49 protein-coding genes and 1 pseudogene (2 of these 50 running past the window's edge) are annotated in these 57,671 nt (G+C 53.1%); 34 read left to right on the plus strand and 16 right to left on the minus strand.

Features of this window, described 5'->3' with window-relative positions; genetic code table 11:
* Positions 1 to 1,028, minus strand: partial view of a methyl-accepting chemotaxis protein gene (locus NYE74_RS16770; RefSeq protein WP_036622112.1) — the 5' portion only. It extends 223 nt beyond the left edge of the window; the window shows 1,028 of its 1,251 coding nt (coding positions 1–1,028); it begins with the start codon at positions 1,026 to 1,028; its stop codon lies beyond the left edge, outside the window.
* A 239-nt stretch (positions 1,029 to 1,267) separates the two neighbouring features.
* Here NYE74_RS16770 and NYE74_RS16775 point away from each other — a divergent pair, with 239 nt between their 5' ends.
* The 3 genes from NYE74_RS16775 to NYE74_RS16785 all read left to right on the plus strand — a co-directional run bounded on the left by NYE74_RS16775 (position 1,268) and on the right by NYE74_RS16785 (position 4,909).
* Positions 1,268 to 1,717 (plus strand): MarR family winged helix-turn-helix transcriptional regulator, encoded by a 450-nt coding sequence (locus NYE74_RS16775; protein WP_036622114.1) that lies wholly within the window; start codon positions 1,268 to 1,270, stop codon positions 1,715 to 1,717.
* On the plus strand, positions 1,710 to 3,221 hold the full coding sequence (locus tag NYE74_RS16780) for a DHA2 family efflux MFS transporter permease subunit (protein ID WP_051985394.1): 1,512 nt from the start codon (positions 1,710 to 1,712) through the stop codon (positions 3,219 to 3,221). Before NYE74_RS16775 ends, NYE74_RS16780 begins: the two co-directional genes overlap by 8 nt.
* Positions 3,222 to 3,421: 200 nt before the next feature.
* Positions 3,422 to 4,909, plus strand: a complete 1,488-nt coding sequence (locus NYE74_RS16785; protein ID WP_036622115.1) for an N-acetylmuramoyl-L-alanine amidase family protein — start codon at positions 3,422 to 3,424, stop codon at positions 4,907 to 4,909.
* Positions 4,910 to 4,957: 48 nt separating this feature from the next.
* Here NYE74_RS16785 and NYE74_RS16790 read toward each other — a convergent pair whose 3' ends face one another.
* From NYE74_RS16790 to NYE74_RS16805, 4 genes are all read right to left on the minus strand, one after another.
* A complete protein-coding gene (locus tag NYE74_RS16790; RefSeq protein ID WP_213509532.1) occupies positions 4,958 to 7,399 on the minus strand; it encodes a GH36-type glycosyl hydrolase domain-containing protein in 2,442 nt (813 codons plus the stop codon).
* A 110-nt stretch (positions 7,400 to 7,509) separates the two neighbouring features.
* Entirely contained in the window at positions 7,510 to 8,562 is a 1,053-nt protein-coding gene (locus NYE74_RS16795; protein ID WP_341004970.1) for a LacI family DNA-binding transcriptional regulator, read from the minus strand.
* 146 nt (positions 8,563 to 8,708) lie between these two features.
* Entirely contained in the window at positions 8,709 to 9,614 is a 906-nt protein-coding gene (locus NYE74_RS16800; RefSeq protein ID WP_036622120.1) for a hypothetical protein, read from the minus strand.
* 173 nt (positions 9,615 to 9,787) lie between these two features.
* Positions 9,788 to 10,687, minus strand: a complete 900-nt coding sequence (locus NYE74_RS16805; protein ID WP_124332697.1) for a C40 family peptidase — start codon at positions 10,685 to 10,687, stop codon at positions 9,788 to 9,790.
* 363 nt (positions 10,688 to 11,050) lie between these two features.
* Between NYE74_RS16805 and NYE74_RS16810 the strand changes: the two genes are divergently transcribed.
* Positions 11,051 to 12,043, plus strand: coding sequence for an aldose 1-epimerase (locus NYE74_RS16810; protein WP_036622124.1), 993 nt, complete (start codon positions 11,051 to 11,053; stop codon positions 12,041 to 12,043).
* Positions 12,044 to 12,145: 102 nt separating this feature from the next.
* Here NYE74_RS16810 and NYE74_RS16815 read toward each other — a convergent pair whose 3' ends face one another.
* Complete coding sequence (locus NYE74_RS16815) at positions 12,146 to 12,502, minus strand: LytTR family transcriptional regulator DNA-binding domain-containing protein (RefSeq protein ID WP_036622126.1); 357 nt, start codon at positions 12,500 to 12,502, stop codon at positions 12,146 to 12,148.
* Between the two features lie 206 nt (positions 12,503 to 12,708).
* Between NYE74_RS16815 and NYE74_RS16820 the strand changes: the two genes are divergently transcribed.
* Positions 12,709 to 13,785, plus strand: a complete 1,077-nt coding sequence (locus NYE74_RS16820) for a lactonase family protein (RefSeq protein ID WP_036622128.1) — start codon at positions 12,709 to 12,711, stop codon at positions 13,783 to 13,785.
* A gap of 1,036 nt (positions 13,786 to 14,821) precedes the next feature.
* Here NYE74_RS16820 and NYE74_RS16825 read toward each other — a convergent pair.
* Positions 14,822 to 15,895 carry a bifunctional 3-deoxy-7-phosphoheptulonate synthase/chorismate mutase gene (locus NYE74_RS16825; RefSeq protein WP_036622130.1) on the minus strand — a complete coding sequence of 358 codons (1,074 nt, stop codon included), beginning with the start codon at positions 15,893 to 15,895 and terminating at the stop codon, positions 14,822 to 14,824.
* A gap of 553 nt (positions 15,896 to 16,448) precedes the next feature.
* Between NYE74_RS16825 and NYE74_RS16830 the strand changes: the two genes are divergently transcribed.
* Positions 16,449 to 17,513: an AI-2E family transporter gene (locus tag NYE74_RS16830; RefSeq protein WP_036622132.1), complete on the plus strand. Its 1,065-nt coding sequence runs from the start codon at positions 16,449 to 16,451 to the stop codon at positions 17,511 to 17,513.
* 70 nt (positions 17,514 to 17,583) lie between these two features.
* Here NYE74_RS16830 and NYE74_RS16835 read toward each other — a convergent pair whose 3' ends face one another.
* On the minus strand, positions 17,584 to 18,114 hold the full coding sequence (locus tag NYE74_RS16835; protein WP_051985395.1) for a hypothetical protein: 531 nt from the start codon (positions 18,112 to 18,114) through the stop codon (positions 17,584 to 17,586).
* A 197-nt stretch (positions 18,115 to 18,311) separates the two neighbouring features.
* Here NYE74_RS16835 and NYE74_RS16840 point away from each other — a divergent pair, with 197 nt between their 5' ends.
* The 10 genes from NYE74_RS16840 (at position 18,312) to NYE74_RS16885 (ending at position 32,173) form a co-directional block, all read left to right on the plus strand.
* Positions 18,312 to 19,334 carry an FUSC family protein gene (locus NYE74_RS16840; protein WP_036622133.1) on the plus strand — a complete coding sequence of 341 codons (1,023 nt, stop codon included), beginning with the start codon at positions 18,312 to 18,314 and terminating at the stop codon, positions 19,332 to 19,334.
* A 210-nt stretch (positions 19,335 to 19,544) separates the two neighbouring features.
* Complete coding sequence (gene helD / locus NYE74_RS16845) at positions 19,545 to 21,908, plus strand: RNA polymerase recycling motor HelD (protein WP_341004976.1); 2,364 nt, start codon at positions 19,545 to 19,547, stop codon at positions 21,906 to 21,908.
* A gap of 373 nt (positions 21,909 to 22,281) precedes the next feature.
* Positions 22,282 to 23,709, plus strand: coding sequence for a glucuronate isomerase (gene uxaC, locus NYE74_RS16850; RefSeq protein ID WP_240751837.1), 1,428 nt, complete (start codon positions 22,282 to 22,284; stop codon positions 23,707 to 23,709).
* A 171-nt stretch (positions 23,710 to 23,880) separates the two neighbouring features.
* Entirely contained in the window at positions 23,881 to 25,275 is a 1,395-nt protein-coding gene (locus NYE74_RS16855) for an MFS transporter (RefSeq protein ID WP_328271304.1), read from the plus strand.
* Positions 25,276 to 25,396: 121 nt separating this feature from the next.
* Positions 25,397 to 26,413 carry a LacI family DNA-binding transcriptional regulator gene (locus tag NYE74_RS16860; protein ID WP_036622137.1) on the plus strand — a complete coding sequence of 339 codons (1,017 nt, stop codon included), beginning with the start codon at positions 25,397 to 25,399 and terminating at the stop codon, positions 26,411 to 26,413.
* 195 nt (positions 26,414 to 26,608) lie between these two features.
* A complete protein-coding gene (locus NYE74_RS16865; RefSeq protein WP_082207742.1) occupies positions 26,609 to 28,084 on the plus strand; it encodes a tagaturonate reductase in 1,476 nt (491 codons plus the stop codon).
* Positions 28,085 to 28,100: 16 nt separating this feature from the next.
* Positions 28,101 to 29,591, plus strand: coding sequence for a UxaA family hydrolase (locus NYE74_RS16870; RefSeq protein WP_036622138.1), 1,491 nt, complete (start codon positions 28,101 to 28,103; stop codon positions 29,589 to 29,591).
* 78 nt (positions 29,592 to 29,669) lie between these two features.
* On the plus strand, positions 29,670 to 30,917 hold the full coding sequence (locus tag NYE74_RS16875; RefSeq protein ID WP_341004979.1) for an MFS transporter: 1,248 nt from the start codon (positions 29,670 to 29,672) through the stop codon (positions 30,915 to 30,917).
* 153 nt (positions 30,918 to 31,070) lie between these two features.
* The gene (gene rpiA / locus NYE74_RS16880; RefSeq protein WP_036622142.1) at positions 31,071 to 31,757 is read left to right on the plus strand and encodes a ribose-5-phosphate isomerase RpiA; all 687 of its coding nucleotides are present in this window, start codon (positions 31,071 to 31,073) and stop codon (positions 31,755 to 31,757) included.
* Positions 31,742 to 32,173 carry a GNAT family N-acetyltransferase gene (locus NYE74_RS16885; protein WP_036622143.1) on the plus strand — a complete coding sequence of 144 codons (432 nt, stop codon included), beginning with the start codon at positions 31,742 to 31,744 and terminating at the stop codon, positions 32,171 to 32,173. The genes rpiA and NYE74_RS16885 overlap by 16 nt, the downstream gene beginning before the upstream one ends.
* 439 nt (positions 32,174 to 32,612) lie before the next feature.
* Here NYE74_RS16885 and NYE74_RS16890 read toward each other — a convergent pair whose 3' ends face one another.
* Both NYE74_RS16890 and NYE74_RS16895 read right to left on the minus strand, forming a co-directional pair.
* Positions 32,613 to 33,290 carry a tetratricopeptide repeat protein gene (locus NYE74_RS16890; protein ID WP_036622145.1) on the minus strand — a complete coding sequence of 226 codons (678 nt, stop codon included), beginning with the start codon at positions 33,288 to 33,290 and terminating at the stop codon, positions 32,613 to 32,615.
* Between the two features lie 101 nt (positions 33,291 to 33,391).
* Positions 33,392 to 34,030: a hypothetical protein gene (locus tag NYE74_RS16895; RefSeq protein WP_341004982.1), complete on the minus strand. Its 639-nt coding sequence runs from the start codon at positions 34,028 to 34,030 to the stop codon at positions 33,392 to 33,394.
* 176 nt (positions 34,031 to 34,206) lie between these two features.
* Between NYE74_RS16895 and gpmA the strand changes: the two genes are divergently transcribed.
* Together gpmA and NYE74_RS16905 are read left to right on the plus strand one after the other, a co-directional pair.
* Positions 34,207 to 34,956 carry a 2,3-diphosphoglycerate-dependent phosphoglycerate mutase gene (gene gpmA / locus NYE74_RS16900; protein ID WP_155620357.1) on the plus strand — a complete coding sequence of 250 codons (750 nt, stop codon included), beginning with the start codon at positions 34,207 to 34,209 and terminating at the stop codon, positions 34,954 to 34,956.
* A gap of 532 nt (positions 34,957 to 35,488) precedes the next feature.
* Positions 35,489 to 36,382 (plus strand): copper amine oxidase N-terminal domain-containing protein, encoded by an 894-nt coding sequence (locus NYE74_RS16905; RefSeq protein ID WP_036622147.1) that lies wholly within the window; start codon positions 35,489 to 35,491, stop codon positions 36,380 to 36,382.
* Between the two features lie 117 nt (positions 36,383 to 36,499).
* On the opposite strand, the gene NYE74_RS16910 is transcribed toward NYE74_RS16905, so the two are convergent.
* A complete protein-coding gene (locus NYE74_RS16910) occupies positions 36,500 to 36,988 on the minus strand; it encodes a GNAT family N-acetyltransferase (RefSeq protein ID WP_036622148.1) in 489 nt (162 codons plus the stop codon).
* Positions 36,989 to 37,203: 215 nt separating this feature from the next.
* On the opposite strand from NYE74_RS16910, the gene NYE74_RS16915 reads away from it, so the two are divergent.
* The gene (locus NYE74_RS16915; protein ID WP_328272498.1) at positions 37,204 to 37,689 is read left to right on the plus strand and encodes a hypothetical protein; all 486 of its coding nucleotides are present in this window, start codon (positions 37,204 to 37,206) and stop codon (positions 37,687 to 37,689) included.
* A gap of 375 nt (positions 37,690 to 38,064) precedes the next feature.
* Positions 38,065 to 39,087 carry a hypothetical protein gene (locus NYE74_RS16920; protein ID WP_124332702.1) on the plus strand — a complete coding sequence of 341 codons (1,023 nt, stop codon included), beginning with the start codon at positions 38,065 to 38,067 and terminating at the stop codon, positions 39,085 to 39,087.
* A gap of 93 nt (positions 39,088 to 39,180) precedes the next feature.
* On the opposite strand, the gene NYE74_RS16925 is transcribed toward NYE74_RS16920, so the two are convergent.
* Positions 39,181 to 39,693, minus strand: coding sequence for a GNAT family N-acetyltransferase (locus tag NYE74_RS16925; RefSeq protein ID WP_328272499.1), 513 nt, complete (start codon positions 39,691 to 39,693; stop codon positions 39,181 to 39,183).
* A 377-nt stretch (positions 39,694 to 40,070) separates the two neighbouring features.
* On the opposite strand from NYE74_RS16925, the gene rsmD reads away from it, so the two are divergent.
* Both rsmD and coaD read left to right on the plus strand, forming a co-directional pair.
* On the plus strand, positions 40,071 to 40,640 hold the full coding sequence (gene rsmD / locus NYE74_RS16930; protein WP_036622153.1) for a 16S rRNA (guanine(966)-N(2))-methyltransferase RsmD: 570 nt from the start codon (positions 40,071 to 40,073) through the stop codon (positions 40,638 to 40,640).
* Positions 40,641 to 40,668: 28 nt separating this feature from the next.
* On the plus strand, positions 40,669 to 41,238 hold the full coding sequence (coaD, locus tag NYE74_RS16935) for a pantetheine-phosphate adenylyltransferase (RefSeq protein WP_341004985.1): 570 nt from the start codon (positions 40,669 to 40,671) through the stop codon (positions 41,236 to 41,238).
* On the opposite strand, the gene NYE74_RS16940 is transcribed toward coaD, so the two are convergent.
* Positions 41,182 to 42,420 carry a nucleoside recognition domain-containing protein gene (locus NYE74_RS16940; RefSeq protein WP_341004987.1) on the minus strand — a complete coding sequence of 413 codons (1,239 nt, stop codon included), beginning with the start codon at positions 42,418 to 42,420 and terminating at the stop codon, positions 41,182 to 41,184. The genes coaD and NYE74_RS16940 overlap by 57 nt on opposite strands.
* 142 nt (positions 42,421 to 42,562) lie before the next feature.
* Between NYE74_RS16940 and NYE74_RS16945 the strand changes: the two genes are divergently transcribed.
* Positions 42,563 to 43,588, plus strand: a complete 1,026-nt coding sequence (locus tag NYE74_RS16945; RefSeq protein ID WP_341004988.1) for a SepM family pheromone-processing serine protease — start codon at positions 42,563 to 42,565, stop codon at positions 43,586 to 43,588.
* Here NYE74_RS16945 and NYE74_RS16950 read toward each other — a convergent pair.
* Entirely contained in the window at positions 43,585 to 44,829 is a 1,245-nt protein-coding gene (locus tag NYE74_RS16950; RefSeq protein ID WP_341004990.1) for a nucleotidyltransferase, read from the minus strand. The genes NYE74_RS16945 and NYE74_RS16950 overlap by 4 nt on opposite strands.
* Before the next feature lie 470 nt (positions 44,830 to 45,299).
* Here NYE74_RS16950 and NYE74_RS16955 point away from each other — a divergent pair, with 470 nt between their 5' ends.
* The 10 genes and pseudogenes from NYE74_RS16955 to rnc all read left to right on the plus strand — a co-directional run bounded on the left by NYE74_RS16955 (position 45,300) and on the right by rnc (position 53,440).
* On the plus strand, positions 45,300 to 45,827 hold the full coding sequence (locus NYE74_RS16955; protein WP_341004991.1) for a YceD family protein: 528 nt from the start codon (positions 45,300 to 45,302) through the stop codon (positions 45,825 to 45,827).
* A 55-nt stretch (positions 45,828 to 45,882) separates the two neighbouring features.
* A complete protein-coding gene (gene rpmF, locus NYE74_RS16960; protein WP_009222962.1) occupies positions 45,883 to 46,056 on the plus strand; it encodes a 50S ribosomal protein L32 in 174 nt (57 codons plus the stop codon).
* Between the two features lie 464 nt (positions 46,057 to 46,520).
* Positions 46,521 to 47,115 (plus strand): annotated as a pseudogene (fapR, locus tag NYE74_RS16965) (transcription factor FapR).
* Positions 47,099 to 48,085 carry a phosphate acyltransferase PlsX gene (gene plsX / locus NYE74_RS16970; RefSeq protein ID WP_340927146.1) on the plus strand — a complete coding sequence of 329 codons (987 nt, stop codon included), beginning with the start codon at positions 47,099 to 47,101 and terminating at the stop codon, positions 48,083 to 48,085. Before fapR ends, plsX begins: the two are co-directional and overlap by 17 nt.
* A 13-nt stretch (positions 48,086 to 48,098) precedes the next feature.
* Positions 48,099 to 49,085 carry a beta-ketoacyl-ACP synthase III gene (locus NYE74_RS16975; protein ID WP_340930424.1) on the plus strand — a complete coding sequence of 329 codons (987 nt, stop codon included), beginning with the start codon at positions 48,099 to 48,101 and terminating at the stop codon, positions 49,083 to 49,085.
* A gap of 48 nt (positions 49,086 to 49,133) precedes the next feature.
* Positions 49,134 to 50,069: an ACP S-malonyltransferase gene (gene fabD / locus NYE74_RS16980; RefSeq protein WP_340927147.1), complete on the plus strand. Its 936-nt coding sequence runs from the start codon at positions 49,134 to 49,136 to the stop codon at positions 50,067 to 50,069.
* Between the two features lie 235 nt (positions 50,070 to 50,304).
* Complete coding sequence (gene fabG, locus NYE74_RS16985; protein WP_341004993.1) at positions 50,305 to 51,054, plus strand: 3-oxoacyl-[acyl-carrier-protein] reductase; 750 nt, start codon at positions 50,305 to 50,307, stop codon at positions 51,052 to 51,054.
* Between the two features lie 68 nt (positions 51,055 to 51,122).
* Positions 51,123 to 51,356 (plus strand): acyl carrier protein, encoded by a 234-nt coding sequence (acpP, locus tag NYE74_RS16990; protein ID WP_019638123.1) that lies wholly within the window; start codon positions 51,123 to 51,125, stop codon positions 51,354 to 51,356.
* Between the two features lie 127 nt (positions 51,357 to 51,483).
* On the plus strand, positions 51,484 to 52,722 hold the full coding sequence (gene fabF / locus NYE74_RS16995; protein ID WP_124332706.1) for a beta-ketoacyl-ACP synthase II: 1,239 nt from the start codon (positions 51,484 to 51,486) through the stop codon (positions 52,720 to 52,722).
* A gap of 13 nt (positions 52,723 to 52,735) precedes the next feature.
* Complete coding sequence (rnc, locus tag NYE74_RS17000) at positions 52,736 to 53,440, plus strand: ribonuclease III (protein ID WP_328272122.1); 705 nt, start codon at positions 52,736 to 52,738, stop codon at positions 53,438 to 53,440.
* A 452-nt stretch (positions 53,441 to 53,892) separates the two neighbouring features.
* Here rnc and NYE74_RS17005 read toward each other — a convergent pair whose 3' ends face one another.
* The gene (locus NYE74_RS17005; RefSeq protein ID WP_328272121.1) at positions 53,893 to 55,290 is read right to left on the minus strand and encodes a helix-turn-helix transcriptional regulator; all 1,398 of its coding nucleotides are present in this window, start codon (positions 55,288 to 55,290) and stop codon (positions 53,893 to 53,895) included.
* Between the two features lie 375 nt (positions 55,291 to 55,665).
* On the opposite strand from NYE74_RS17005, the gene NYE74_RS17010 reads away from it, so the two are divergent.
* Positions 55,666 to 56,292: a stalk domain-containing protein gene (locus NYE74_RS17010; protein ID WP_341004994.1), complete on the plus strand. Its 627-nt coding sequence runs from the start codon at positions 55,666 to 55,668 to the stop codon at positions 56,290 to 56,292.
* 69 nt (positions 56,293 to 56,361) lie between these two features.
* Here NYE74_RS17010 and NYE74_RS17015 read toward each other — a convergent pair whose 3' ends face one another.
* Positions 56,362 to 57,671, minus strand: the 3' portion of a protein-coding gene (locus tag NYE74_RS17015) for a serine hydrolase (protein ID WP_341004996.1). Its footprint extends 124 nt past the window's final position; only the last 1,310 of its 1,434 coding nucleotides appear in the window; its start codon lies off the right edge, out of view — the gene reads right to left on this strand; its stop codon occupies positions 56,362 to 56,364.

The raw sequence follows: 57,671 nt of genomic DNA on the forward strand, positions 1-57,671 counted from the left end.
GCGGAAATTTCTTCGGAAATGTACTGGACGCTTTGGACGATTTCCTGAAAAATTTGCTCCGCTTCGAGAAGGATGGCGCTTTGCTGGCGCACGACTTCCTCGTTGATTTTGATGTTTTGACCGGCTTGCTTCACATCCTGCTCAATGCTGCGGACAAGGTTAAACACCTCTTTGGTGGAGGCGCTCGATTCCTCGGCCAGCTTGCGCACTTCAAGGGCGACGACCGCAAATCCGGCCCCGTGCTCGCCGGCCCGCGCCGCTTCGATGGAGGCATTCAGCGAAAGCAGGTTGGTTTGCTCGGCGATCTCCGAAATCGCCCGGGTAATTTTCGTGATGCCTTGCGCATTTTGCGCCAGCGCTTCGATCGATTCGGCGACTTTTTCCGTCGCCTCGATATTTTTGCGCATACCCTCCGCTTGTCGCGACACGGATTCCCGGCCCCGTTCCACAAGCTGCAGCGTTTCCGCAGAACGCTGATTCATCTGCCGGGTCGAATCGGTGTAATTGCCGACTTTCTCTTCAATTTCGCCGATCGCCTCCGTCATGCCGCCAACGTCCTCGCTGATGGCGCTTGCGCCAAGCGCCAATTCATTGGACGATTGCGTCACCTGGGTCATCACCTCAATAAGCCCCTGATTACGTTCCGAAATGCTGCGGCTGGAGTCCATCACTTTGCGGGTAATGTCCGAGGTTTCCTGCAAAATTTTGCGCAGCTTGTCCACCATACCGTTAAACGAGCGGCTGAGCTCGTTCATCCCGCCGCTTTGGTTCACCCGGGCGGTGAAATCTCCCTTGGCGATCTGCGCGGACGCGCTGGAGATGTCGGAAAATGAATCCGTGAGCTCTCGCTCGAGATAGCGGGAGAGCGGGTAAGTAAGCGCTGCCAAAAAAATGATGAGAATTAATCCGACCCAGATGTGGCCGAGAATCACGAATACGATCAGGGCGGGAACGGCGAACAGCGCGGCCACGAGATAGCAGGCGGCGTTAATTTTTCCGCTAAGGGGAAGTCTGTTGAACCATGACATTGGATTCATTGCCTCCTTCGAAAGTAGGTTATTTTTACCATGATTATAACATCCGAACTAAAAAGGGTATAGGACGAAATATTCCGAGAAATGCTACCTTCAGGTTGAAAAAATTCCGGCGAATAAAATCAGGTTGATCGTATTGACAAATATCCCGAAACGTTGTTACATATATTCAGAAAATATTTCGTATACGAAATATTAAAAAGTATAATTAAATTTTTAAGGATGGAACCGGTTTGGATCAAAAACAACGCATGCACGAAATCGTGGAATCTTTTCGGGAAGTCAAAAAAGCTTTCTATCAGCTGTTGTCCAAACAAGCGGACAAATACGGGATTACCGGCATTCAGTTCAAGGCCCTTAAAACGATCCAAGACAATCCGCAAATCGGGATCACCGAGCTCGCGGATTTAATGCGTTTGGGGAACAGTACGGCGAGCGGCGTCATCGATCGGCTTGTCAAAGCCGGGCTGGTGGAAAGAAAGCGTCTGGAGAGCGACCGCCGTTCCGTATCGCTGGAGGTGACGGAGCAGGGGAAGGAGGTCTACCGGCTTACCGATCTTCAATATTCCAAAGCGATTGCGGCCGTACTGGAGAACTCGGAAGAGGATTTTGAGCATTTATTGCAGACTCATCGAAAAATTATAGCTTCATTAGAGAAAGTGAGAGAAGAAACCAATGAATAATACCGCTGCTGTAGAGGGCGCCGCTTTTAAAAGATGGCCGATCGTCATGGCGCTGATTATCGGGGCGTTTGTGGCGATTTTGAACCAAACCTTGATGAATGTGGCGCTTCCGCAAATGATGAGAGATCTGAATGTAGGGACTACGACGATTCAATGGCTGACCACCGGCTTCATGCTGGTGAACGGGGTACTTATTCCGCTTAGCGCTTATTTTATGGAACGTTTTACGACGCGGATGCTGTTTATTTCCGCCATGGCGATCTTCGCTGTCGGAACGGTGATTTGCGGGATTGGCACAAGCTTTCCGATGGTGCTGATCGGACGTTTGTTCCAAGCGGCCGGCGCCGGGGTGCTGATGCCGCTGATGACCGTGGTGTTCCTGACGATATTTCCGATTGAAAAACGCGGCCAGGCGATGGGGATGATGGGGATCGCGATGGTTTTCGCTCCGGCGGTCGGACCTACGCTTTCGGGGTGGGTTATCCAGCATCAGTCCTGGCATGTGCTGTTCTGGATCATTTTGCCGTTTGCCATCCTTTCCATACTTCTTGGGATTATTTTTCTGCGGAACGTGACCGAGGTGGCCCGGCCGAAGCTGGATATGTTATCGGTCATTTTGTCGACGTTGGGCTTTGGCGGCGTGCTGTACGGCTTCAGCGAAGCGGGCAGCACAAGCTGGGGCGAACCCGAGGTCATCATCGGTCTGTTCGTCGGCGTGATTGCGTTGGCGTTGTTCTTGTGGCGCCAGCTGAAATCGGAAAAACCGATGCTGGAGTTCCGGGTGTTTAAATACGATATGTTTTCCCTGACTACGGTGATCAACGTGGTTGTTACGATGGCGATGTACGCGGCCATGATCCTGCTGCCGATCTACCTGCAAAACATCCGCGGCTTTTCGCCGCTGGAATCCGGCCTGCTGCTGATGCCGGGCGCGATTCTGATGGGGATTATGTCGCCGATTACGGGGATGATCTTCGATAAAATCGGGGCCCGTTGGCTAGCGGTCGTCGGTCTGGCGATTACCGCCGTCACGACATGGGAATTCAGCAATTTGACCGACAGTACGACTTATGCTCATCTGATCCTCATGTATACGCTTCGCATGTTCGGGATGTCCATGCTGATGATGCCGATTCAGACCGCCGGCTTAAACCAGCTGCCCGCAAGCTTGAACGCGCATGGCACGGCCATGGCCAATACGCTGCGGACGATATCCGGCGCGCTCGGCACCGCCTTGCTCGTCACGATTATGTCCAGCCGGACAAAGGATCGGGCGGCGGAAATGATCATGTCCGCGGGCATCAATCCGCAGGACCCGGCGAACGCCCAGCAGGTCGCGCTCATTACCAAAGAAGCGACGATCAACGGCATCGACTTCGCCTTTGTGGTCGCTACGGGAATCACGCTGGTGGCCTTTGTCCTGTCTTTCTTCATCCGGAAAGTCCAGGTTGGCAAAGACGGCCAAAACAAAAAAGAGCCTGGCATGAAGCACGCCAAGGCTTGAGATACGGGACGAAAAAAAGTCGACGCCGATCGTGGCGCCGGCTTTTTTCGTGTGGCCGATAAAGCGGAATATGAGAAAAAATGAAGCCTTAGAAGGAAATATGTATATAAGTGTAGAAATATATCAGCAGCGAAAGCAAACGGGTATCGCCGGGGGATCGTCGGAATAACGACGTTTTAAGCCATTACTAGAGGTGTAAAATGAAAAAATCCATTTTATTATTTTTTTTGAGTTTGATTTTTCTGATCGTTCTATCGCCGCATGAAATCGATGCGAAAGCCGCGCAATCCAAGATTGTGCTGGATGGTCAGGAAATCGCTCTTCCGGAGAATGTCGAAGTTGCCAATATAGATAATAATGTGCTGATTCCCATAAGAGTTGTTGCTGAAAATCTTAAATTTAAGGTCAAGTGGGACCAAAAGACTCAGAATGTTAAAATCCATAATAATTCGAATGCGATATCTTTAAATGTGGGGCAACAAGAAGCGGAAGTCTCCAATGAGCCCGTATTATTAAACACTGCACCTTTGATGCGGAACAATACGGTTCTGGTTCCTATTCGTTTCGTTAGTGAACAAATGGGGCTTAAGGTAAGTTGGAATAATACCGATAAGACGGTTTACTTGACGAGCAATGGAGAAAAGGCGGTGCTGTCCGAAGCAAATACCGATGACTCCTTGATACATATCAACGAAATCCATTTTAGCGATCATCAGCTTGTTGCATCAATGGACGGTCAAGTTACTCCAACCATATTTACGCTGCAGGACCCGGAAAGAATTGTAATCGATTTGCCGAACACGGTATTTTCGGATACGTTCCAGTCATTAAATGCCGGCTTAAACGGAAAATTGGATGTAAGCGGATCTTCACAGATTGCCGACATCAGATTTTCGCTATTTAGTCAGGAGCCGAAGCAAGTCCGGATCGTTGTTGAGTTAATGGAAAATCAAGAAATTCCGTTTAATTATGAATTTAATGAAGGTAACCTTGTTGTTAATTTAGGCCTTTCGGAGAATAACTCTGATCTTTCCGATTCCGGCCCCGTTAATCCCGTTAATCCCGTTAATCCAGCTAATCCTGTTGATCCCATTGATCTAGTTGATCCTGTTGTTAAACCAGGACTTAAAACGGTAGTGATTGACGCGGGGCATGGCGGCAGCGATCCGGGGACAACCAGCTTCAGCAATCGGCACGAAAAGGAATTTACTTTGGCTTTAGCTTTGAAAGTTCAGGAGCTTCTTTTAAATGAGCCGGGCATTAATCTCGTGATGACTCGTGAAAGCGATGTTTATCCCACCCGTTCAGAGCGCGTGAAGTTGGCCAATGAATTGAATGCCGATATTTTTGTTTCGATTCACGGCAATAGTGTTCTTTCCTCACCGCAAACGACCGGGACGGAAACCTATTATTATGAGCGAAGCAGCAGCAAAGAATTAGCCAATACCATTCATAAGCGGTTAGTGGAAGCCGTGGGTTTTAAGGACCGCGGAGTGAAAAACGGTAATTTTCAAGTCATCAGAGAGACCAAGATGGCGGCGGTTCTTTTGGAGGTCGGATTTCTTAGCAACCCGGCGGATGAGGAAGCGATGTTTTCCGATGAAATGCAATATAAAGCGGCTCAAGCCATTGTGGATGGCATAAAGGAATATTTGGGTTCGTCTCGTGCGGGCCAGCATACTAGCTGATAAAAAAAGCAGGGAAGGGGTAATAATCACCCTTTCCCTGCTTTTTCATTAGCCCAGTACCACTTCAACTTGGTGCACGCCGCCGTCGCCGGCCGGGGCGATAACGTTGCCCTGGATCGGCTGGCCGTTCACGGTGATGCTGGCCACGCCTTTTTCCACGTGATTCGGATTGCTGATCCGGATCACGTACGTGTCGCCGCGGAAGACGCGGGTGATTTCATAACCGTCCCAAGCGGACGGAATGCAAGGATCTACCTTGAGGCCGTTAAAATCGGCCTGAATGCCGAGGATCGCCTGCGTGATCGCAACGTAATTCCAGGCGGCCGTGCCGGTCAGCCAGGAGTTTTTCGCCTCGCCGTGGCGGACGGCGTCTTTGCCGGCGATCATTTGCGAATATACATAAGGCTCCATGCGGTGGATTTCGCTGATGTCCTCCAGGTAAGCCGGAGCGATCTTCGCATATACCTCAAACGCGCGGTTGCCGTGTCCGAGCACCGTTTCGGCGATCATGATCCACGGGTTGTTGTGGCAGAAAATTCCGGCGTTTTCTTTGTAACCCGGCGGATAGCTGGAGATTTCGCCCAGGTTCAAATAATACTTGGAATACGGCGGCTGCTGCAGCACGATCCCGTATTTCGTGTCCAGGCGTTCGGCCACCGAGGCCAGCGCCTTGCCGGCCAAACCTTCTTCGACGCCGATGCCGGCCATGACGCACATGCCTTGCGGTTCGATGAAGATTTGTCCCTCCGCGTTTTCTTTGCTGCCGACCTTTTCACCGTAGTGGTCGTAGGCGCGCAGGAACCAATCGCCGTCGAAGCCGTGTTCGAGCGTGGTCTTCCGCATTTTTTTCACATGCGCATCCGCCTCGGCCGCTTCGGATTCAAGCCCGCGTATCCGGCACAGCTCGGCGAAATCCGGACCGACGAACACGAACAATCCGGCGATGAAGACGGATTCGGCCACCCGGCCTTCGATATTGGCTGTCGTTTGGAACGATTCGCCCGGCTCCTTGGAGAAGCAGTTCAGGTTCAGGCAGTCGTTCCAGTCCGCGCGTCCGATCAGCGGCAGGCCATGGGGCCCGAGATTTTCGACGACATGGTAGAAGGAACGTTTCAAATGCTCGAACAGCGTAGCGGTGTTGTCGGGGTTGCTGTCGAACGGAACCTGCTCGTCAAGGATGCTCAGATCGCCGGTTTCTTTAATATAAGCGGCCGTGCCGAGAATGAGCCAAAGCGGGTCGTCGTTAAAACCGCTGCCGATCTCGTTGTTGCCTTTTTTGGTGAGCGGCTGATATTGGTGATAGGCGCTGCCGTCCTCGAATTGGGTGGCGGCGATGTCGAGAATCCGCTCGCGGGCCCGCTCCGGAATTTGATGCACGAACCCGAGCAAATCCTGGTTCGAATCGCGGAAGCCCATCCCGCGGCCGATGCCCGACTCAAAATAGGATGCCGAACGCGACATGTTGAACGTAACCATGCACTGATACGGGTTCCAGATGTTGACCATCCGGTTCAGCTTGTCGTCGCCGCTTTGGATTTGGTATTTGGAAAGCAGTCCTTCCCAATAAGCCGCCAGCTCCGCCATCGCCCGGTCCACATCGGCATCGGTGGCAAACCGTTCAATCATTTCAAGCGCCGGTTTTTTGTTGATGATTCCGGGCGCCTCCCATTTCTCTTCCTCGGGAACTTCCACGTAGCCGAGGATGAACACAAGGCTCTGCTCCTCGCCGGGGGCGAGCTGCAGCACCACTTCATGGGAGCCGATCGGCGACCAGCCGCTGGCCACGGAGTTGGAAGCTTTGCCGGCTACGACAACCTGCGGTTCATGCAGACCGTTGTACAGGCCAACGAACGCTTCGCGATCGGTATCGAAACCGTCGATGTCCCGGTTGACGGAGTAGAAAGCATAGTGGTTGCGGCGTTCACGGTATTCCGTCTTGTGGTAAATGACCGAATCCAAAATTTCCACTTCGCCGGTGCTCAGGTTGCGCTGGAAGTTCGTCATGTCGTCCTGGGCGTTCCACAAGCAGAACTCGGCAAAAGAGAACAGGGATACCTTTTTCGCCTGGGAGCCGGTGTTTTTCACCGTCAGACGATGCACTTCGCCGTTGTAGCCGAGCGGCACGAACGCCAGCTGGGTGACGGAAACGCCGCCGCGTTCGCCGGTGATCGAAGTGTAGCCAAGGCCGTGGCGGCATTCGTAAAAGTCCAGCTCGCGTTTCACGGGCATCCAGCCCGGCGTCCAAAAGTCGCCGTTGTCATGGTCGCGGACATAATAGTAGCGGCCGCCGGTATCCAGCGGGATGTTGTTGTAGCGGTAACGCGTCAAGCGGCGCAGGCGGGCGTCACGGTAAAACGAATAGCCGCCGGCCGTATTGGATATGAGTCCGAAAAATTGCTCGTTGCCGAGGTAATTAATCCAGGGATAAGGGGTTTGCGGCGTGTTAATCACATATTCTTTACGCTTGTCGTCAAAAGCTCCGAATTTCATGGAAACAACACTCTCCTATCATTTGTGAACGCGCGTTTATTTTATTCGGCAAGCCGCCTGCGGATAGGCTGCTTCGAAAGATGCAGGGGAAGCAGTCCGCCGCAGCCGGATCAGCGGACGGGCGGCTTGCAAGTGTCCCGGACCACAAGCTTGGTCGGGAAGCTGACCGTGCTGAACGTCGCCTCGTCGGCTTCGCACAGCTCGATCACCTTCAGCACCGCGGCTTTGGCCATTTCATCGACCGGCAGCCGGACGGAAGTCAGCTTGGGCGTAATCCGCGAAGCCAACAGAGCATCGTCGAAGCCGATGATCGACAGTTGGTCGGGCACGGCGATCCCGTGCTCGGCAAACGCTTCCATCGCGGCGATAGCCATGTCGTCGTTGGAGCAGAACAGGGCGGTCGGCAGTTTCTCTTGCAGCGCAAGTCTTTTCGCTTCGCGATAGGCGCTTTCCTTCAGAAATTCTCCCTCCAGAACAAAGTCATCCCGAAGCGGCAGGCCGTGTTTTTGCAAGGTGCTTTCGTAAGCCAGATAGCGCTCGCGCCCGGAGTAGGTGTTCATGCTCCCTTTGATGATGCCGATTTCGCGATGCCCCAGGCCGATCAAGTATTCGATCGCTTCGGCCGTGCCTTCGTAGTCCATCGAGTTGATGACGGCGAGATGGTTTTTGTTCAGCCGTTCTGCCATGATTTCCGAAATGTCGTAATCGAGCAGCACGAGCGGCGCTTTCTGATCGACCATTTCCCGCACCAGCTCGATGTCTTTTTGCGTGCCGACCAAAATGCCGCCGTCGATCCGCTTTTGCTGAAATGCCTGCTTGACCTTTTGAAACTCGCCGCGCGAGTATACGGTATGTATCAGAACGTAAAACCCGCGGGCGTTCGCCGTATCGACGACCATGTCGACGATGGGGGCGAAGTAGCTGTTTTGATAAATCCGGCTGGCGGTTTCCTGTTCCGACATGCTGATCGCAAACAGGCCGATCGTATCCGTACGTTTGCCGGCCAGCGCTCTGGCAAAGCTGTTCGGCTCATACTGGTGCTGCTCGATGACCCGGAGCACCTTGGCCCGCGTCGCTTCGGGAACATTCGGGTAATTGTTGATCACCCGTGATACCGTGCTGCGGGACACCCCGGCCAATTTGGCTATGTCTTCGCTGCGCATATAGGTCCCCACTTTCGTAAACGCGCGTTTATGAGGTTATTGTAAAGGATATCCGGAAGATAATCAATGGTGAAAAAGCGGCGTTGGCCATAATAAGTTGAACGAATGATTGTACGGGTAAAGGCAGCGGGGATATAGTCCGCCGCCTAAGGAAGGTGTTCGAGGTATTCGCGGATCATCTTGAGCGCTTTATCGGCGTTTGGCGTGTCCGCCCGCAGCGAGATGATCATTTGTTGTTTCGCCAACGGCAGCTGGTCGGCGAGGGCACTGCCTGTGACGTCGATGCCGTAGACATGCTCCTGTCCGTCCTCCTCGGATTTGGCTTTGAGGATCCGGTCATCGGTCAGCAGCGGCTTCAGTTCGGCCGTCTCCTTGTCAAGGCTGAGGAAGGCGCCGCCTCCGGACAGCCAATCGAACGAAGCTTTGTCCGTAATATAAATATCCGGCGACGAGGTGGCGATCACGGCCAGCGCTTTCTGCTGGTAGGCCATGTCCGCGCCGCTCATGCCCGATTCGCTTTGCCCCGGCAAGTACAGCATCTCCAGCTCCAAGCGTTTGAAGTCCGGAATCTGGGCGGTCATCGCCTGCTCCAGCGCGTCCGTCCCGCCGCTTACCTCATCGGTCAGGAAATTGCCGACCATGATGATGGACAAGTCGACAGGTGGAAGAGCGGCCAGTCTTTTTTGCTCCTCGCGGTGATCCAGGTAGGCGTTAAGGCCAAAAACGATTGCGATCACGGCCACAAGAGCGATGATGCAGTGCGTTTTGTAAAGCCGGAAAAAATCGTCGATCTTCTCCGCGGTGCCGGCGAATTTTCCCCATTTCGCGTATCTTTGGCGGCTCATTTCCTCAACTTTGCTTCGCTCTTCCGCTTCGATAATCATTTTGTAGGCTTTGACCTTGGCTTCGTACTCCTGCTCGAACCGGTCATCCTGCTGACGGGAGCGGGATTTCCGCAGCAGAATGTCGAACGCTTTATCGACATCCTCGCGGGGCGCGTTTTCGGGCAGGCCCAATTGCTCATATGCCTGTTTTAAAATGTCTTTCTCCATCGCCCTATCTCCTCTGATTTAGCTCTGAAATCCTGTCATATTATTATATGGAAAGTAACGCTTACATTTATTATACTTTGTATTTGTAATGAAGGGAAATAAGCTGAACAAGCGAAAAAGCCGGGCGGCCTAGAGCGGCGCTCGGCTTGCGAATTCGGGCGCTGATGAATCTTTCAGCGCATGCGGCGCATCGAGAGGATGACGCTGCTCCAATGCCCGGTATCCAGCGGGCTGATCTCCACACCGGGATCTCCCCAGGTATGGATGAATTGGCCGTTGCCGATGTAGATGCCGACGTGGCCGGGAATGTTGTCGGTTTCAAACCGGCCAGGCACGGTGAAAAAGATCAGATCTCCGGTTTGAAGGTTGTCCCGGGTGACGGGGATGCCTTCTTTCGCCTGATCTCTGGCCAGCCGCGGCAAGTCTTGCCCGAATTTTTTGAACACATGGCGGGTGAAGGACGAGCAGTCGAACGCTTTCGATTGCTCGTAAGGCGCTGCTCCGAATTCATAGGGAACGCCTAAAAAACTTTTCGCATAGGCAACCATCTCGTCCCGGTGTTCGGCGACCCCGAGGATGCCGTAGCGGTTTGATTCGCCGATCTGCGGGTTCTTTTCGGCAACGCCGCCGTCGGCGTTAATCGGTCCGATATTAAGCCGTCCCGACAGCGGGTCAACCACGGCTTTGCTTTGCAGCAGGGCGGAGACCGATGCGGTCGTCATATACAGCTCGCCGTTCTGGCGGATGGGCGCTTGCGGCAGCGATACCGGCTTGCCGAAAGAAACGGCGTGCCGTTGGCTTGGCTGAACCTCAAACATGACATCGGTATAGCCGATCCGGGCGGAGCTGTCCGTTTCCAAAGCGCGAAGACCCAACGTGTCGGCTACTTGGGAAAGCGGAATCCATTGGGTGCCGCGGACATCCGTAAACGCTTCCGTTCTGACCGGGGTGGAGGCGGCCGGGGGAACGGAATTGGCTTCGGGACCGGCCTTGTTGCCGCAGGAGACGGCGGTAGTCAGCAGCACGGAAGCGAGCAAAGAACACAAGATTGTTTTCCAAACCGAGATGCGCATTAGTGCTCTCACTCCATTCATCTTTTTTTCGAACCATGTTCAGTTGAAGTATGCATAAATCAGTAGATAACTATTCGAGTGGAGCAAGGAGAATTCGACATCATGCTGTTACGCGAAAAGCAAACCGTATACGCGCCGCAAAGTTTCCAAGCAGCGCCGCAATCTGACTACCGCTACCTGGGAAGGCGTGCCCCCCACCATTTTTCAAACGCTGCTGGGCGTATCGCTGGGCCGCCGTATTTTGCGCGACGCTTCATAGGCGATTCGTTTTGATGTGCGGGTTTAAGGTGACTTTTGCACGCGCTTTAGGTATATTACTAGTTGAATGTGTTAAGGCCAATCATGGAAGGGAGAGTTGCAACGATGGCAGAAAGAACGGCTTATGAAGGAACTTATCAGGGAGAAAAAGCGGTATGGCTCAGATCCGGACGGTATGAAGCGGTCATGCTGCCGGAAATCGGCGGCAATCTGATTGCGTTCCGCGATGTCGAAAGCGGTTACCGTTTTCTGCGCGAACCGGCGGAGGACGAAATGGAAAGCTTCAAAAGCAATCCCGGCGTGCATGGGATCCCCGTGCTGTTTCCGCCGAACCGGTACGAGGACGGCCTGTTCCCCTGGAAAGGCGAAGTGTACCGTTTTCCGGTAAACGAAGCTTCGACCGGCAACCATCTGCACGGTTTTTTACATACGACGCCTTGGCAGGTGGAGGACTTTGGGCAGACGCCTTTGGAAAGCTATGTTACGGTCAAAGTGACCGTCGACGAGCAGCATGATGTGTACCGGTATTTGCCGTTTAAATTTACGGTAAGGCTGAAGTATACGCTCAGCGAATACGGCTTGTCGCAGCAGTTGTTCGTGCGCAATGACGGGGACAAGGAGATGCCTTGCCTGCTCGCTTTCCATACGGCGGTGAACGCTCCGTTTGCGCCGGGAAGCAACGCTAAGGATTACCGCGTCAAGCTCACGATCGGCGAGCGTTGGCAGCTTAGCGAACGGATGCTTCCGACCGGTTCGTTCCAGCCGCTTACCGGCGAGGAAAAGCAAATGCAAGGGGAGGGCGTGTATCCGTTTTTCGCGTCGCTGGACAATCATTACACCGCCGCGCCGCAAAACGGCCGAAACCGCATGGAACTAACCGATACGAAGCTTGGCGTCACTCTGGTGTACGATGTCGGGACGTCCTACAAGCAGTGGATGATCTGGAACAACGGGGCGAAGGAAGGTTTTTTCTGTCCCGAGCCGCAAATTAATCTGGTCAACGCCCCCAATGTCAAGCTGCCGAGCGAAGAAATCGGCTTGTTCAGCCTGAACGCCGGGGAAATTTGGGAAGAAACCGCCCGTTTTTACGTGAAGTAGAAGGCAAGCATGAACCAAGAAAAAGCAGCCCGCCGGCGTCTGTAGAGACGCTTAAGCGAGGCTGCTTTTTCTCTGGCCATTCGGCTCCGAAGATATGCCGGTTTAGTTGACCCCAGCGGTTACGTTACGTCGGGTGGACGGAATCAGCCGCTTCATTTGCCCCAGATTGCGTTTGGGCACATGGATCGTTTTGATGCCGTGCCGTTCATCGCGAAAATAGACGACATTGTCCTGGATGTCCGAGACTTTGGACAAATTGACGTAACAGTTGGTGCTAATGCGGTAAAAGTTAGGGTCCGAGATCAGCTTCGAGGTCTGTTCGGCGGATAGTCTCTGTTTGATGCTGTAATTCCTGCCATGAAAGCAAACCAGTCCGTGAACTCCAATCTTGAAGAAATACGTGTCATGGGGATCGAGATCCTCATAGACGTTTCTTTCTTCCAGTCCGACATTCATCATTCCAAATCCCCCTTTAGATGATGCTACGGAAGCGCTTACAGTATATCATGTTTTTCAAAATTTGGGTAGGGAAAAGGGCGAAATATTAAAAATTTTGGGCTTTTGCTGCCGGGAATCTCATGGGGAGGACTGGACTTTTATGGCAAAGTGGGGAACAATATAGGGAACGACAACTTTAGATTTCAATTTACCAGGAGGTATGCGAATTGTCACAGACACAACGTTTGCTGTTATTTGTAGGGTCCTACGCCGAGGCGGCGGATCCGGGAGTTTATGTATACGAACTGGACATGTCCAGCGGTAAAATGAACCGGTTAAGCGCGGTATCCGGACTTAAGAACCCGACGTTTGTCAGCGTCGATGAAGCGAATGGCCGGTTGTACGCCATTTCGGAAACCGTTTCGGAAGGCGAACGCATCGGCGAAGCGGCCGCTTTTGCCATTGATTCCGCGAAAGGGGAGCTAAGCGAACTGAACCGCACCTTGACGATTCGTCCGTCTTCTTCGCATATTCAACTGGACCTGAGCAACCGTTTTGTGGCGGTATCGGGGTATCATGGAGGGAACGTCGGCCTCGTCAATGTCGGGGCGGACGGGCTTGTCGGCAAGCTGGCCGATGAACGGCAGCACGAAGGGAAAGGAGCCGATCCGTCGAGACAGGACCGGCCGCATCCGCATTCGGTTATCTTCAGCCCGGACAACCGGTTTGCGCTGGTTGCGGATTTGGGACTGGATCTCATCGTAGTGTACGAACTGGACGCCCAGGGCGGGCGGCTGGTCCGCAAGAGTGAAGCGCAGACGCCGCCGGGAGCGGGGCCGCGCCACATGGCTTTCCATCCGAACGGCCGTTTCCTGTATTCCATCAATGAGGTGAATTCTTCGCTCTCCGCTTTTTCGTATGATCCGGAATCGGGCCGGCTGGAACTGCTGGATACGGTGCCGACCCTGCCTGCCGGGTTTACCGCGGAGAACACGACGGCGGAGGTCGCCATTTCCAAGGACGGCCGCTACCTGTACGGCTCGAATCGCGGCCATGACAGCATCGTCCAGTTCGCCATCGACCCGACGAGCGGCAAATTGACTTACGTGGAGCACGTATCCAGCGAAGGCGGACACCCGCGCCATTTTGCGCTGACGCCGGACGGGAAATATTTGGTCGCGGCCAACCGCGATTCCAACAACCTGGCTTTGTTCACGGTGGATGGGGAAACCGGCCGGCTGAAGTTCACCGGCCACACCGCCGAAGTATCCAAGCCGGTATGCGTCAAGCCGGTGTTTTTTTAACCTGTAGGCGGCCAGCGTATAGAACCCCCCGAACGCAGGTCCGGCCCTGCTCGTCACTAGCGAGCAGGGCCGGTTTTGTTATACTGGGACTTGACCTAATAATCAGCGCTTGACAGTTAAGCCGGCAACCGATTGTGCAATGCATGAAGGGCGTTGAAAGCTTGAGAACAGGGAAGGCCAGTGGGTTGGCCGGCAGATCAACAACCGCTGTCCGAATGCTTTGCACGATTATCCCGTTTGATCAGAAAGCAGAGAAGAAGATAGGTTCAGGAGAAGCAGATACATTTGGGAGAATTAAATATGTTTAGGAGAAGCGGACATGTTCGAGATCATTAGACAGGTTGGTGAGAAGGAGTTAGGAGAAGTAAAGCAAATTTGACAGAAGGGATGGGGCGAGACACCGGAACAAGAAAAAAACGTGATTTTGCTGCATCCTGAATCCGTTTGCAGTAACGTCCGTACCGTTAAAAAGCATTTCTATCAGGCTGCAGCCGCAAGGGGCTGATTCGGTTGGAGGTGCCTTGTAGGTGCCCCGATCAGCTGGCGCAGCCGCATCGCTGAGATGCCGCCATGCAGCAGGAACACATCCAGGGGCTCGAACCACTTCAACAGAGGAGTCGGATTCCTTCAAATATCGTGCCGACTAAAAGCCCATGTTTGATGCTTGCACCTTCCGCACTCGAATGGGGGGATACTGCCCTCCCTGAACAAAAGGAATAATCGTGCAAAGCAGCACGCGGGGACTCCAAGTCACGAACGCTATAGCCCCCCATCTTTGCACTTACCTCAGCCGCCTCAGTCCAGCATACTGAATCAATAGAGTCAAAATCATAATTTTGTCCACAGACTAGAAATAGCCTCAGTCCACGGCGCTTCGGCTCTTAATAGAAGGGTAACGGTACTCGTACGTAGTAGGACAGAAAGAGGGAATGGGTATAGGGTGAAAACCCATCCCCATCCCTATCCCTCCAATCGCTCCAACTTAGAAGTCAGAGTCATAAAAGGACGCCGGCAGGCGTTTTTCTTATCTGCCTGATCATTCCTTAAACAGTCCGGATTCGCGGATTCCGGCCCAAAGCTGCTCGAACTGCGGAATATCGAGCTGCTGCGCGGCATCGGACAAGGCGGTTTGCGGATCGGGGTGCACCTCGACCATAATGCCGTCCGCTCCGGCGGCCAGCGCCGCTTTGGCGCAGGGGAGCAGGATGTCCTTCCGCCCGGTGGAATGGCTGACGTCGACCAGAACCGGCAGGTGCGTTTCCTGCTTGAGCAGCGGAACCGCGGAAATATCGAGCGTGTTGCGCGTCCACTTCTCGTACGTTCTGATGCCGCGTTCGATCAGCATCACGCGGGTGTTGCCGCTGACCGCGATATATTCCGCGGCATGTACGAACTCCTCCAGCGTCGCCGATATCCCGCGCTTGAGCAGCACCGGGATGCGCGCTTCGCCGGCGGCTTTGAGCAGCTCGAAATTTTGCATGTTTCTCGCGCCGATCTGGATCACGTCGATATATTGTTCGGCCAGCTCGATATGGGCGGGGTGAACGATTTCGCTGATCGTGGCCAGCCCGAATTCATCGGCGACTTCCTTCAGCATTTTGAGCCCGTCGACGCCGAGCCCCTGGAAGTCGTACGGGGAGGTACGCGGCTTATAAGCTCCGCCGCGCATGATTTTGACGCCGGCCGCTTTCAAGGCGGCCGCGACGGTGCGCAGCTGCTCGTAAGATTCGACCGAGCACGGCCCGGCGACCATCACCTGCGCGCTTCCGCCGATGATATTGCCCTTGACGTCGAGGACCGTATCCTCCGGCTGTTTTTTCCGGCTGACGATCAGTTGTCTGGTATGGTCTTCCTCCTGAAGGTTCAGCGAGGCTTTGAAAATTTCCTTGAAAATATGCTTGACCGCCGCATCTTTGAAGGGGCCGGGATTGCGGCGCGTCAGCTCCTCCAGCATCGCTCTTTCGCGGACGGGGTCAAATTTGGGGACCCCCTGTTTTTCCTTGATTTCGCCGATTTCGCGGACGACGGCGGCGCGTTCGTTCAGCAGGCGCAGCAGCTCATCGTTGATGGCGTCCAGCTGTTGGCGCAGTTTGTTTAAGGCTTCGCTCACTTTGCTCTCTCCTTTTTTAGATTGTTCAAAAATAAGTGCCAAATAAACAAAAAAAGCCGTCCATCAAGGGACGGAATACAAGCGATTCCGCGGTACCACCCTCGTTAGACAACTTTGGTTGCTCGGCTTCGGGCACGGATAACGGCGTGCGGCCGGATCCTCCTACTGGCCGGAGCGCCCGGAAGTTCAGAGGTCGACTCGGGAGCGAACTTCGGCGGGGCGTCTCCTGCGGGGTGCTTTCAGTCTATGGCACCGCCGTCCCTGACAGGGCGTTTCCCCTTACTCTTCTCCTTCATCGTCGCTTTTACGTTTTACGAAATTATATGCCGAACCCTTATGAGATGCAATAGGCCGAGGCAACGCATCAAAACTTTGAATCTGCGGTACGATAAAGCATGAAATCAGGCGGCCAATGCGGTCAATGAAAATTTTACAATGAATTTACCTAATTTTTAGGCATTTGCATTTGCAAAGTGGCAAAGCCTCGCTTAAGATTAACGTCAGAGGTTTTTTTAGTTTTTTATCCGACCGACGAAGGAGCAGGTAGCCGATAATGACGTTTTTTAGAGAGCTTTTTCAAATGGCGGGATTCCGCAGAGCGCTGGCTCTGCTGTTTGTCGTCCTCGTGCTGTATTTTGCCCGCAGCATGCTTAATATGCTTTTGATCACTTTTATCCTCACTTATTTGATCAATCGGCTGCACAATTTTATCAGCCGCAACGTGGCGAAGGTCATCCGCATCAATCGGGCCGTGACCCTGGTGTTCATTTATCTTGTCATGATCTCGCTTTTGGGCGTCGCGCTTTACTACTATTTGCCGGTGTTTACCGTGGAACTGACAGATCTGGTCAACCAGGTCATGTCCTTTTATGCGAACCCGCCCGAATTTCCGGATAACACCATCCTGAATTACGTAGTGGAGTACTTGAAGGATTTCGATTTGTCCGCTTACATCCATAACGGGGTCGATTTCCTGCTCAGCACGTTGTCGGACATCGGCAAATGGAGCCTGAATTTGTTTGTCGCGATCATTCTCAGCTTATTCTTCCTGCTGGAAAAGGAAAAAGTAACGAACTTTACGGTGAAATTCCGGGAGAGCCGTGTGGGCGGCCTATTTAAGGAACTGGAGTATTTCGGCAAAAAATTCGTGCAGTCCTTCGGGAAAGTGATCGAAGTGCAATTTTTGATCGCCCTCGTCAACTGCATCCTATCGACCATATTTTTGTGGATTTTCGGATTCCCGAATTTGTTCGCCTTGGCGATTATGATCTTCTTGCTCGGTCTGGTCCCGGTTATGGGCGTGATCGTATCGCTGGTTCCGCTGTGCGCGATCGCCTTTAAAATCGGCGGTGTGGTCAAAATCATCTACGTGCTCGTGATGGTGGCCGTGGTGCATGCGGTGGAAACGTATTTCCTCAATCCAAAATTCATGTCCAACAAAACGCATCTGCCGATTTTTTACACGTTTATGATTTTGCTCGTTTCCGAGCACTTTCTGGGCGTATGGGGGTTGATTGTCGGGGTGCCGATTTTCATGTTCCTGCTCGATATTATGGAAGTGCCGGTCGGAAAAACGCTGCCTAAGCGAAGCCTGCCGAAACCGGTCAAGGAAAAGTAATCCGCGCGAGGCATTTTGAAAACCGCTGGATGATGTGTCCAGCGGTTTTCTATCGCCTTTTCGTTCAGACTTAATTTTTCCACTTCACCTGGTTGTTCTGATAGTCTGCCGCGGGATGCCCGGGCATCCGGTCCTTCCAGGAACGGTTGATCGCTTTTTTCAGCTTTTCCGGAAGTTGCGCTTTGATGCGGTCTGCTTTATCCCGGTCAAGCTTGCCCTCGGCGACCGCTTGGTCAATGTTCCGGTTGGCGGTCTCGGTCAGCTTTTTCAGATACTCTTCTTCGCTCCAGCCCTTTTGCGCTTGAACGACCTGCAGGAGCGTTTTGCCTTGTTTCAGCTGCTCCACCAATGCCATGGGTTCCATGCCCAGCATTTCGGCCGTTTCCTTGACGATATGGCCGCCGCGGAAGTGGCCGCGGTGATGGTGAAACCGCGATTCGTTTGGCTTGGGGCTTGGGGGTTGCGGGGGCTCCTGCGTTTGGCCTGCAAGGGCTGTCGCCTCTTCCGCGTACGCGGGGATGGCCGCCGCCGCGAGGCTGCAGCCCAACAGGATGGCCAGGGCGCTTTTCATCGCAAAAGGTTTTCGTTTCTGCTTAACCATAGACTTTCTTCACCTCTTCGTTTAGAATAATTTGGTCCTCGCCTCCATCAGTCTTGACCAAAAATCGCGCCAAGTATCTTAATGGAAGCTTAATATTTCATAAAATTCCGCTTAAAGCGCGAGTTGAATAAGTCAGGTTTTCAGGCTGAGAAGGGATAAAATATACGAAATGTTGTTGATCATGGGAGGAATTATCCGTGACATTTGGTCCAAGAATGCTCAAAACGGGCATTGCCGTAACGCTGGCTTTATATGCCGGCGTGCTGCTGAATCTGTCTTCCCCCGTCATCGCGGCGGTTGCGGCGATTTTTGCGATGCAGCCGACGATTTACCGTTCCTGGCGCTATTTGATCGACCAACTGCAAACGAATACGCTGGGCGCCGTTTTGGCGATGCTGGGCGGAATGCTGTTTTCCAATGAACCGATCGCCGTCGGATTAATCTGTGTTCTGGTCATCATGATCTGCTTGAAGCTCAAAATGGGGGATACGATAGGCTTGACGCTGGTTACGGTCGTATCGGTGATGGAAGCTTCAGGGCAGTGGGAGTTTGCGCTAAACCGTTTTGCGCTGAGTATGATCGGCATCCTGTCCGCGTTTATCATTAACATTCTTGTTCTCCCGCCCAAACCGAAGGTACAGTTCGAGCGGCAGGTCCGGGAGACGTTCGACCAGCTGTCGCTGCTGCTGCGGACGGCGATTTCCGACGAGATGAAGGAGACGGTGTTCCGCAGCGAAAAAAGAACGCTGGAGGATACGATAGGTTCGCTGTCGGACAAGTACAAGCTGATGGAAGAGGAGAAAAAGAAGCTGCGCAAGCCGAAGTTCAGCGACAATCGCCAACTCGTCGTCTACAAACAGATGCTCAGCGCCCTGCGCAAGGGCTTCGAGGTGCTGAATGCGGTGGACCAGCATTATTTTCAGGCGGTCCGTTCCCCGGAGCTGAACCGGGAATTCGATGAGCACTTGGAGAAGCTAACCAAGTTCCACGAGCATATCATGCTGAAATTCGATGACAAACTGAAGCCCAATTACGGGGAGGCCATGCAGTTCGAACAGGAAAACGACGCGTTTTTGCGGCGGATGCTGGACAGGTACGCGGCGGAGCGGACCGGGGTATTGCGGTTGTCGATCGTATCGGCGGAAATGTACGAATACGGCCATCAGCTGGAGAGGCTGAACAGGCTGGCGGACCATGCCGGCGCGGCCGCGGGGGAGTAAGATTTCGGCGCATAACGCAGAAAAGTCCTGCCAAAGCGGCAGGACTTTCATGACGGAAAAAATAATACATAGATTGAAAATTAAGGGCAAAGTTGATACAATAAAAAACGGACTGCAAATAGAATGAAATAAAAATGTTCATCCTTTTAGATTATATCATGTATTTATTTGATTGTCAATAGTCTGAACGAAACCAAGGGAGCGATTGAATTGGACAATAAAGACCAGGCTTGGCTTGAAGAGCAGCGCCGCATAGAATATGTCGCCGATCAAATCGACGCCAGAATCCGCAAACTGGAGCGGGAGGTCGGTTCGGTTCGCGGGGATGTCGTTGCCATGCGCAAAGATTTTTGGGATGAAGTGACCGTCAATTTCAGCGAGGCCGATGATGTGGGGGAAACGTCCACGAGCTTGCGGCAGCAATCCCAGGTGCTCGCGGAGCGGGAAAAAAGCCACCTGCACGCTTCCACCATGCTCGGAAAAATGAAGCGGCTGAAAGAGTCGCCTTATTTCGGCCGCATCGATTTCGCCGAAGCAGGAGAAGCCGCGGCCGAGGCGATCTATTTGGGCATTGCCTCCCTGCTGGAAGACGGAGACGAGACATTTCTCGTTTACGATTGGCGGGCGCCGATCTCCAACCTGTATTATGACAGCGTGCCCGGGCCGGCTTCTTATGAAACCCCGTCGGGGACCATATCGGGCGAGATGAAGCTTAAACGGCAGTTCGTCATCCGCGGACGCGAACTGAGGCTTATGTTCGACACGGGCGTGACGATCGGGGACGAGCTGCTGCAGCAGGTGCTTGGGCGCAGCTCCGACGCGCAGATGAAAAGCATCGTGGCCACGATCCAGCGGGAGCAGAACCGCATCATCCGCAACGATCGCAGCCGGATGCTGATCGTGCAGGGAGCCGCGGGCAGCGGCAAAACGTCGGCGGCCTTGCAGCGCGTCGCTTATTTGCTGTATAAGCACCGCGACGTGCTGCAGGCGGATCAGATGATTTTGTTTTCTCCAAATCCGATGTTTAACAGCTATGTATCGACGGTACTGCCCGAGCTTGGGGAAGAGAACATGCAGCAAACGACGTTCCAGGAATACCTCGAGCACCGGCTGGGCCGGGATTTCCAGCTTGAGGATCCGTTCGTCCAGATCGAATATGTCTTGTCCGCGAGGGAAGACGAGGCTTATCAAGCGCGGATCGACGCCATCCGCTTCAAATCGTCCGTTCAATACCTGGAGGCGATTGCCCGCTACAAAGAGCTGCTGGAGAAGAAGGCGATGAAGTTCAAGCCGCTGCGGTTTCAAGGGCGCGAGGTGATCGGCGCGGAGGCGATCGCCGCGCAATTTTACGGTTACGATCCGGCGATCCGGCTCGCCAACCGCTGCGAACTGCTGAAGGAGTGGCTGCTTAAAGAACTGGCCGCTTTCGGCAAAAACGAGCTGAACCAGCCGTGGGTCGAGGAGCAGATTCAACTTCTCGACACCGAGGATTACCAGCGCGCTTACCAGCGGATGCGCCGCAAAAATCAGGGGAAGGGAGATTCCTTCAGCGACTACGAGGACGAAAAAACGATCTTGGCCAAAATGGTCGTGAGCGACCGGCTCAAGCCGCTGCGGAAATGGGTGAAATCGCTGCGCTTCGTCGATGTGACCCGGCTGTACACGCAGCTGTTCAGCGACGTTTCCTTGTTCCGCGAAGTGCATCCGGGAGCTTTGCCGGAGCGCTGGGATGAGATTTGTTCCCAGACGCTGCGGAAAATCGCCGAAGGGGAGCTGTTTTACGAGGACATCACGCCGCTATTGTATCTGAAGGAGCTGCTCCTGGGCTTCAGATCCAATACGTCCATCCGCCATGTCATCATCGACGAGGCCCAGGATTATTCGGCATTTCAGCTGTTTTTCCTGAAGCGGCTGTTCCCGCGGGCCAAGATCACGGCTTTGGGCGATTTCAACCAGGCGATCTACGCGCACGGCTCCGTGCTGCAGGAATCCGGCCTTTTGGTGGACCTGTACGGTCCAGAGGAAACCGAGGTCATTTCGCTGACGCGCAGCTACCGTTCCACCAAGGAGATCGTCGAATTTACGCGGGGCATGGTTCCGGGCGGAGAGCACATCGTTCCATTTAACCGGAGCGGGGAGCGTCCGCGCGTAACGGTTCTGGACACCCGGGAAGGGCTGCTCCGGGCTATAGCGGAGGAATTGAAACGCCTGGCGGAAGAAGGATACGAGTCGGTGGCGGTCATTTGCAAAACGGCCGAGCAGAGCGCGGAGGTCCAGCGGGCGCTGGAGCCGCTGTTGCCCGCGCCGCCGAAGCTGGTGAAGAAGACGACGCTCGGTTTTGAAAAAGGGGTGCAGGTAATCCCCGCCTATTTGGCCAAAGGGGTCGAATTCGACGCCGTACTGATCTATGACGCGTCGGCGGGCCAGTATTCCCGGGAGAGCGAGCGGAAGCTGTTCTATACGGCCTGTACGCGGGCGATGCACCTTCTATATATCTACTCGCTTGGCGAGCCCAGCCCGTTTGTTACCGGCCAGGACGCCGCCCTTTACGTGAGCGAGCGGCAGCCTGTCTGAAGCGGGATAAAGCGGTTTTTCGAAAGCGGGATAGCGATAATGAGAATCAAACGGACAACCCATCTATTTAAGTTGAAAATATGGAATCGACGGGGAAGGCTGCCTCTTTCCGTTCGATCAGTAGTTCAGCTTTTTTAGCTCTTGGTTGTCCGTTTTTTGTACGCGAATTCATAGTTCTGTAACAATAGATTGCAAATAAAATCTTGCGCGCGGAAACAAAACGGATACAATATAATGGTAACGTGAACATTTAAGAGTTGAGATGATCATATTGCCGGCAATTATGTGATTTTTTTCTCACCACACCTGCGCGCAGTTGTTTTTTTTGAATTAAATTGTTCACGTTAACAATATCTAATGGGAGGATACGGATGTGGTAAAGAAATTTATGGACGAGAACTTTCTTCTCTCCACCGAAACAGCCGTACGGTTATACCACGATTGGGCCAAGGACATGCCGATTATCGATTACCATTGCCACTTGAGTCCCCAGGAAATTTATGAGAACAAACAGTTTGCCAACATTACCGAGGCCTGGCTTTACGGCGACCATTACAAATGGAGAGTGATGCGCGCAAACGGCGTGGACGAAGCGTGTATCACCGGCGCGGCCAGCGATTACGATAAGTTTTTGGCCTGGGCCCGCACCGTGCCGACCTTGATCGGCAACCCTTTGTATCATTGGACGCATCTGGAGCTGCAGCGCTTTTTCGGGGTATACGAGCTGCTGAGTGAAGAGACGGCTCCGCTGATCTGGGAGAAAGTAAACCGTCAACTGCAAGGCGAAGGGTTCGGCGCTCGGGATTTTATTACGAAATCGAAGGTGGCTGTCGTCTGCACCACGGACGATCCGGCGGATTCGCTGGAATACCATTTCAAGATCCGCGAGCTTGCCGGTTTTGAAACCGCTGTACTGCCAAGTTTCCGTCCGGATAAAGCGCTGGAGATCAAACGCGCGACGTTCCTGCCCTGGATCGAAAAGCTGTCCGGCGTAAGCGGAGAAACGATCGCCGATTACGACCAGTTGCTTAAAGCGCTGGAAGCGCGTATCCGCTTCTTTCATTCGGCCGGGGGCCGGGTATCCGACCACGCGATCGATGTGCTTGCGTATAAGGAAGCGACGCGCGGAGAAGCCGCCGCTATATTTGCCAAGGCGCTCCGCGGGGAAGAGGTTACGGCCGAAGAGGAAGCGATGTACAAATCGCACACCTTGCGCTATATGAGCAAGCTTTATGCGGAGCTCGGCTGGGCGATGCAGCTGCACATTCACGCGCTGCGCAACAATAATACGAGCATGTTTAACCGCCTGGGACCGGATACGGGATACGATTCCATCAATGACGGGGCGATTGCCAAGCCGCTTGCGGATTTGCTCGACGGACTCGAGCGCGAAGGCGCGCTTCCCAAGACGATTCTTTATTCGCTGAATCCGAACGATTACCCGGTTCTCGCCAGTGTGATGGGGAGCTTCCAGGAATCCGGCATTCCCGGAAAAATGCAGCTTGGAACAGCCTGGTGGTTCAACGATCATATCGACGGGATGACCGAGCAGATGAAGACGCTGGCGAATTTGGGCGTATTGTCCGCCTTTGTCGGAATGCTTACAGACTCCCGCAGTTTTCTGTCGTATACTCGGCATGAGTACTTCCGCAGATTGCTGTGCGCGGTGCTCGGAAACTGGGTGGAGCAGGGAGAAGCGCCGGATGATATGAAGCTGCTCGGCAAAATGGTACAAAATATTTGCTATGAAAACGCCAAACGCTATTTTGCTTTTCCGGCCATGGCGACGTTCCCGGGTTAAGGGCGGCGGTTCGAAGCCTTTTGCCGCTATCTTTTGCCCTAATGTGAATACCGCAAAAGAGGGCAAAAGGCTGCGAATAAGTCGCTTAAACCGGAAAATACCGCTGATTGCAAATTTACAAGTGAATATTTTCACAAATATATTTCACACAAATAGAAAGAAGGATAGCATATGGGAGTGGCTGTTGCTGAACAAACAAAAACCCGGAACAACACAGGAAGCCCAAATCAGGGTATTGGATTAAAAGAGAAAATCTCCTACGGTTTGGGCGACTTTGGAAACGGATTCATGTTTGACCTTGGACAATTGTATTTGTTGAAATACTTTACCGACGTCGCGGGAATTTCTTCGCAAGCGGCGGCGGGCATCTTTCTGGTGAGCAAATTGTTCGCCGCTTTTGTTGATCCGATCGTCGGTTCTTCCATCGATTACCGCAAAAAAATCGGTCCCCGGGGCAAATTCAGACCGTTTTTGCTGTATGGAAGCTTCGTGCTTGCCGTGCTGACGGTTCTGACGTTTATTAGCCCGGGATTATCTTCCGGCGGCAATTTGATTTACGCTTACGCTTCTTATATGATCTGGGGCATCGGCTATTCTTTCGTAAATATTCCTTACGGTTCTTTGGGGGCGGCCATTACGCAGGACACCAAAGAACGGGCGTCGCTGTCTTCCTTCCGGCAAGCCGGCTCGCTGGGCGCTTTGTTTGTGACGAGCGTTGTCGTCATGCCGCTGATCGTCCGCTTCCCGAACGAAAAAATCGGGTATCCGGTCGTGATGGGACTGATGTCCGTCATCGGAGTCATTGCCTTCTTCTTTTGCTACCGCGGAACCAAGGAGCGGATCGTAAAACAGACGGCTCCGCAGGAAAAACTGACCTTCATGACGATCGTCCGCACCTTCATCTCCAATAAACCGCTGCTGGTTTTGGTGCTCATGACGATTTTTACGATTTCCGCCTACAACTTGAAATCGGCGATGCTGGTGTATTTCGCGGAATATAACCTGGGCAATGTGGAACTCATGGCTTATATGAACTTCATCATCATCGGTTCTTCTTTTATCGGCGTGCTTTTCCTGCCTAAGCTGGTCGCTAAATTCGGCAAGAAGAAAACGGCTTTGATCGGGATGGCCGTCAGCGTTGCCGCCGATCTGCTGAACTTCTTTATGCCGTCCAATGTGGTGGTTTTTACGGTGCTCGCAAGCATAGCTTTTATCGGCATCAGCATTCCGAACGGCGTAACCTGGGCCTTCGTCTCCGACATTATCGATTACGGGGAATGGGTGTCCGGCGAACGCAAAGAGGGAACGACCTACTCGCTGTTTAACTTCTCGCGGAAGCTGGCGCAGTCGCTGTCCGGATTCCTTTCCGGGATCGGTCTCTGGCTGGTGGGGTATGTCCCCAATGTGGCCCAGAAGGCGGGCACTTTAGTCGGCATCAAGGGACTGCTGCTGCTCTATCCGGCGGTGGCTTTAACGCTGGCGGCGCTGGTCATCGGTTACATGTATAAACTGACGGACAAAAAACACGAGCAGATCGTACAGGAGCTGCAAGCGGCCGGCAAATAAGAAAAATGTGTGAATGTGTTCCCCAAGTCTTATGAGGCGTTTATCTGCTTGCCCGGATTATGCTATTGTTAAAAGAAAATACGGCAAGTACAGGATGCTTGATAAGAGAGGGCTCATTCGTATGACAGTAACGATTAAAGATCTCGCCAAGCTGGCGAACGTATCCCATACAACGGTATCCCGGGCTTTGAACAACAGCCCGTTCATCAAGGAAGAAACGAAACGTAAAATAATGGAACTCGCGGCGCAAATGAACTATACGCCAAACGTCAACGCCAAAAGCCTGGTGATGCAGAGGTCGTACACGATCGGCCTGTTTTTTACCAGTTTAAAAAGAGGGACCTCCTCGAGCTTTTTTGCCGACGCGATGAGCGGCGTCAATCAGGTGATCGATGTCGAATACAATTTGTTTACGCGCGGCATCGAAGATTACGCGGATTATGCCTCGATCCACCGCAAACGGTTTGACGGCATTATCGTGATGAGTCAAAGCGAGTCGGACAACGCGTTTATTTACCATGTGCTGCAGCAGGAGATTCCGCTCGTGGTCCTGAACCGCCAAGTGGCGGATTCGCGGATTATCAATATTTTGTCGGATGACAAGGAAGGGGCGTACGCGGCGGGAAAACATCTGATCGCCGCAGGCCATACGCGCATCGCCATGATCGAAGGAGTCGAGGGATTCAAGTCGACGCAGCAAAGAAGGGAAGGACTGCTGAATGCGCTGATCGACAGCGGCATTCCGATCGTCGGCGATTATTTTGTGCATGGGCGTTATGATATGGAAAGCGGGTTCCAGGCCATGCTGGATTTGCTTAAGCTCGAGCAGCCTCCCACCGCCGTGTTCTGCGCCAATGACGATATGGCGATCGGGGCGATGAAAGCCGCGTTTGAGCGGGGAAAAAGAGTGCCGGAGGACATCTCGGTGATCGGCTTTGACGATATTGAGTTTGCGCAGTTCACCACGCCGTCGCTGACCACCATTAAACGGCCGATCGAAGAGATCAGCGCCGAGGGCGCGCGTAAGCTGCTTCGGCTGATCGACGATCCGTCGGCCGCGGGAGAGACGCTGTTCCTGAAGACGGAGCTGATGCGGCGGAATTCCACCGCTAAGCCGGCTGGGCTGGAGGCGATTTAACTTTAGGTTGGACCGGTTGCTTAGCTGTAACCGGTCGTCCAATCGCCGGCTTATTTTAACGTGTGCATAATTTGTGAACATATTGATGATTCGATTGATTTACTTTAATAGTTTGTTAATATGTTAACGTGTTCAATTATGAATCAATATATATTCGAATGATCTTATAGTCTGATGCGATGGAGGAGTTTTAAGATGAATCGATTAACGCAAGCTATGGCGCCGGGGCGCGCTGTTCGTCCGGCGAAAGTGCTGCAGTTTGGGGAAGGCAACTTTTTGCGGGCTTTTGTCGATTGGCAGATCGATATCATGAACAAGAAAACCGGTTTTAACGGAAACGTAGTAATCGTCCAACCTCTGCCGGCCGGGCTGGCCGAGGCGCTGAACGAGCAGGACGGACTTTATACCGTTTATCTGGAAGGGATGAAGGAGGGACGCCCTGTCCGGGAGCATTCATTGATCGAGTCGGTGGCCCGGGGCATCAATCCCTACAGCGAATACGAGGCTTATGCCAAACTGGCGGAAAATCCCGATCTGCGCTTTATTATCTCCAATACGACGGAGGCGGGGATCGCTTTTGCCCCGGCGGACCGGCTGGAGGATCAGCCGCAATCCAGCTATCCCGGCAAATTGACCGCGTTGTTGCACCGCCGTTACCAATACTTTGGCGGCGACCGGTCCAAAGGCTTCATTATCATTCCTTGCGAACTTATCGACCGCAACGGCGATGAGCTGAAAGCGATCGTGCTGAAGTATGCCGAACTTTGGAACCTGGGCGCCGATTTTGTAAACTGGCTGCATGAAGCCAACACGTTTTGCTGCAGCCTGGTCGACCGGATTGTGCCGGGGTATCCGAAGGAACGGATCGGGGAAATTACGGAAGAGCTGGGGTATGAGGACCGGTTTGTCGTTGTGGGGGAGCAGTTCCATCTGTGGGTGATCGAGGGGCCGCAATGGATCAAGGAGGAATTTCCGGCGGAGCTTGCGGGACTGCAAGTGCTGGTGGTGGACGATATGACTCCGTACCGGACCCGCAAAGTGAGAATACTGAACGGGGCGCATACCGCCTTAACCCCGGTGGCTTACCTTTACGGGCTAGACACGGTGGGCGAAAGCGTCGATCACCCGGTCGTCGGAAAATTCGTAGAGTCGCTGATTTATGACGAAATCATTCCCACCCTGGAGCTGCCGAAGGAGGAACTGCAGTCGTTCGCGGCGGCGGTGCTTGAACGGTTCCGCAATCCTTTTGTCCGCCATTACTTAATGAGCATTGCGCTGAATTCCGTGTCCAAATTCAAAACCCGGGACCTGCCGACATTGCTAACCTATTCCAAAGAGCAGGGGAAATTGCCAAGGAAGCTTACGTTTGCGTTCGCCGCGCTGCTGGCGTTCTACAAAGGAAAACGCGGCGGGGAGCCGATCGAGCTTGCGGACGACCGGGATGTGCTGGATCAATTTGCCGCATTGTGGCGGGTTTGCGACGGTTCCCGTGAAGCCGTCCGGCGTCTTGTGGCCGAGGTTCTTGCCTCGAAGGAACGCTGGGGCATGGATTTGAACGAGGTGAACGGGCTGGCCGGCCAATTGGCGGAAGATTTATATCATATCGAATCGGCAGGTATGGTACGGGCGCTGGAAGATTTGCTTGGGGCATCCGCCGGTGCCGAGCAATGACCGGGAGGGGCTGCGAATGAAAGAGTATATCCGGATTCACGAACGAGACAATGTGGCCGTTGCGCTTCGGGATTACACCCCCGGCGAAACGCTCAGCGTCGACGGGCGCGACATCGAATTGACGGAAGCGATCGGACGGGGGCATAAGGTTGCGCTCACCCCGATTTTTAACGGCGAAAATGTGATCAAATACGGCTATCCGATCGGCCATGCCACACGGGACATCGCCCCCGGCAGCCACGTGCATACGCATAATACGAAAACGAACTTGACGGGCGTGGAGGATTACAGATACACTCCAAAAATCGCGCCCAATCCGTATTCCTTCGAGAATCGAAGCTTTGAGGGGTACAAACGGAAGGACGGCAGCGTAGGCATCCGCAATGAGCTGTGGATCGTGCCGACCGTGGGGTGCGTGAACGGGGTGGCCGACCTGATATTGTCCGCTTTTATCCAGGAAGTCGGCTCGACCCTGCCGTTTGAGAACGCGCTTGTTCTGAAGCACAATTACGGCTGCTCTCAACTTGGCGACGACCATGTCCATACCCGGACGATGCTGGCCGACGCCGTAAAACATCCGAATGCCGGGGGCGTGCTGGTCCTGGGATTAGGCTGCGAAAACAACACGATGAGCGAATTTAAAGAGGCTTTGGGCGATTACGACGCTTCCCGGGTAAAATTTCTTGTCTCGCAAGAAGTGTCCGACGAGGTTGGCGAAGGAGTACGGCTGCTTAAAGAGATTTATGAGGCCGCGCGCGAAGACCGCCGGGAGACCGTTCCGCTGTCCGCGCTTAACATCGGGCTGAAATGCGGGGGTTCCGACGGGCTGTCGGGGATTACGGCCAATCCGCTGCTGGGGCGCCTTTCGGATTATATGGCGGCCCAGGGCGGGACGACGGTGCTGACGGAGGTGCCGGAAATGTTCGGGGCCGAAACGATTTTGATGGAACGCGCCAAGGATGAAGAGGTATTCGGCAAAATCGTGGAACTGATTAATGACTTCAAGCAATATTTTCTCGATTACAAGCAGCCGGTTTACGAAAATCCTTCGCCGGGCAACAAAGCGGGAGGCATTACGACGCTGGAGGATAAATCGCTGGGCTGTACGCAGAAGTCGGGAATTTCTCCGGTCAATGACGTTCTTCGGTACGGCGAACGCCTGAAAACGAAAGGCCTCAATTTACTAAGCGCGCCCGGCAACGACTTGGTTGCGGCTTCGGCGCTGGCGGCTGCGGGATGCCAGCTGGTTCTGTTCACGACCGGCCGCGGCACCCCGTTCGGCACATTTGTGCCGACGGTAAAAGTATCGACCAATTCGGCATTGTATCGCGAAAAACCGCATTGGATCGATTACAATGCCGGCGTTCTGGTTGAGGAAGGGGATCCGGATCGGGTGCTGGACGAATTTCTCGGCTTCATTATCGATATCGCCAGCGGCAGGTTGGTTAATAACGAGAAAAACGGATTTCGGGAGATTGCCATTTTCAAAAACGGAGTAACCCTTTAGCAGGTATAATTTCGCCGTAAATTAATACACTAACCGGGTCGGTTATATACGTTATACGGAAGGACGGCGGATGACCTTATGGTTAGCAAAAAAGGCGATTTGATTGCGTTGGCTTCGATACCGCTCATCATGACGCTGGGAAATTCCATGCTGATCCCGATTTTACCGGAAATTGCCCGTGCGCTCCGCGTCACTTCGTTTCAGGTCAGCATGCTGATTACGGTGTATGCGGTTGTCGCGATTTTGTTGATCCCCGTGGCCGGTTATCTGTCGGATAAATTCGGCCGCAAAGCGATCATCATTCCCAGCCTGATCCTTGCCGGGATCGGCGGCGCCGTGTCGGGCGTTGCCGATTGGTTTGCCGATGGCATCGCCGTGTATTGGCTGATTTTGGCCGGGCGTTTTTTGCAGGGAATCGGAGCCGCGGGGGCCTTTCCGATCGTGCTGCCGCTCGTCGGCGACCTGTTTGAAGACGAGGAGGAGGTTAGCCATAACCTCGGCGTCATCGAAACGTCAAATACGTTCGGCAAGGTGCTCAGCCCGATTCTTGGCGCGCTTTTGGGCGCTTGGATGTGGTACGTGCCGCTGCTGGCGATACCGGTGCTTTGCCTGATTTCGCTGCTGCTTGTCCTGTTTTTGGTCAAGGAACCGAAGGAAAGAGACAACGCGAAGCCGCTGCCCGAGTTTTTGCGCGCGGTCAAGGAAGTGCTCAAGCTGAAGGGGCGGTGGCTGTTTGCCATTTTCGCCATCGGCGGTATCTGCATGTTTTTGCTGTTCGGCGTCCTTTTTTACTTGTCGGAGCAGTTGGAAGTCAAGCACGGGTTGCACGGCGTAATCAAAGGTCTGGTGCTGGCCGTTCCGCTGGCCGCTTTATGCCTCGCCTCGTATTTGACCGGGAAAAAGATCGGGAAAAACAAAATCCTCATGAAGTGGCTGGGAGTGGCGGGGCTGGTGCTCGCTACAGGGGCCCTCTTCGGCATCGGATTTTTCAATAACATTTATTTCGTCATCGCTTGTCTGATCGTTTGCGGCACGGGGATCGGCATGGTGCTCCCCAGCCAGGACGCGCTGATTACCGAAGGCATAGACAAAGAAATGCGCGGCACAATCACTTCCCTCTACAGCAGCATGCGTTTTATCGGGGTGTCGGCCGGACCGCCGGTGATGTCGCTGCTGATGAAGCGGGGGCATATGACGATGTTTTTTGCCATCGCGGGGGTGGCTTTGGCGGGGATGCTGCTGCTTCTGCTGATGGTTAAACCCCATTCGGGGCGCGGCGGAGTCTCCCGGTCCACGAAAGCGCCGCGGCCGCTGCATCAAGGTTAAACTCCATATGGTTCGCGCCTGGACAGCGGAGCGGAAATCGCCTCCGCTGTTCTATTGTGCGGGCTTTTTTGGTATGATTAAAAGCGAGTGTCATGAATGAATGGACAGGTATTACATAGGCGTTAGGGCCATTATTTTTTGGAGGGGAATCATATGAATGCAAAACAGGCGGCGGGGTACCGCGCGGCGGAGTGGGTTAAGGACGGGATGAAGGTAGGGCTTGGAACCGGCTCCACGGCCTACTACGCGATTGAGAAAATCGGCCAAATGGTCGCCGAGGGACTGCGCATCCGCGCTATCGCCACTTCCAACGCTTCGGAGGAGCTCGCCGTAAAATATAATATTCCGCTGCTTCAGGCCGGCGAAGTCGATCGTCTGGACATCGCCATCGACGGGGCGGACGAGGTTGACCCGGGGCTCTCGCTGATCAAAGGCGGCGGCGGCGCGCTGCTGCGCGAAAAGCTGGTCGCCATGAATAGCGAACGGTTTATCGTGATTGCCGACAGCGGGAAAATCGTGCCGCATCTGGGGCAATTCAAGCTGCCGATTGAAATTGTGCCGTTTTGCTATGAATGGACGCTGAAGCAACTCGAAAGACGCTACAGCGTTCCGTTTGAGACGCGGATGCGGGGAGCGGAGCGGTATGTCACCGACAACGGAAACTATATCGTAGACGCCGCGTTCGGCAAAATCGCAAACCCGGCCGTGCTGGCCGAGGAATTAAAAGCGATAACCGGCGTCGTGGATCACGGTTTATTCGTCGGAATTGCCGATACGGTTGTCGTCGGCTACGATGACGGGCATACGGAAATCAAGGAGGCCGCATGTTCAAACCAATAAATTCGCGGGTGGACGAGCCGCAAATCCGCGAGCTGCTGGAATACGCCGTCGTTTTGGAGCCCGATGCGCTGGAGGAGGCGCTAGCGCTGTACCGCTCCGGCGCCGGCCAATTGTACGGTTATGAGGACGAAGGCGAAGTCGTTGGGCTGATCGGTTTTCGGGTCAATGACTCGCGCGTGCTGGAAATCATTCATCTCGTCGTGCGGCCCGAGAACCGGATGCAGGGGTATGGCCGGGGATTGGTGCTGCTGGCTTTGTCTCATGCCAATCCGGAAAGCATCGCCTCGGTCACGGACGAAGAGGGGGCCCAGTTTTTCCGCAGCATCGGCTTTCAAATTACCGGACTTGGCGGCGGCCCTTACGGCGAAGAGCGTTTCCGCTGCGTGTACAATGTGGACGAGGAGAATGAGGATTAATTCTCGGAGAGCAGTTATTTACGGTCTGTGTGGATCAACTGCAAAAGTGCATTCCATTTGAAGGAATTCACCTGCTTTGGGACGATTGAAATGCAAAAATGCATCTGTTTTGGCGCAGTTTGATAAAAAAGACTGTTTTAAACGAAAATGAACTGCAGTTTTGCATTTGATAAACTATTTCCGGGAAATTTGAGTGAAATTGAACGGCACTTTTGCATCTCGTGGAAATGGATCAAGCCCTGGATTCAGTTAAGTTCTTGTATAGGAGTATAGACGGACAAGGTTTTATCCAAGAACTATTACCAAATAAGGACCCAAAGTGCCGCTATTTTGCGTAGGAGGGGGAAAAGCTCAAAAATAACGCCACAAATGACCGCTATTTCGAATATCAAAAAACCGCCGGAGCAGATTCCTCCGGCGGTTTTTCTAATTCGGCCGTTTAGTTCAAAGTGCTTCGTTTAATCAGGCTGCGCAGCGCCCACTTGCGTTCCTGCCGTTTTTTGTATTTCGGCAAGCTGCGGTAAACGGCGATGGATTCATTGAGCGCCTGTCTTGCTTCCTCCTTGCGTCCGAGCGACTGATAAAGGCCGGCGAGCAAATAGTAGGCTTCGCTGGAGGAGGACTGGATTTCCCCGAATTTGGCCGCGTACTCCAGCGCTTTTTGCGGGTCCTTGTCGCGAAAGGCGGAGGCGAGCTGAAGATAGGGCTGTCCGTATTTGACGCGATCATTTAGAGAAAGCGCGCGAAGCATTTGTTCTTCGCCTTCCTCAAGTTGCCCCAGCCCCAATGAAGCCGTACCCAGATCGCTCCAAAACTCGGCTGAGGTTTCCGAGGACGACTTGACATCCTCAAGCAGCCCGAAGGCTTCGCGATATCGTTTTCGTTCCAGCAGCAGACGGGCAAGCTCGCGTTTGGAAGAAACGTCAAAAGGGCTTAGCGCAAGCTGCTGCCGCAAACGGGAGATGCTGCGTAAACGTTTGAATGGCTTTGTTACGCTGGGGAAAATGCCGATAAACCGCCGGTCCAGGAAATAGAAAATGAGGAGCAAAATCACGATGGCGACAATCGGACTTCCGGTCAACCAGGTTAAGGCAAAAAACAGAATAAACTTGCTCATAAGCGTCCTCCAACAAATGAATTAATTCCCATTATAACATAGGGCGGGAGAGCGCGAAAAAGAACAAGCCGTCCGCACCGGACGGCTTGTTCTTTTTGAAATTACTGAAATCCGCGCATATGGCCGCCGGAAGCCGTCGAGGCGGAGCCGGAGCCGGATGCTCCGGACGCAGCGCTGCCAATGCCGCTGCCGGAAGCAGAGGAGATTCCGCTGCCGCTGCCGGACGCCCCAGACATGCTGCTGCCGATTCCGCTGCCGGACGCTCCGGATGCAGCGCTGCCCCATGCTCCGCTGCCGATCCCGGAAGCAGAGGAAATGCCGCTGCTGAAGCCGGAAGAACCGGAAATCGAATGGCTGATGCCGGAAGCGCCGAAGCTTCCTACGCTTCCCGGATTGTAGCCGGATGCTCCGATATGCTGAACGCCGTACGAGCTTTGCCCGATTCCGGCTTGGCCGAAGTTTGCGCCAGCGTTCATCGAGTGAATGCTGTTTTCCAACTGGCTGCAGATTTGGGCTACGCGCTGATAGGACTGCACCGCCGTTTGATGGCCCTGAAGCGCGTTTTGGATCGATTGCGACGCTCTGCGCTCGCGCTGCGCCAGCTCTTCAAGCTGCATCGCATTATGCTGCTCCTGCTGCAGCATTTGCTGATACATCATCGTAGCTTGGCGCGTTTGCTGCTCCAATTGGCGCATCGTTTGCTCGATTTCGCGAAGCTGTTGACTTACATTGCTGTACATAAAATGAGAATCCTCCTCTAAAAGATATAGGTTGGTGATTGAACCAAAGTTAGGTTGCCCTGGTCGTGCAGCGATATGCATACCGAGGCCGAATGGACGCAGTCCGCAAAAATTTGCAACTGTGCGGAAAGGAGAGTATGTTTGAAGCAGAGAAAGGAAAAAGGAGGGGAAAGTACATGCATCAACTAGTGCTTGTTAGACACGGTGAAAGCGAATGGAATAAATCCAATTTGTTTACCGGCTGGACCGATGTCGATCTATCTGAAAAAGGCGTTATGGAAGCGAAGGAAGCAGGGCAGCTGCTGAAACGGGAGAAATTCGAATTTGACATTGGGTTTACCTCTTATTTGAAACGTGCCATAAAAACGTTGGACTATATCCTCGATGAAATGAACCTGCTCTGGATTCCGATCCACAAAACTTGGCACCTCAACGAGCGGCATTACGGCGCCCTTCAGGGCTTAAGCAAAGAGACGACCGCCCGCCAATATGGCGAGGAACAGGTGATGAAATGGCGGCGCAGCTATGATGTTCTCCCTCCGGCTCTCACCGCCGAAGATGAGCGAAATCCGCGCAATGACCCCAAATACCGCGACGTTCCAGAGCGATTCCTCCCGTTAACCGAAAGTTTGAAGGAGACGGGCATTCGGGTCGAGGACTACTGGGAAAAGGAAATCGTACCCCAAATTAAATCCGGTAAAAAAGTCATCATTGCGGCCCACGGCAACAGCTTGCGAGCGCTCATCAAATATTTGGAGAATATCAGCAACGAAGCGATCGTCGATGTCAATATTCCAACCGGAACACCGCTTGTTTATTCCCTTGACGAGCATTTAAAACCCGTCGAAAAACATTATCTCGGAAGCGAAGGCCGTACTTCGACCAAAATAGAAAAAGCGGCCAATCCCGACCGGATTCTTGAATAACAGCCTTGCCTTATCGTACTTAAAGGGTCCCGCCTTTAAGTACGATTTTTTTTATGGACCGATCACGAGAAGGGTGTAAAAATAGACTAGGCTGCCATTTTGCGCACGATCGGCTTTGAATAGGACATTTTCATTGATTTATTAGTCCAAATTCAATATTCGGCGATTTACATAAAATAAATTAGCTCTTGTTCGAAGGGAGGAGCACCCTATGAGACGTCATCATAAAAAGGTTATTGTTGTGATTCTCAAACCCGGGCAAACGGCAGTAGTTAAATGCGAAAAGCACAAAAAGCATCACTACTAGGAGTACCTTACTGTGGTGGGCCTTATAGTTGTTAGATAAGGTTCACCACTTCCAAAGGGCTGTTTGGTTGAAGTCAATACATAATTGAAAGCCGCTCGTACCTTGAGCGGTTTGTTTGTTTGTTTTGCCGGATAAAGCGCGGCTAACTGAAATGGGAGTTTATATGAATTGTAGGAAAATAGCGATTGGATTATAATTGAGGGAATATGAATTGGAGATGACTATATGATTTTAAGAAAAAGAATGATTTTACTCTTGATGTCTATTACGATGGGGTTTGGTTTCGCCGTATCTTTAGCTTCCGCCGCTAAGGTCAATGTAACCGTTCAGGTTGACGGGAAGACGGTCTCTTTTCCGGATGCCCAGCCATACTATGAAGATAACCGGGTGATGATCCCTTTACGGTTTGTCAGCGAGGCGCTTGGAGCGGAGGTAGGGTTTAAGAAAACCGTGTCCGGATCTATCATGAATCAGACGGTCATTACCTCTTTAGGGGACAAAAAGATGAGCATGAATATTAACAGCACGCAAGTTGTAGTCGGAGAAACCGTCGTAACATTGGATGTTCCCGCCCGGCTGCAGCATGAGCGCACTTACGTGCCGCTTCGGTTTGTTAGCGAAGCGCTCGGGGCAAAAGTCGATTGGGATCAAAGCAAGAAGCTTGTTAGCGTCAGTACCGGGAAAGAAGTGACCGATCCGGACCCTGTACCGGAAGGGAACAACAAATATAATGATGATTTTGCATGGGATGAAGGTTCTACAAAATTAGCTAAAACGCTGTTTACAGATAATATGAAAGTAACCAACGGCAAGCTGACTTTTACTTTGCCGAAGGAAGCGGCCGCCGTCTATTCAACGCCCAAAGGAGCTAAGACAAATTTGATCCCTGGAAAAACCTATACGTATCCGATTGGAGAGGGCCAAGGCTCCATATCCATATCTCAAGTTTACCCGGGCAGCGACAAGCAGGAGGCTTACGTTGTATTTCTCAATAGTAAAGACGACGAGGATCTGGGAAAGCTGTTCGGACGATACGATGACGCCATCGTTATTGTCGGCGGCAATAATTCCGGCGCCCCGCTTTCCGAAGTTCAAAAGTCGGCGCAGGAACTGAAATAAATAATTGCCCGTTCCGGTCAATTTTGAAATTTTGCGGCAACAAAAAGCGGAAAACTAAGATGTGAAATATGTCTTGGTTTTCCGCTACATGATTAAACTAATATTTTCTTTAGTTCATTAACTGCTTGTTAGTTTCAACTCCATAAACACATCTGCTCTTACATATGGCATTGGCCCGATTTGCTCGATTGGAACATGTTTGAACCCCACCGATTCATAAAGATGAACGGCGTTTGGCAGCTTGGTGCTACTGCCCAAAAAGAGAGATTCTGCGCCAAGATCTCGTGCACGGTTAATAGCGGCCTGGACTATCTTCCGTCCGTATCCGTGTCCTCTCGACTCGGGTTTCACGCTCATCTTCGAGAGCTCGAACACCCCAGCTCCGCTCGGCACAAGTGCAACGCAACCTACGATCGAATCTCCTGCACGCGCAATAAGTACATCCCCACCTATGTTTACGATGTTCTCTACCGGATTATCTAGGATAACTTGGTCCGCATCTTCGATGGCGAAGACGCGGGTGATCCATTCTTCGTTAAGTGTTTTGAATGCACGAGCTTCATCGGGAGTCTTCAGTGAAGTGATTGTAAGCACTGGTTCAAACATGATAGTTTCCTCCTCTTGTATAGTTATTACCACTGTAGAAAAAAGCGAACGATTGATCAATGTCGATATTTATATTATTGGCATTGATAATATCTATGATCGAATGTAGGCAACGACGATATTTGCGGATTTAGTCATCAATTCAATTGAAAACAAGTAGAGATTGAAGAACGCTTCTGGTACAATATCCTCATAAAGTTGAAGGAGCGGAACTTATGGAAAATGATTTAACTGAACTGTTGCGGTCCGTTATCAAAGAAGAATTGGCTCCAATGAATGAGCGCCTTGATAAGATTGAAGCTGAACAGAAAGAAATGAAACAGGACGTACAAGGAGTCAAACAGGACGTACAAGGAATCAAACAGGACGTACAAGGAATCAAACAGGAAGTTCAAGGAATGAAACAGGACGTTCAAGGAGTCAAACAGGAAGTTCAAGGAATGAAACAGGAAGTTCAAGGAATGAAACTGGAAGTTCAAGGAGTCAAACAGGACGTTCAAGGAATCACACAAGACATTCAAAAAATCAATCAGGACATTCGAGAAATCAAAGAGGATCAACATTTAATTAAACGTGCAGTGTTGGACACCAACGAACGAGTGATGAAAATGGAATCCGTCCTGGAGAACCAGCATAAAATCATTGAACTGCTCTCTACTCGCTCTATCCAGCAGGAAGCAGAACTGAAAAGAATCAAGTAAATCAATCCGATGCGGCGGCAGCGGATTTTCTTTTTTACTGGTGATTTCTTCCGGCTGGAATTAGTGAAAGCGCGATCCGAAGAAGGATGAACTCTTCGTTTGTAAGATTGAAAAGAGGCCAATATTGAACTTGGAATTCTCTCTGCATATTAATGACTGGTGGAGTTGACGCTGAAAACCGGGTTTATCGTTTTTTATGGGAAGAGGGACGGCCCGCTGGGATCAACTGCAAAAGCTTTTGCATTTCGTGGGATATCCCCTCTTCCTAGTAGCCCGTACGTGAAAACCAACTCAACACAAACTAGAACTAGTCCTAAAATTTGGAATTTAATTGCCGATAATTAACATATATCCGTATTGGGGGAGTGATGTTTTTTGATGATTAGGAGAAAGTGTATTTCTGGATTGATGGTTGTCTTTTATCTGTTGTTTTCCATTGTGACACCCGTCTCAGCAGAGGGTTCTAAAAGTTCATCCTTAGCGTTTTCGATTCCAGCAAATACTTTTTGTGATCAGTCACATACCTTAGAGCTATCACTGAACATAACAAATCTAAACCGTTCAAGCTCTAGCGTAAAATTAGAGCTAAACCGTTACGATGGAAGTTCATTTGCGGAGGCAGGCTCCTCATATAATGGAGTTTCTTCCAGCCTTGTTCCAGGTGTGGATGTAACTTTATCCCCACTTGAAACAGCGACCTATCACGTCTCTTTTGGGGGTAAATTATCGAATTGCGAGGACAGACCTTTTTCCGGTGCATTTGTTGCTGGGGGTGACGATGCAACGTTCGTTGCATCAGGGTTTGTATTTGGTTCGCTTGGGAGTGTTCCGATCATAATCAATAATGGATCTCCGTGGCAGTACGATGGGGGCGATGGTGAAAATGGCGATACTCCTATAAACAATCCGATAAATACTCCTATTGATGTTTGCAGTGTAGAAAATAACGATTCATTAATCCATGCAATGACTTCGAATAGCGATCAGTATGGGGTTGCTGCGGCAAGCAGCTATGACACATATTATGATACGCAGCCGTTCCATGCTTTCGACAACAGTTGTTTTCCTTGGGAATCCGCAAATGGTGAAAAGTCAGGTTGGATTCAATACGAGTTTTTTGATGCAAAAGTAGTTAATAAATACTCGATTCGTATGAAACAAAATGATCCAAATCACGGCTTTGTACAATCACCGAACTCTTGGTTTTTTGAAGCATATGATGGTCAAGAATGGGTAGTGTTAGATACTCAGAGCAATGTTACGGACTGGAACCCGGATATCACCAAAGAGTTTTCGTTCCAGAACGCAACCCCGTATAATAAATATAGACTTAGAATAACCGCCAATAATGGAGGGAACTTGGTTAATATAAGCGAAATTGGCATGATGGGTTATTAGTATACATTTAAAAGCACCTTCGGGTGCTTTTTCTTTTGAGAAAGGCCCCGATCTGAATACAGGTGCATCAAGGGGCTTTCATTTAAGGAAAAGTTACTTGTAAAAGTAAGAAGAGTGGTATAAACCTGTCGGTTCATAAAATTCGTCATGCGAATACTTGAAACCTAACTTCAATAACATTTTTTTAGAAGCTTCGTTATTGGGGTTATGGCCTGCAAATAAGTTATCAACTTTCTTTATATCGAAGGCATATTGAATAACAGCATTTACGGATTCTGTTGCATAGCCGCTCCCCCAATGACTACTTTTAAGATGTATTCCAATCTCGTAAATATTTTTTTCTATGTCGTACGGGCGCAGACCACAACAACCAATGAATTCTTTGTTTGTTAGACTGAAAAGAGGCCAATATTGAACTTGGAATTCCTTCTGCGTATTTATTTCCTTATTCAATCTATCTTTAACTTGTTCGAGTGAAAACAAGCCATTTGCAGAAATGTATCTTGTGACAGCTGGATCTCCCCATAGTGTATATGCCAAGTCAATGTCACTATTGTCCCAGTGGGAAAAAGCTATGCGGGAAGTTTTTAAAAAGTACTTTCTCATAACCAATTACCTTCTTCCATCTATTTCTTTCTTTAGACTAACATAAAATCTCGAAAAATGAATGTGTTTCATTCTGCGAAAGTCGAGTTATAAAATGGGGAGTTTTTCTGCCGTGATCATAAAAAAATCGGGGCCCCCTTGCGAGGGCCCCATCATGGGAGAGGAGAAACCGGACGAAGAGCTTATGGGGAAACGTAAGTCTTCTCCGCGGTTGTCTACGACATTTGGTGATGTCGATACTACAATTGTGTCCGGGAAGTACGATTATATACCTCTCACGAAGAAAAAAATTATGATCTATTGATTTTTCAATCCGCGGCGGATTGTGGTACGATATCGACAGGAATTTTCAGGCATACATAAGGGTGTGAATATTCATGAGAGTCATTTCGGGCAGCGCCCGGGGCCGGGCGCTTAAGGCGGTTCCCGGGATGGGGACGCGGCCCACGACGGATAAAGTGAAGGAAGCGGTGTTCAGCATCATCGGTCCTTACTTTGAAGGAGGAGCGGCGTTGGATCTGTTTGCCGGCACAGGTGGCCTCGGCATCGAAGCGCTGAGCCGCGGCATGGACAAGGCCGTATTTATCGACAAAGAGTACAAAAGCATTGAAACCGTCCGCGCCAATTTGCAGGCAACCGGGCTGACGGAGCGGGCCGAGGTGTACAAAAACGATGCGGAAAGAGCGCTGAAAGCTTTGGCCAAACGCGAAGCCGCCTTTGATCTGGTATTTCTGGACCCGCCTTACCGGCTAAAGCACGGAGATAAGCTGATGGAGCAAATGGACGAGCTTAAGCTGCTGAAGGAAGGGGCTACGATCGTTCTGGAGTACGAATCCTCCTACGCGTATCCGGAACGGTTCGGAAACTTTACGCAGCGCCGCAAGGCGGAATACGGGGAAACGGCCGTATCCGTTTATGATTACGAACGAGAAACCAGCGCGGTCTAACCGCTAAGATTGGAGAGGAACAAAAGGCATGAAAGAACCAGGAAATAATCATCCGCGAATCGCCGTTTATCCGGGCAGCTTCGATCCGGTAACCAAAGGGCATATGGACATCATTCAACGGGCTTCGCGCCAATTCGACAAGCTGATTGTGGCGGTGCTGAACAATTTAAGCAAAAACCCGTTGTTTACGGTAGAAGAACGAAAACAACTGTTGACCGAGGCCACCGGACATTTGCCGAACGTGGAGATCGACAGTTTCCGCGACCTGCTCGTCAACTATATGAGCCTCAAGCAGGCTCACGTCATCGTGCGCGGCATCCGCTCCGTCACCGATTTCGAATACGAACTCCAGCTCGCGTCAACCAATCACAAGCTGAACAGCGACGTGGAGACGATTTTTATGATGACGAACCCGAAATACTCTTATTTAAGCTCCAGCATTGTCAAGGAGATCGCCAGCTTTCACGGGGACGTCAGCGACCTTGTGCCGCCGCAAGTAGAACTGGCGCTGCAACATAAATTCCGGCCGGACGGGCAAAAATTAACGTTCGCTCCGGCGGCTCCATACGAGCGCAATGGTAGCGAATCCGAGCGTTAACAGCGCCAGCATCCATAGCTGCCATCCCATCACCCCGAACGCTTGCTGCCAGGTCGGCAGCCAGGCCGCCGGGGTGTCGTGTCCTGTGCCGGTTTGTCCTTCCTGGGCAAAGGCAAAGGCGGGAAAGGCGCCGGGCAGCCAACCGTTAAGCGGCTTCCACAGCAGCAGCGTAATGGCGTACGCATAAGCTCCATGCAGCAGGCGGTTCAGCAGGAAAAAACGTTCGCGAATTCCGGCCGGCCCGAGAATCGCCCGGACCTGAAGGTAGGCGCATAAACCGCTCCAACCGAGGGCGGCGCCCAGCAGGGCGGTGAATACCACCGGCGGCAGCGCCGGGGAAGACAGCCGGGACATGGCGTACGAGCCGAGGTGAACCTCCAGCAGACTTTTGACGGTGACGGAAAAAAAAGTTCCCGGCAAAGCCAGGAGTATGACATGAATCAGGATCGAAAAAATAAGCATGTAGCCGCCGGTGATCATCAGCGTTTGCACGCCGGAAGTCACGGTATCGCCCAGCAGCTTGCCGAGGCTGCGGCCGTCCTCCTGGCGGGCACGCTCCATATTGCGGAGCGCCTGGCGAAGCCGGGACGAGCGGCGCCGGCTGCCGCTGTGCGAAGCGGACGGTTCCGCGGCGTTCCGGGCCGGGGGACGATCCCGCCAAAGAACATGCAGCGTGACCCCGGCGGCCAGTCCGGCGGCCCAGTGCACGGCGAGCAGAAGCAAGCCGAATTCGGGGCGGCCGAAAAAACCGGCGCCGATGACGATCACCAGCAGCATCGGGCTGCAAAAATGGGCCGCACCGGCGATTCGTTCCGCTTCGTTTGCGGAGATTTTGCCCTGCTTGAATAAAGTTGCCGCCGTATCGGCGGCGGCCGGAAAGCCGGCGGTCATGCCAAGCGGCAGCACCCAGCCGAAGGAGCCGGGAAGACCGAGCAGCCTGCGCGTAAAAGGTTCAAGCAGCGTGCCGATGCCATGGGCGAATCCGCCGGCGAGGAGCATTTGCGATAACATCACGAACGGGAGCAAAGCGGGAAAAACGATGTGCCACCAGATAGAAAGTCCCTGTCCGGAGGCTTTAAACGCTTCGCCCGGAGCATATACGACGCACACGACAAGCAGAACGGCCAGCAGCCCCGTGAAAGCGGTGGAAGCTCGGCTGCCGGCGAAGCTTTTTAAGTTCATTCGGATTCACCTTCTTCATAAGTAGATCATATAGTACATGCTATGCAGCAGCCGTGAAATGCAGACTAGCCGTTTGCGGCCGGGCGCTTCGCCCGTCCGGCCATCAACCGTCTGCCGCCGCGTCATGAAGGGAGAGCGAATAATGCGTCAATCAAGATCCATAGCGATAAAAGCGGGGCTATACGTCCTGACGATGGCCGTGATCGTATATGTGGTCGTTTTTATGAACACGCCGTACATGATCAATCAGCCGGGGACCGCCGAGGAGGTTAAACCGATAGTCAGCATCGAGTCGGGGGATAAGGAGGAGAAAGGCGCTTTTATGCTAACGACGGTATCCGTCAGCTACGCCAATTTGTGGATGCTCGCCATATCCCCGTTCAACAAGGATGCCGAAGTGGTCCGCAAGGAGCCGGATCGCAACGATGCGGAATATGAGACGGAGCAGCGCTATTATATGAGCAGTTCGCAGTCCAGCGCGGTGATGGCGGCCTACCGCAAAGCCGGGGTGAAATACGACGTGGTGTCCCAGTATGTTTTTATTATCGGACTGTCCAAAGAAAGCGAACCGAAAGGCAACTTCCGGTCCGGGGACATTATCCGCACGGTGAACGGCCAGCAGGTGAAACGGTTTGAGGATCTGGCCCCTTCGCTTCATGGGAAAAAGCCGGGGGACATCGTTCCCGTGCAGCTTTCGCGGGATGGAAAAACGGTCGAGGAGCAGGTGGAGCTGGTTCAGATCGTCGATGCGGAAGGCATACGTAAAGCGGGGCTGGGCGTGAGCGTCGGGGAAGTGCTGAAAGTGGAGGCGGCGGACAAGGCGAAAGAAGTCACCTTTGCCGATACGGAGATCGGCGGTCCTTCGGCGGGACTGATGTTTACGCTGGAAATTTACAACCAGCTGACGCCCGGGGATTTAACGAAAGGACACCGCATCGCCGGAACCGGCACGATCTCGGAGGACGGCACCGTCGGGCCGATCGGCGGCGTCCAGTTCAAGATCGTCGCTGCGGAGCGGGAGAAGGCCGAAATATTTTTCGTTCCGGAAGCGAATTATAAAGACGCCAAAGCAAAAGCGGAGAAAATCGCTTCGAAAATGGAGCTCGTGCCGGTCAAAAAGCTCGACGACGCGCTGAATTATTTGCAGGCGCTTAAGCCGAAAGGCTAAACCCGAATCGGCGGCTGACGGTATTCCCGGAACAGCTGCTCGGCCTGGCGGACGGGCATGCCGTTGGCATAAGCGGCGGCGGCCCGGATATCGAGCGACAACTGGGGATGATCAAGCTCGGCGGCCCGGGTAACGACCGGCAGTTTGGCGCGCTTTTTCATCCGCTTCAGCAGTTCCTGCCCCCGGTTGCTAAACGCCAGCACGCGCAGGTAGCCCGGACCTTCCGCCAGCGCCTCGGGTGTCAGCAGATCCCGCGGATGCTGCAGCAGCGCATGCAGCAAGGTGCGCTGCAGCTTCGTGTAGGTGTATCGTTTCGTCTTGAGCTTGGCCAGCAGCTCGGATACGGTCGGCTTTTCCAGCAGCGGCAGCGCTTTTTTGATGCGGTACTCCAAGCCTTCGGTCATTTCGTGGCAGGCGCGGAGCTGCTCGGTCGAAGCGAGCAGCAGCTGGTGAAACAGCGGCGCGGCCAGGTTCTCCCACGTCACGGGGCCGCGTCCCGCCGCGAATTCGCGGGCGAGGATGTCCGCCGTGAAGGGCGGGAGATACGGCGCAGCCGCGTCCAGGCCGCCGCCGGCGATCAGCCGGCGCACGGCGGTGGCGCTGGCGATGCGCGCGTCCGTCGGCGCGGCATCGTTGTACCCCGCGGCCCGGCGCCGGACGGTGACCGGCGCGATGCCGCTGTGGAGCCGCCGCAGCGCGATCAGGTAGTGCAGCCCCAAGCTGTTATTGGGCTGCTCCAGCAGCGCGCGCGCTGCGGCGGCGTCGGCGCCGGCGGCAGCGCCTCCGGCGAGCAGGCGCGCGGCCGCGGCGGCGTAGGCGGCGGGGAAGCTCGCCCCGGTGGCGAGCTCCTCCGCGACCGCCGCCTTCAGTGCGCCGCCGCCGGCGGCGAGCCGCTCGGCCAGCGGCTGCAGCGCCTCAAGCGCGCCGGCCTCGCTGCCGAAGCACAGATGCGTCGCGACGCCCGTCGCTTCGAGCAGCGCCACCGCGCCGTAGGCGAACCACTCCGCCGGCTGCGCCGCGTATGCGATCGGCAGCTCGAGCACGAGATCGGCGCCGAGGCGCAGCGCCATCTCCGCCCGCGCCCATTTGTCCACGATCGCCGGCTCGCCGCGCTGCAAAAAATCACCGCTCATGACGGCGATGACCGCGTCCGCCGCCGTCAAGCGCTGCGCCTCGGCGAAGTGGTAAACATGCCCGTTGTGGAGCGGGTTATATTCAACAATGATTCCGACGACATTCACGTGCGGATCGACTCCTTTTTTTAGAGGCTTATTTGGCTCAACCTGGAAATCAGCCATGACTAACGGGTTAATCACGAATGATCTGGCTGATCTGGCTATCCGGGGCATTGGCATTCTCTACGTTAACGGTTGTCACCCGCGCTTATTCGAGCGAAAAGCGGTGGTTTCTTTTTTTAACGGTTGTACTCGCGCTTATTTAGGCGAAACCGCCCCAATTCTGCTGGAAAACGGGAATTAAGCTCGGCGGTAACCGTTACATTTTGTACTCGCTCATTTTTTACCCAAATAGCGTCGCTCACAACCGTTGGTTTTTTTCGTGCTTTTTACGCTTTTGCACTTGTTCTGCGCTTAAGCGCCGATTTATGTGTTGTGCCGCTTTTCCTACAAAATATACCACGAATTAAGCTATATTGTTGACAAAACTTGCTTGAAATCGGTATAATAAATTTTGTTTGTTTGGAGTGATGCTGATGTTTATTCATTTTCGCCAGGTGTCATCGTCGGAAGCTCCGGTGGAGATCCATCAGACCTTGGATGTCAGCCGGATTATTCAAGGCCGCAGGGACATTACCGGGATCAGTCCGCTTCAGGTTGATCTGCGGGCGGAAGCCTCCGGCGGCGGAGTGGTCGATGTCAAGGGCAAGCTGACGGCCGAACTCGACATGACTTGCTCCAGATGCCTGAAGCCTTTGAAACGCACGGTCGCAGCGGAATTTGCAGAGAGCTTCAAACAAAGTGACGATCCCGAGATGGACATGCAAGCGCAGGACGAAGACGACGATCTGCAATATGTCGCCGAGGACAAATTGGACTTGACGCCATATGTGGAGGAAACGTTATTGCTGAATCTGCCGTTTGCCGCTGTCTGCAAGGAATCCTGCAAAGGGCTTTGCCCCAACTGCGGAGCCGATCTGAACGAACGGGAATGCGGCTGCAACACCGAAGTGATCGATCCGCGCCTCGCAGCGCTCGGTGATTTTTTCAAAAACAAGCAGTAAAACACGAATAAAGCACACCGTGAAATGGGTTGACTTGAATAAGGAGGTGGGAACCATGGCAGTACCTCAACGGAGAACGTCCAAAACGCGCCGCGACAAACGCCGCACGCACTTTAAATTGGCTGTGCCGGGCATGGTGAAATGTGAACAATGCGGAGAATTGAAGCTTGCTCACCACGTATGCAAAGTTTGCGGAACATACAAATCGAGAGAAATTATCGGTCAATAAGCTGTATCATGAATTCCAAGTAGTACTTCATTTCGGTGAGGTGCTATTTTTTTTGCCGGGAGGTTCCGCCTTAGTGGCGGAAGAATATTCGGGCAGCCGCTTCCCGGCCGCTCCGCGGAGGTTGCCCGAAAATCCCCGGCCCGCAACGTTTCCGGCAATGCCACTTTCTTTTTGCCCCGGGATGTTTTATACTAAAATTTAGTACCAGGTTCTAATGCTAAAAATAGATTCCTGCAAAAGTGCAGTTTTTTTCGGCGTGAATGATGAACGGCGAGGGAAGGCCTGCAGCTCCTGCAGTTTTGCGGGAATTTGCGTTAATTCGCTTGGACAGCCGCAAAGAACTGCAGTTTTGCAGACTTTGGACGACATGTTTAGGAAATTTGGAAGTATAGAGGGCTTAGCCGGTTCAGTTCAGTGACGAACTGTCTCTATGATCATCAGGGAGGGGAACACCCATCGAACGTTTGCCCAAAAAGGCGAGACAGCAGCAGCTCGTCCAAATTATCGAAGAAAATCCGTTCATCACGGACCAGGAGCTCACCCGGCGGCTGAAAGTCAGCATTCAGACGATCCGGCTCGACCGGATGGAGCTCGGGATCCCGGAACTGCGGGAGCGGATGAAGCTGATGGCGGAGCGTTCTTACGACCAGGTCAGGTCGCTGCCGCTCCATGAAGTCATCGGGGAAATCGTGGACCTGCAGCTGGACAAAAGCGGGATCTCGATCTTTGAAATTCGCGAGGAGCATGTGTTTTCCCGGACCGGCATCGCCCGCGGCCATCATGTATTCGCCCAGGCCAATTCCTTGGCCGTCGCCGTCATCAATGACGAAATCGCGCTGACGTTTTCCGCGGATATCCGCTTTATCCGTTCGGTGCATTTGGGGGAGAAGTGCATCGCCAAAGCGTATGTGCGCTCTTCGGGGCAAAAGGGGAAAGCCAGGGTAGAGGTTTTTACATATGTCGGCGAAGAGATGGTGTTTCAAGGAAACTTCGTCATTTACCGTTCTACGGGAGAGGACAGACATGAAGGAGGAAAATCATCATGAGAATCGCCATTGATGCCATGGGCGGGGATCATGCGCCGCAAAGCACCGTCGAGGGGGCGCTGGCCGCGGCCAGGGAATGGAGCGACACGGAGATCGTGCTGGTCGGCAAAGAACAGGTGCTAAAGCCGATGCTGGAGGGCGCTCCGGCCAATCTGCGCATTCATCCCGCGGAGGAAATTATCGAAGCGGAGGATGAGCCGGTCAAAGCCGTCCGGCGCAAAAAGGACGCTTCGATGGTCGTCGCCGGCCGTCTCGTCCGCGAGGGCGAAGCCGATGCGATGATTTCGGCCGGCAACACCGGTGCGCTCATGACCACCGGGCTGCTCGTCGTCGGCCGTATGGAAGGGATCGAGCGGCCGGCGCTGGCGCCGATGATCCCGACCGTCGACGAGCGCGGCGTGCTGGCGCTCGATCTTGGCGCTAACATGGACGCGAAGCCGGAGCATTTGGCTCAGTACGCGCTGATGGGGAGCGTTTACCGCGAGAAGGTGCACGGGATCGCGAAGCCGCGCGTCGGGCTTTTGAACGTCGGCACGGAAGCGATGAAGGGCAACGAGTTGACTAAAGCGGCTTATCCGCTGCTGGAGGAGCTGCCGGTCAACTTTGTCGGCAATGTGGAAGCCCGCGATATTTTGACCGGCGCTTGCGATGTGCTGGTGTGCGACGGGTTTGCCGGCAACATTTTGCTTAAATCGCTGGAAGGCACGGCGGGCACGCTGTTTTCGATCCTGAAGCGGGAATTTACGAAATCATGGAAAAACAAGCTGGCCGCGGCGGTGCTGATGCCGTCGCTGCGCGGGCTGAAGCAAACGCTCGACTACAAGGAGCACGGGGGAGCCCCGCTGTTGGGGCTTGGCGGACTTGTCGTCAAAGGGCATGGCTCTTCGGACGGAGGAGCGATCAAAAACGCCGTGCGCCAGGCGCGTTTAGCGCTGCAAAACAAACTGACGGAGAGCATAGCACGGGAAATCAGCGGGAAGTGAGTGATTGAAGCTAATGAAGTTAAGTTCGGTAGGGATTATCGGGACCGGGAAATACGTTCCCGAAAAAGTGTTGACGAATGCCGATTTGGAAAAAATGGTGGATACCAATGACGAGTGGATCGTGTCGCGGACGGGCATCCGGGAGCGCCATATCGCCGCTCCGGAGCAAGCGACGTCCGACCTGGCGTATGAGGCCGCAGTGCAGGCGTTAAAGTCCGCGGGCTTGGCGGCGGAGGATCTGGATCTGATTATCGTGGCCACGATTACGCCGGATATGGCGTTTCCGTCCACGGCCTGCATTTTACAGGATAAGCTCGGGGCCAAAAAAGCGGCCGCGTTCGACCTGTCCGCCGCCTGTTCGGGGTTCGTTTACAGCATGGCCGCGGCCAACGGTTTTATTCAGACGGGAATGTACAAAAACGCTTTGGTGATCGGCGCCGACACCTTATCCCGCATCACCGACTATACGGACCGCAATACATGCGTGCTGTTCGGCGACGGCGCGGGCGCGGTCGTGCTCGGCGAGGTGCCGGAAGGACGCGGCTTCCTCTCTTTCGACCTGGGCGCGGAAGGCGCCGGCGGCGTGCAGCTTAACCTGCCTGCGGGCGGCTCCCGGCTTCCGGCTTCGGAGACGACGGTTGCGGAGCGTAAGCATTACCTTTATATGAACGGCCGCGAAGTGTTCAAATTCGCGGTACGGGTAATGGAGAACGCGACCGAGGAAGTCTTGCGCAAAGCGGGCAAGAGCAAAGAGGACATCGATTTGTTCGTGCCGCACCAGGCTAATATCCGCATTATTCAATCGGCGATGCAGCGGCTGAATTTGTCGGAGGAGAAATGCGTCATTAATGTAGACAAATACGCCAACACGTCGGCGGCTTCGATTCCGCTCGCGCTCGTTGAAGCGGCGGAGGAAGGCCGGATGAAGGAAGGCGACACGCTGCTGCTCGTCGGTTTCGGCGGCGGCTTGACCTGGGGGGCTTCCGTGCTGGTGTGGTAAGCCGCCGGGTTTGACAAAGGGTATTTTTTAAATGGGGAGTGCTACAAGATGGGCAAATTGGCATTTGTTTTTCCCGGACAGGGTTCCCAAAGCGTCGGAATGGGTAAGGATATATATGACGCGCTGCCTTCGTCCCGGAACTTATTTGATATCGCGGATGAAAAATTGGGTTTTCCGCTGACCCGGCTTGTTTTTGAAGGGCCGGAAAGCGAATTGAAGCAGACGGCCAACACGCAGCCGGCGCTGCTTGCGACCAGTGTGGCGCTGCACCAGGCGTTTGCGGCCAAAGGCTTTGCGCCGGATTATGTCGCCGGACACAGCCTGGGCGAGTACAGCGCCTTAACGGCGGCCGGGGCGCTTGCTTTTGAAGACGCCGTCTCGATCGTGCGCGCTCGCGGCGAGTATATGGAGCAGGCCGTGCCCGGCGGGCAGGGGGCGATGGCCGCGGTGCTTGGCGGCGAACGCGAAGCGCTGGCCCAGCTCTGCGCGGATATTACCGCCGGCGGAGCGCTGGTCGAGCTCGCCAACGTCAACTGCCCGGGGCAGATCGTCGTCTCCGGCAGCAAGGAAGGCGTTGCGCAGGTCGCCGAACGCGTCAAGGAGATCGGGGCCAAACGGGCGATCCCGCTTGAAGTCAGCGGACCGTTTCATTCCTCGCTGATGAGAGCGGCGGCGGAGCGTCTCTCGGACAAGCTTGCGGGCGTAACGTTTAAGGATGCTTCCGTTCCGGTCGTTGCGAATGTGACCGCAAGCCCGGTTCAAAGCGCGGGCGATATTTCCAAGCTGCTTGTTGAGCAAGTGTATTCTCCCGTGCTTTGGGAGGACAGCGTTGCCTGGCTGATTGCGCAGGGCGTAGACACCTTCGTGGAGATCGGGCCGGGAAGCGTGCTTACCGGACTTATCAAAAAAATCGACAAATCGGTGCGTCTGTTCAACGTGAGCGGCCTTCAGAGCCTGGAGCAAACCGCGGCCGCGCTGGGATAGCGTTCAGACCCGCATCTGATGCTAAGGTGCGGATCGCCGCAAAGGAGCGATACGGCTGGCTGAAGGATCCGGCGTTTCGGCGGCAAGCCGGCCGGATGGAGAGCAGCGGGCCGTGCTTCAAGAATGGCGACATAGACAAAATGGAAATTTCATAAAGTACGAGTTCAAAAAGTCAGGTTTTCAAAAGATGATTGTTTGAACAACCTCTAAAATTTGGTGAAAGGAGATGAACATGATGAGTAGACCGCTTCAGGGCAAAACCGCCCTCGTTACCGGAGCGTCGCGCGGCATCGGGCGCAGCATCGCGCTGGCGTTCGCCGCAGCCGGGGCCGATGTGGCCGTCAATTATGCCGGGAACGAACAGGCCGCGGCGGGCGTTGTCGCCGAAATCGAGGCGTTTGGCGTCAAAGCGTACGCCGTCAAAGCCCATGTCGGAAGCAGCCAGCAGTTTGAGGATATGGTCAAAGGCATGCTGGACGCCTGGGGCCGGATCGACATTCTGGTGAATAACGCGGGCATTACTAGAGATAATTTAATTATGCGCATGAAGGAAGAAGAGTTCGATCAGGTCATCGAGACGAATCTCAAAGGCGTATTCAACGGCATTAAAGCCGTGACCCGGCCGATGATGAAACAGCGCTCCGGGCGCATCATCAACATTTCCTCGGTCGTCGGCGTGCTCGGCAATGCGGGGCAGGCCAATTACGTAGCGGCCAAAGCCGGGGTCATCGGTCTGACGAAATCGTCGGCCCGCGAGCTGGCCTCGCGCGGTATTACGGTGAACTGCATCGCGCCCGGGTTTATCGAAACCGACATGACCGACAAGTTGTCTGATGAACTGCGTCAAAGCACGCTGGCCGGCATTCCGCTGGCGCGTTTGGGCCAGCCGGAGGAAATCGCGAATGTCGCCGTATTTCTCGCTTCGGACGGCGCGTCCTACATGACCGGACAAACGCTCCATGTCGACGGCGGGATGTATATGTAATTGCATCCCTCGCTTCTATGGCATTTTAGCGGCAATTCTCGTATAATACCAAAGAGGAGGTGAACCGGATGTCCGATGTATTGGAACGCGTAAAACGCATTGTAGTGGATCGCCTCGGCGCTGACGAAGCCGAAGTGACGCTGGAAGCGTCTTTCAAAGATGACCTTGGTGCTGATTCGCTCGACGTAGTTGAATTGGTCATGGAGTTGGAAGATGAATTCGATCTGGAAATTTCAGACGAAGATGCTGAGAAGATTACGACCGTAGGTGAAGTTGTAAACTACATACAATCTCATACCTAATGTCATTCCAAAGTCCCGTACCTCCTTATAAGTAGGCGGGACTTCTCCTCATTTTGACATGAGGTCGTTTTCTTTTTTTAAAAAACATTTGCATGGTACACATGTAGTCCATACGAGGTGAGTGTGTTTGAGGCATAGAGTAGTGATAACGGGGATGGGCGCCATAACCGCGCTCGGACAAGATCTGGATACGTTTTGGAACAACCTGGTGCAGGGGAAGTCCGGCGTTTCCGCTATCGACTCGTTTGATGTTAGTGAATATCCGACGCGCATTGCCGCATCGGTGAAAGACTTTAATCCCGAAGATTACATGGACCGCAAGGAAGCGCGGAAAATGGACCGCTTTGTTCAGTTTGCCACGGCGGCAGCCAAAAGCGCTTTGCAGGACAGCGGCTTGAACATTGGCGAGCAGGCCGACCCCGAGCGTGTGGGCGTGATGATCGGTTCAGGGATCGGCGGTCTCGGTACCTGGGAGGATCAGCATAACATTTTGCTGGAAAAAGGCCCGAAGCGCGTGAGTCCCTTTTTTATTCCCATGATGATTGCGAATATGGCTTCCGGTCACGTCTCGATTTTGTTCGGCGCCAAAGGGCCCAACACGACGACGGTGACGGCGTGCGCTACCGGAACTCATTCCATCGGCGATTCGTACAAGCTCATCCAGCGGGGTGACGCCGATGTGATGATTTGCGGCGGCGCGGAGGCGACGATCCGCCCGACCGGTCTGGCGGGATTCTGCTCCATGCGGGCGATGTCGACGCGCAATGACGAGCCGGAGAAAGCGAGCCGGCCGTTTGACCTTGAGCGCGACGGGTTCGTTATGGGCGAAGGCGCGGGGATTTTTATTTTGGAAGAACTGGAGCACGCGAAGAAGCGCGGCGCGAAAATTTACGGCGAGATCATCGGCTACGGGCTTAGCGCGGACGCTCACCATATGACCGAACCGGACCCGAACGGGCCGGAGCGCTGCATGAAGATGGCGATCCGCGATGCCGGCATCGCGCCTGAGCAGATCGATTATATCAACGCCCATGGCACTTCGACGCCGGTCGGCGACCGCTCGGAAACGATCGCGATCAAAAACGCGCTGGGCGATCACGCCTACAAGGTGGCCGTCAGCTCGACGAAGTCGATGACCGGGCATTTGCTGGGCGCAGCGGGCGGCGTCGAAGGCGTGATTTGCGGACTGACGCTGAAGCACGGCGTAATCCCGCCGACGATCAATCTGGAGCATCCGGACCCGGAATGCGATCTGGATTACGTTCCCAACGTAGCGAGAAAGGCCGATGTGCGGGTGGCCATGTCCAATTCCTTCGGTTTCGGCGGACACAACGCCACGATCATTATGAAGAAACTCGAAGCATAAGGGGTTAAGTCCGGTGAATGGAGATCTGAAGCAGTTACAGCAAAAACTTCAACTGTCGTTCCAAAACAGGCAGCTTTTGAAACAGGCCTTCACCCATGCATCTTACGTTAACGAGCACCGCTTCAGTCAGTATGAGGATAACGAGCGCCTGGAGTTTCTTGGCGATGCCGTGCTTGAATTGACCGTTTCGGAGCATTTATACCGGTTATTTCCGGACCGTCCCGAAGGCGAACTGACAAAGCTGCGCGCCGCGATCGTATGCGAGCCGTCGCTGGTGAGATTCGCCGAAAGTCTGGAATTCGGCCATTACGTATTGTTAGGGAAAGGGGAGGAACTGACGGGGGGACGGACGCGCCCGGCGCTGCTGGCCGACGTGTTTGAGTCTTTTATCGGCGCGTTATACCTGGATCAGGGCCTGGAAGCCGTTACTGCGTTCCTTCATCGCCATGTATTTTCCCAGCTGACCTTTGACGGGAAACTGCAGACGAGCGATTACAAAACAGAGCTGCAGGAGCTGACGCAGCATCATAATATGGGCACGCTGGAATACCGGATCATCGAAGAGCGGGGGCCCGCCCATGAGCGCGAATTCGTCTCCGAAGTTTGGATGGAAGGCCGCGCGCTCGGCCGGGGAACCGGCCGGTCCAAAAAGGAAGCCGAGCAGCAGGCCGCGGCTGTAGCGCTGAATGTGTTGAAGGCGTCCGATTCCCGAGATTAAGTCGCGAAATAAAAAGGCTGCTCCGCAGGTTTTGGAACCTGGGAGCAGCCTTTTTTGTGTAGAGGAGCTTTATTCCTCTATTTTAGAAATGTAGGGGTCCATTGTAGAAGGAATAGTTGCAAGATGTACAACTTACTGATCCGGAAATACTGCCACAGCATTTGATAAAGTGTAAAACCTGCAGTTGCTCCGCTACTTTTTGAAAAAGAGACAAAGAGAAGAGGAAATAATTGTATGAAATGCGATTAAACGAATGATTGAGCAAATGGAAGCAAAGTGAGTTGTACGATTTGCGATTAAAGGTCAGAACCAGGCCGGTCAAGCATGGAGGTTAAGCCGATATTGGCTCTGCGAAAGTTAAATTATGATCTCAACCGCCGCCTACTCCATGTATCATTGTTTTGATCAATGCTTGAGTGTAATCAGCAGATAAAGCAATGAGGAAAATGAAACTAAACGCTGCTGAGCACATTGTCATAATCTTTTTCATTGAGCTTCTCCACCACCTTTCTAATCAGAAATTTGTATTTTTGTCTTTCCTCTTCTCCAGCATTATGGCGATTTTGTTCAAATAAATCCACACAGCGAACTACGTTGCTTTCACAGTTAATACTGGCTGAAAAGTCCAAGCTTTGCAGTAATAGTTCAATGCCTTCGCGCCGTTGACGTTGTAAGTAGTAATTTGCTAATTCAAATAGAAATCTGGCGTACTGGTCTGTTGTTATTTGTTTATTATAATCACCAAATCGGCTTCGATGAGCTTGATAAGGAATATGAGCAGAGAGACGCTCAAGAACGTTGTCCACATTCCAGCAGTATCGGTTTGCTGCCTGCAAAATTTTGTATAAAGCCTGGGTTATTTCGCCTCTCCTAGTTAAAATACACTCTACATAATCAGGTAATACTTCGATATCTCCGCTCATTACACGGTACAAATAGGAATTGGCCGTTGCCCACTCCTGAAATTGCTCTGCTGTTTGCTTAGCTGTCTCATCTTTTTCCTGTATCCAGCTGCCATCCGCATAGTAAGCAACAAATTTTAGGGCCTGTTCATAGTCATTACATTCTTCGCAAACCGCCGAGCGCAACAAATGTGAATACATAATGTAAAAATACAAGGGTCTCTTCGACCGCTTCTGCTCGGGTTCTTTACGTGCCGACTGACAATGATGCTTGTACTGAATGGAAGCGATTCTATGCATTTCCTGAGCGATTTCATCTACCTTTTTCCATTGGTGCAATGAATAATAAATATGAGCAAGTTGTTTGAGAGCGTCCAATTGATCGGCAACATCCAGCCGGCTTACATGATCTTCAAACTGTGCTGCTGCCCTTAAATTACTATCTTGATCATCGCTTAAAGCAATTAGGAAAAGCCGATAATGGCACATCGCAAGCCGCTCCGAGTGCTGCATTTTTTCGCTCATCGCCACGTTTTCGTACAGGATGGCGGCGGCCTCCTTCCGCCCGCGATGGAAAAAATCCTCCGCGGCTTCGAACAACAGGGGCAAATACATGAGGTTGTCAAGTAAAATACCCGTGACCTGCCGAATGCATTCCAGCTTGTCCAATTCCGCGCACCGGTCCAAAAAAGGGCGGACCCTCCGCCAATCGGGTGCGGTTTGGGCGAGAAATTCCTCAATATACTGTTCGTAAAAATAACCTTTGGGTAAAGCCAACGCGGCGGTGATCGAATCTAGATGCGGCGCGCTCAACAAGCGTTTCCCGTTTAAAATCGAGCTTAACGAGCCGGTGTTGATTTCGGCTTTTTGGCTTAACCGGTGTAAGGTTAAACCGTTTTGCCCCATAAAATTTTTGATTTGCGTAAGAATCGAGGCTGTATGATTCAAATAAACCACCCCTTAAACCCCGCGCTGATTCAATAGAAGACGCGAAGCTAATCAACGGATTCGCTTCCGTTATATAGTAAATATAGCCATATTTTGAAGGTTGGTCAATGGGTTAAATTGAACCAATAAGTTAATTTTTTGTGACGAAAAATCAATTTGCAAAGATCAAGCCGGACAAACCGGCTATTTTAACCTGGATTAAAGCAAATAACGCCGCTCGATAGCCGTAAGAATTTAGCAAGTTCATTTTTCGTAAAATAGCGGCGGCTGCAACCGTTAGATTTCCGGCAGGCCAATACCGGCTGGCTTGAAGGGAAATTTTACTGGCCGGTCAAGGAGATCAAGGAGATTAAGACGGGATATAATCGCCTGTATATGTTGAAGGATGACGGGACCGTTTGGCAGTGGAATTACAACACGGGTCAGTCGGCCAAACCGTTTCAGGTAAAGGGACTCACCGGGATCAAGGCGATCGGGGGCACTTACGATCAAACCGGGTATGCGATCGGCAAAAACGGAAAACTGCTGGCATGGGGCGACGGCTACTACTCCGGCATGGGAACGGACAGCGGCTCGCAGCAGATCAAAGACGGCGGAATTGCTCAAGTGCTGCCTCCTATTTCATTTAAGGTCAACGGGCAGGATGTGCAATTTTACGCGACGGCGGCTATCGTTGACGGCAAACTGTACGTACCTTATAGTAGTGTATTTGAAGCGCTGGGCGTCAAAACCAAAACCGTGCCGTCCAAACCCGATCCGAAAAACTACAATCGGTCCTATTCAGTGGTATCCTTCTCTTATAACGGGCAGACCGTGGCATTTCAACAGAGCAGCCGGCCGGTGCTGCTGATAAACGGGAAGGCGGCGAAGGAGGAGGTTAAGCTGCCGTTCCTGGCCAACTCCACACTGTACCCGCTTGAGCTAATCTGCGAGAAGCTGGGAATCCCGCTGGATTGGCACCGGGAGACCGGGGAAGTTCGTCTCGGCGGAAGTTCGCAATAAATCGATATGCGAAAAGATCGAAGACAGGCTCTTTAACAGAGCTTTGGTCTTCGATCTTTTTTTCGGTTCCTATTTAACCAGCCCGCGCAAGTTATCCATCAGCTCCAGCATATCGATCCCGGCGTGGTTGCCGAGCAGGATGATCGTAACGCCTCCGCCGGCTTCCCGGGACAACCCTGTGGCGTAGCCCGTGCCGCTGCCATTATGAAAGACGATCGTACGGTCTCCCTGCTGCTTAATCATCCAGCCGTATCCGTAGTTTTTTTCGGAATAGGGGGTGAACATCTTTTCCAGCGAAGCTTTTTGCAGCACTTTATTCGTATTTAAGGCCAAATCCCATTTCAACAGGTCGTCCACGGTGGAATACAAACTGCCCGTCCCCGAGGGGGAGACGTAATCGCCCGCGAGCGTCCAATCCTTCCCTTGACGGATATAGCCTTTAATGACCTGAGTCGATGCATCCGCTTCTCCGGTATCGTCCATATTGAGCGGCTGAAAAAACTGCTGATTCAGATAATCCCCATACTTCATCCCGGATACCTGCTCAATGATGGAAGCAAGCAGCACATAACCTCCGTTGCTGTATTTGAATTCGGCCCCGGGTTCCGCCAGCAAGGGTTTGCTTTTGATCGCGTCGACCGTCTGCTGCAGCGACATGCCTTGTTCTCGGGGAATGTTGGAAGTTATCCCGGAGGTATGGGAGAGCAGCATATGAATGGTGATCCGGTCGCCGGACGGAAATCCGGGTATGTAGGATTCCAGCGTATCGTCCAGCTTGAGTTTGCCCTTTTCGGCCAGCTTCATAACCGCCGCGGCGGTAAACGACTTAGTCAAGGAGGCGATGCGCGATTTTTGGTCGGCGTGGACCAGCCGGTTTTCATCGCTGTAGCCGTAGCCTTTACGGAGCAGGATTTGCCCGTTTTTGGCGATCAGGGCGATGCCCGAATATTGTTGGTCGATCAAATATTGGTCCGCTTGTTTGGTTTTTCCGGAAACGAGCGTTGCCGTATCACGCGTCAGATTGACGGAGGTCCCCCCGGAAAGCGAAAGAGTTGAAAGGTCGGCTTTCAGAACTTCGGCCAGCGTTCTTAGCGGCACCATCGTCTTTCCGTTCTTTTGAAAAGACGGCAAAGCGGCTTGAACGGAATAAGAGTTCACCTGAAAAACGGCCGTTCCCGGCCGATGCTGAATCGTATCGCCATTGAGCTTCAGTTCGGTAACGCGTTCGGCAGGGTTCCAGCGCACGGTAGCGCCAAGCTGTTCGGCGGTTTCCCTTAACGAGACAAAGGTTGTGCCTTTGTACATCAACGGCTCGACACTGGTTGCGGCCTGTCCTTCAAAGGCGATTTGCGATACGGCTGCGGCGTTTGCCGTGGCCG

The organism is Paenibacillus sp. FSL P4-0127 (genome assembly GCF_038007325.1).
GTDB lineage: Bacteria > Bacillota > Bacilli > Paenibacillales > Paenibacillaceae > Fontibacillus > Fontibacillus macerans.

Excerpts from the sequence above, each read along its gene's own strand:
- NYE74_RS16780 (WP_051985394.1), top strand. The coding sequence starts at position 1,710 with ATGAATAATACCGCTGCTGTAGAGGGCGCCGCTTTTAAAAGATGGCCG.
- NYE74_RS16785 (WP_036622115.1), top strand. The coding sequence starts at position 3,422 with ATGAAAAAATCCATTTTATTATTTTTTTTGAGTTTGATTTTTCTGATC.
- NYE74_RS16790 (WP_213509532.1), bottom strand. The coding sequence starts at position 7,399 with ATGAAATTCGGAGCTTTTGACGACAAGCGTAAAGAATATGTGATTAAC.
- NYE74_RS16795 (WP_341004970.1), bottom strand. The coding sequence starts at position 8,562 with ATGCGCAGCGAAGACATAGCCAAATTGGCCGGGGTGTCCCGCAGCACG.
- NYE74_RS16800 (WP_036622120.1), bottom strand. The coding sequence starts at position 9,614 with ATGGAGAAAGACATTTTAAAACAGGCATATGAGCAATTGGGCCTGCCC.
- NYE74_RS16805 (WP_124332697.1), bottom strand. The coding sequence starts at position 10,687 with ATGCGCATCTCGGTTTGGAAAACAATCTTGTGTTCTTTGCTCGCTTCC.
- NYE74_RS16810 (WP_036622124.1), top strand. The coding sequence starts at position 11,051 with ATGGCAGAAAGAACGGCTTATGAAGGAACTTATCAGGGAGAAAAAGCG.
- NYE74_RS16815 (WP_036622126.1), bottom strand. The coding sequence starts at position 12,502 with ATGATGAATGTCGGACTGGAAGAAAGAAACGTCTATGAGGATCTCGAT.
- NYE74_RS16830 (WP_036622132.1), top strand. The coding sequence starts at position 16,449 with ATGACGTTTTTTAGAGAGCTTTTTCAAATGGCGGGATTCCGCAGAGCG.
- NYE74_RS16835 (WP_051985395.1), bottom strand. The coding sequence starts at position 18,114 with ATGGTTAAGCAGAAACGAAAACCTTTTGCGATGAAAAGCGCCCTGGCC.
- NYE74_RS16855 (WP_328271304.1), top strand. The coding sequence starts at position 23,881 with ATGGGAGTGGCTGTTGCTGAACAAACAAAAACCCGGAACAACACAGGA.
- NYE74_RS16860 (WP_036622137.1), top strand. The coding sequence starts at position 25,397 with ATGACAGTAACGATTAAAGATCTCGCCAAGCTGGCGAACGTATCCCAT.
- NYE74_RS16865 (WP_082207742.1), top strand. The coding sequence starts at position 26,609 with ATGAATCGATTAACGCAAGCTATGGCGCCGGGGCGCGCTGTTCGTCCG.
- NYE74_RS16870 (WP_036622138.1), top strand. The coding sequence starts at position 28,101 with ATGAAAGAGTATATCCGGATTCACGAACGAGACAATGTGGCCGTTGCG.
- NYE74_RS16875 (WP_341004979.1), top strand. The coding sequence starts at position 29,670 with ATGGTTAGCAAAAAAGGCGATTTGATTGCGTTGGCTTCGATACCGCTC.
- rpiA (WP_036622142.1), top strand. The coding sequence starts at position 31,071 with ATGAATGCAAAACAGGCGGCGGGGTACCGCGCGGCGGAGTGGGTTAAG.
- NYE74_RS16885 (WP_036622143.1), top strand. The coding sequence starts at position 31,742 with ATGTTCAAACCAATAAATTCGCGGGTGGACGAGCCGCAAATCCGCGAG.
- NYE74_RS16890 (WP_036622145.1), bottom strand. The coding sequence starts at position 33,290 with ATGAGCAAGTTTATTCTGTTTTTTGCCTTAACCTGGTTGACCGGAAGT.
- NYE74_RS16895 (WP_341004982.1), bottom strand. The coding sequence starts at position 34,030 with ATGTACAGCAATGTAAGTCAACAGCTTCGCGAAATCGAGCAAACGATG.
- gpmA (WP_155620357.1), top strand. The coding sequence starts at position 34,207 with ATGCATCAACTAGTGCTTGTTAGACACGGTGAAAGCGAATGGAATAAA.
- NYE74_RS16905 (WP_036622147.1), top strand. The coding sequence starts at position 35,489 with ATGATTTTAAGAAAAAGAATGATTTTACTCTTGATGTCTATTACGATG.
- NYE74_RS16910 (WP_036622148.1), bottom strand. The coding sequence starts at position 36,988 with ATGTTTGAACCAGTGCTTACAATCACTTCACTGAAGACTCCCGATGAA.
- NYE74_RS16915 (WP_328272498.1), top strand. The coding sequence starts at position 37,204 with ATGGAAAATGATTTAACTGAACTGTTGCGGTCCGTTATCAAAGAAGAA.
- NYE74_RS16925 (WP_328272499.1), bottom strand. The coding sequence starts at position 39,693 with ATGAGAAAGTACTTTTTAAAAACTTCCCGCATAGCTTTTTCCCACTGG.
- rsmD (WP_036622153.1), top strand. The coding sequence starts at position 40,071 with ATGAGAGTCATTTCGGGCAGCGCCCGGGGCCGGGCGCTTAAGGCGGTT.
- coaD (WP_341004985.1), top strand. The coding sequence starts at position 40,669 with ATGAAAGAACCAGGAAATAATCATCCGCGAATCGCCGTTTATCCGGGC.
- NYE74_RS16940 (WP_341004987.1), bottom strand. The coding sequence starts at position 42,420 with ATGAACTTAAAAAGCTTCGCCGGCAGCCGAGCTTCCACCGCTTTCACG.
- NYE74_RS16945 (WP_341004988.1), top strand. The coding sequence starts at position 42,563 with ATGCGTCAATCAAGATCCATAGCGATAAAAGCGGGGCTATACGTCCTG.
- NYE74_RS16955 (WP_341004991.1), top strand. The coding sequence starts at position 45,300 with ATGTTTATTCATTTTCGCCAGGTGTCATCGTCGGAAGCTCCGGTGGAG.
- rpmF (WP_009222962.1), top strand. The coding sequence starts at position 45,883 with ATGGCAGTACCTCAACGGAGAACGTCCAAAACGCGCCGCGACAAACGC.
- plsX (WP_340927146.1), top strand. The coding sequence starts at position 47,099 with ATGAGAATCGCCATTGATGCCATGGGCGGGGATCATGCGCCGCAAAGC.
- NYE74_RS16975 (WP_340930424.1), top strand. The coding sequence starts at position 48,099 with ATGAAGTTAAGTTCGGTAGGGATTATCGGGACCGGGAAATACGTTCCC.
- fabD (WP_340927147.1), top strand. The coding sequence starts at position 49,134 with ATGGGCAAATTGGCATTTGTTTTTCCCGGACAGGGTTCCCAAAGCGTC.
- fabG (WP_341004993.1), top strand. The coding sequence starts at position 50,305 with ATGAGTAGACCGCTTCAGGGCAAAACCGCCCTCGTTACCGGAGCGTCG.
- acpP (WP_019638123.1), top strand. The coding sequence starts at position 51,123 with ATGTCCGATGTATTGGAACGCGTAAAACGCATTGTAGTGGATCGCCTC.
- NYE74_RS17010 (WP_341004994.1), top strand. The coding sequence starts at position 55,666 with ATGTTGAAGGATGACGGGACCGTTTGGCAGTGGAATTACAACACGGGT.